General features: G+C 68.5%; 45 protein-coding genes and 1 tRNA gene (2 of these 46 running past the window's edge). 21 read left to right on the top strand and 25 right to left on the bottom strand.

The window, feature by feature from the left end; genetic code table 11:
• The 3 genes from AC0QSG_RS00790 to AC0QSG_RS00780 all read left to right on the top strand — a co-directional run.
• Window positions 1-326, top strand: the 3' end of a protein-coding gene (locus tag AC0QSG_RS00790) for a Maf family protein (protein ID WP_475376336.1). The gene continues 385 nt to the left of window position 1, outside the view; the window shows 326 of its 711 coding nt (coding positions 386-711); its start codon lies beyond the left edge, outside the window; the stop codon is at window positions 324-326.
• 421 nt (window positions 327-747) lie between these two features.
• Window positions 748-2,523 (top strand): acetyl/propionyl/methylcrotonyl-CoA carboxylase subunit alpha, encoded by a 1,776-nt coding sequence (locus AC0QSG_RS00785; protein WP_475376335.1) that lies wholly within the window; start codon window positions 748-750, stop codon window positions 2,521-2,523.
• A 351-nt stretch (window positions 2,524-2,874) separates the two neighbouring features.
• A complete protein-coding gene (locus tag AC0QSG_RS00780; protein ID WP_475376334.1) occupies window positions 2,875-7,968 on the top strand; it encodes a peroxidase family protein in 5,094 nt (1,697 codons plus the stop codon).
• A 57-nt stretch (window positions 7,969-8,025) separates the two neighbouring features.
• Here AC0QSG_RS00780 and AC0QSG_RS00775 read toward each other — a convergent pair whose 3' ends face one another.
• On the bottom strand, window positions 8,026-9,414 hold the full coding sequence (locus AC0QSG_RS00775) for an MFS transporter (protein ID WP_475376333.1): 1,389 nt from the start codon (window positions 9,412-9,414) through the stop codon (window positions 8,026-8,028).
• A gap of 119 nt (window positions 9,415-9,533) precedes the next feature.
• Window positions 9,534-10,937, bottom strand: coding sequence for an NAD(P)H-quinone dehydrogenase (locus AC0QSG_RS00770; RefSeq protein ID WP_475376332.1), 1,404 nt, complete (start codon window positions 10,935-10,937; stop codon window positions 9,534-9,536).
• A gap of 86 nt (window positions 10,938-11,023) precedes the next feature.
• On the opposite strand from AC0QSG_RS00770, the gene AC0QSG_RS00765 reads away from it, so the two are divergent.
• The 5 genes from AC0QSG_RS00765 (at window position 11,024) to AC0QSG_RS00745 (ending at window position 15,275) form a co-directional block, all read left to right on the top strand.
• The gene (locus AC0QSG_RS00765) at window positions 11,024-11,833 is read left to right on the top strand and encodes a purine-nucleoside phosphorylase (RefSeq protein ID WP_475376331.1); all 810 of its coding nucleotides are present in this window, start codon (window positions 11,024-11,026) and stop codon (window positions 11,831-11,833) included.
• A 4-nt stretch (window positions 11,834-11,837) separates the two neighbouring features.
• Window positions 11,838-13,619: a phospho-sugar mutase gene (locus AC0QSG_RS00760; protein WP_475376330.1), complete on the top strand. Its 1,782-nt coding sequence runs from the start codon at window positions 11,838-11,840 to the stop codon at window positions 13,617-13,619.
• 60 nt (window positions 13,620-13,679) lie between these two features.
• Complete coding sequence (gene deoC / locus AC0QSG_RS00755; RefSeq protein ID WP_475376329.1) at window positions 13,680-14,381, top strand: deoxyribose-phosphate aldolase; 702 nt, start codon at window positions 13,680-13,682, stop codon at window positions 14,379-14,381.
• A 49-nt stretch (window positions 14,382-14,430) separates the two neighbouring features.
• The gene (locus AC0QSG_RS00750; RefSeq protein WP_435725768.1) at window positions 14,431-14,694 is read left to right on the top strand and encodes a hypothetical protein; all 264 of its coding nucleotides are present in this window, start codon (window positions 14,431-14,433) and stop codon (window positions 14,692-14,694) included.
• A 206-nt stretch (window positions 14,695-14,900) separates the two neighbouring features.
• Window positions 14,901-15,275, top strand: a complete 375-nt coding sequence (locus AC0QSG_RS00745; protein ID WP_435725767.1) for a YtxH domain-containing protein — start codon at window positions 14,901-14,903, stop codon at window positions 15,273-15,275.
• A gap of 113 nt (window positions 15,276-15,388) precedes the next feature.
• Here the strand turns inward: AC0QSG_RS00745 and mfd are convergent, their stop codons facing one another.
• Complete coding sequence (gene mfd / locus AC0QSG_RS00740) at window positions 15,389-19,021, bottom strand: transcription-repair coupling factor (protein WP_475376328.1); 3,633 nt, start codon at window positions 19,019-19,021, stop codon at window positions 15,389-15,391.
• Between the two features lie 216 nt (window positions 19,022-19,237).
• Between mfd and AC0QSG_RS00735 the strand changes: the two genes are divergently transcribed.
• Window positions 19,238-19,735, top strand: a complete 498-nt coding sequence (locus tag AC0QSG_RS00735) for a DUF2505 domain-containing protein (protein ID WP_475376327.1) — start codon at window positions 19,238-19,240, stop codon at window positions 19,733-19,735.
• Between the two features lie 38 nt (window positions 19,736-19,773).
• Window positions 19,774-21,111, top strand: a complete 1,338-nt coding sequence (gene nhaA, locus AC0QSG_RS00730; protein ID WP_475376326.1) for a Na+/H+ antiporter NhaA — start codon at window positions 19,774-19,776, stop codon at window positions 21,109-21,111.
• A 16-nt stretch (window positions 21,112-21,127) separates the two neighbouring features.
• On the opposite strand, the gene sufU is transcribed toward nhaA, so the two are convergent.
• From sufU to AC0QSG_RS00710, 4 genes are all read right to left on the bottom strand, one after another.
• Window positions 21,128-21,604: a Fe-S cluster assembly sulfur transfer protein SufU gene (gene sufU, locus AC0QSG_RS00725; protein WP_475376325.1), complete on the bottom strand. Its 477-nt coding sequence runs from the start codon at window positions 21,602-21,604 to the stop codon at window positions 21,128-21,130.
• Window positions 21,601-22,884 (bottom strand): SufS family cysteine desulfurase, encoded by a 1,284-nt coding sequence (locus AC0QSG_RS00720; protein ID WP_475377348.1) that lies wholly within the window; start codon window positions 22,882-22,884, stop codon window positions 21,601-21,603. Before AC0QSG_RS00720 ends, sufU begins: the two co-directional genes overlap by 4 nt.
• A 270-nt stretch (window positions 22,885-23,154) precedes the next feature.
• Window positions 23,155-23,736, bottom strand: coding sequence for an aminoacyl-tRNA hydrolase (pth, locus tag AC0QSG_RS00715; RefSeq protein ID WP_475376324.1), 582 nt, complete (start codon window positions 23,734-23,736; stop codon window positions 23,155-23,157).
• A 17-nt stretch (window positions 23,737-23,753) separates the two neighbouring features.
• On the bottom strand, window positions 23,754-24,368 hold the full coding sequence (locus AC0QSG_RS00710; protein ID WP_435725761.1) for a 50S ribosomal protein L25/general stress protein Ctc: 615 nt from the start codon (window positions 24,366-24,368) through the stop codon (window positions 23,754-23,756).
• Between the two features lie 451 nt (window positions 24,369-24,819).
• Between AC0QSG_RS00710 and AC0QSG_RS00705 the strand changes: the two genes are divergently transcribed.
• The 5 genes from AC0QSG_RS00705 (at window position 24,820) to AC0QSG_RS00685 (ending at window position 30,171) form a co-directional block, all read left to right on the top strand.
• A complete protein-coding gene (locus AC0QSG_RS00705; RefSeq protein WP_475376323.1) occupies window positions 24,820-25,431 on the top strand; it encodes a YveK family protein in 612 nt (203 codons plus the stop codon).
• The gene (locus AC0QSG_RS00700; RefSeq protein WP_475376322.1) at window positions 25,355-26,422 is read left to right on the top strand and encodes a CpsD/CapB family tyrosine-protein kinase; all 1,068 of its coding nucleotides are present in this window, start codon (window positions 25,355-25,357) and stop codon (window positions 26,420-26,422) included. The genes AC0QSG_RS00705 and AC0QSG_RS00700 overlap by 77 nt, the downstream gene beginning before the upstream one ends.
• A 183-nt stretch (window positions 26,423-26,605) precedes the next feature.
• A complete protein-coding gene (locus AC0QSG_RS00695; protein ID WP_475376321.1) occupies window positions 26,606-27,271 on the top strand; it encodes a hypothetical protein in 666 nt (221 codons plus the stop codon).
• A gap of 16 nt (window positions 27,272-27,287) precedes the next feature.
• Window positions 27,288-28,634: an IS256 family transposase gene (locus AC0QSG_RS00690; RefSeq protein WP_475375126.1), complete on the top strand. Its 1,347-nt coding sequence runs from the start codon at window positions 27,288-27,290 to the stop codon at window positions 28,632-28,634.
• Between the two features lie 85 nt (window positions 28,635-28,719).
• A complete protein-coding gene (locus AC0QSG_RS00685; RefSeq protein WP_475376320.1) occupies window positions 28,720-30,171 on the top strand; it encodes an HNH endonuclease signature motif containing protein in 1,452 nt (483 codons plus the stop codon).
• Window positions 30,172-30,218: 47 nt separating this feature from the next.
• On the opposite strand, the gene AC0QSG_RS00680 is transcribed toward AC0QSG_RS00685, so the two are convergent.
• The 9 genes from AC0QSG_RS00680 to AC0QSG_RS00640 all read right to left on the bottom strand — a co-directional run bounded on the left by AC0QSG_RS00680 (window position 30,219) and on the right by AC0QSG_RS00640 (window position 40,081).
• Window positions 30,219-30,812 carry an arsenate reductase/protein-tyrosine-phosphatase family protein gene (locus tag AC0QSG_RS00680; protein ID WP_475376319.1) on the bottom strand — a complete coding sequence of 198 codons (594 nt, stop codon included), beginning with the start codon at window positions 30,810-30,812 and terminating at the stop codon, window positions 30,219-30,221.
• Window positions 30,813-30,950: 138 nt separating this feature from the next.
• Window positions 30,951-31,931, bottom strand: a complete 981-nt coding sequence (locus AC0QSG_RS00675) for a ribose-phosphate diphosphokinase (RefSeq protein WP_435727602.1) — start codon at window positions 31,929-31,931, stop codon at window positions 30,951-30,953.
• A gap of 60 nt (window positions 31,932-31,991) precedes the next feature.
• Window positions 31,992-33,425 (bottom strand): bifunctional UDP-N-acetylglucosamine diphosphorylase/glucosamine-1-phosphate N-acetyltransferase GlmU, encoded by a 1,434-nt coding sequence (gene glmU / locus AC0QSG_RS00670; protein ID WP_475376318.1) that lies wholly within the window; start codon window positions 33,423-33,425, stop codon window positions 31,992-31,994.
• A gap of 93 nt (window positions 33,426-33,518) precedes the next feature.
• Window positions 33,519-33,590, bottom strand: a tRNA-Gln gene (locus AC0QSG_RS00665).
• A gap of 98 nt (window positions 33,591-33,688) precedes the next feature.
• On the bottom strand, window positions 33,689-35,506 hold the full coding sequence (locus AC0QSG_RS00660; RefSeq protein WP_475376317.1) for an ABC-F family ATP-binding cassette domain-containing protein: 1,818 nt from the start codon (window positions 35,504-35,506) through the stop codon (window positions 33,689-33,691).
• 115 nt (window positions 35,507-35,621) lie between these two features.
• Window positions 35,622-36,542: a 4-(cytidine 5'-diphospho)-2-C-methyl-D-erythritol kinase gene (locus AC0QSG_RS00655; protein ID WP_475376316.1), complete on the bottom strand. Its 921-nt coding sequence runs from the start codon at window positions 36,540-36,542 to the stop codon at window positions 35,622-35,624.
• Complete coding sequence (rsmA, locus tag AC0QSG_RS00650) at window positions 36,539-37,459, bottom strand: 16S rRNA (adenine(1518)-N(6)/adenine(1519)-N(6))-dimethyltransferase RsmA (RefSeq protein ID WP_435727598.1); 921 nt, start codon at window positions 37,457-37,459, stop codon at window positions 36,539-36,541. Before rsmA ends, AC0QSG_RS00655 begins: the two co-directional genes overlap by 4 nt.
• Window positions 37,460-37,550: 91 nt before the next feature.
• Window positions 37,551-38,771: a transglycosylase family protein gene (locus AC0QSG_RS00645; RefSeq protein ID WP_475376315.1), complete on the bottom strand. Its 1,221-nt coding sequence runs from the start codon at window positions 38,769-38,771 to the stop codon at window positions 37,551-37,553.
• A 311-nt stretch (window positions 38,772-39,082) separates the two neighbouring features.
• A complete protein-coding gene (locus AC0QSG_RS00640; protein ID WP_475376314.1) occupies window positions 39,083-40,081 on the bottom strand; it encodes a TatD family hydrolase in 999 nt (332 codons plus the stop codon).
• A gap of 161 nt (window positions 40,082-40,242) precedes the next feature.
• Between AC0QSG_RS00640 and AC0QSG_RS00635 the strand changes: the two genes are divergently transcribed.
• Genes AC0QSG_RS00635 through AC0QSG_RS00625 form a run of 3 tightly spaced genes read left to right on the top strand, consistent with a single transcriptional unit; the run spans window position 40,243 to window position 45,104 of the window.
• A complete protein-coding gene (locus AC0QSG_RS00635) occupies window positions 40,243-41,223 on the top strand; it encodes an AAA family ATPase (RefSeq protein WP_475376313.1) in 981 nt (326 codons plus the stop codon).
• Between the two features lie 9 nt (window positions 41,224-41,232).
• Complete coding sequence (locus tag AC0QSG_RS00630; RefSeq protein WP_475376312.1) at window positions 41,233-42,654, top strand: DUF58 domain-containing protein; 1,422 nt, start codon at window positions 41,233-41,235, stop codon at window positions 42,652-42,654.
• Entirely contained in the window at window positions 42,651-45,104 is a 2,454-nt protein-coding gene (locus AC0QSG_RS00625; protein ID WP_475376311.1) for a transglutaminase TgpA family protein, read from the top strand. The genes AC0QSG_RS00630 and AC0QSG_RS00625 overlap by 4 nt, the downstream gene beginning before the upstream one ends.
• A 13-nt stretch (window positions 45,105-45,117) precedes the next feature.
• On the opposite strand, the gene AC0QSG_RS00620 is transcribed toward AC0QSG_RS00625, so the two are convergent.
• A complete protein-coding gene (locus tag AC0QSG_RS00620; RefSeq protein WP_475376310.1) occupies window positions 45,118-46,602 on the bottom strand; it encodes an NAD-dependent succinate-semialdehyde dehydrogenase in 1,485 nt (494 codons plus the stop codon).
• A gap of 150 nt (window positions 46,603-46,752) precedes the next feature.
• Window positions 46,753-47,589, bottom strand: a complete 837-nt coding sequence (gene rsmI, locus AC0QSG_RS00615; RefSeq protein ID WP_435727615.1) for a 16S rRNA (cytidine(1402)-2'-O)-methyltransferase — start codon at window positions 47,587-47,589, stop codon at window positions 46,753-46,755.
• 74 nt (window positions 47,590-47,663) lie between these two features.
• Between rsmI and AC0QSG_RS00610 the strand changes: the two genes are divergently transcribed.
• Window positions 47,664-49,280 carry a dolichyl-phosphate-mannose--protein mannosyltransferase gene (locus AC0QSG_RS00610; RefSeq protein ID WP_475376309.1) on the top strand — a complete coding sequence of 539 codons (1,617 nt, stop codon included), beginning with the start codon at window positions 47,664-47,666 and terminating at the stop codon, window positions 49,278-49,280.
• 38 nt (window positions 49,281-49,318) lie between these two features.
• Here AC0QSG_RS00610 and AC0QSG_RS00605 read toward each other — a convergent pair whose 3' ends face one another.
• Together AC0QSG_RS00605 and AC0QSG_RS00600 are read right to left on the bottom strand one after the other, a co-directional pair.
• Entirely contained in the window at window positions 49,319-50,341 is a 1,023-nt protein-coding gene (locus AC0QSG_RS00605; RefSeq protein ID WP_475376308.1) for a TIGR01906 family membrane protein, read from the bottom strand.
• 31 nt (window positions 50,342-50,372) lie between these two features.
• Window positions 50,373-51,365 carry a stage II sporulation protein M gene (locus AC0QSG_RS00600; protein ID WP_435727589.1) on the bottom strand — a complete coding sequence of 331 codons (993 nt, stop codon included), beginning with the start codon at window positions 51,363-51,365 and terminating at the stop codon, window positions 50,373-50,375.
• 106 nt (window positions 51,366-51,471) lie between these two features.
• On the opposite strand from AC0QSG_RS00600, the gene AC0QSG_RS00595 reads away from it, so the two are divergent.
• Window positions 51,472-52,278: an RDD family protein gene (locus tag AC0QSG_RS00595; protein ID WP_475376307.1), complete on the top strand. Its 807-nt coding sequence runs from the start codon at window positions 51,472-51,474 to the stop codon at window positions 52,276-52,278.
• A gap of 12 nt (window positions 52,279-52,290) precedes the next feature.
• Here AC0QSG_RS00595 and ahcY read toward each other — a convergent pair whose 3' ends face one another.
• Genes ahcY through AC0QSG_RS00580 form a run of 3 tightly spaced genes read right to left on the bottom strand, consistent with a single transcriptional unit; the run spans window position 52,291 to window position 54,402 of the window.
• Entirely contained in the window at window positions 52,291-53,778 is a 1,488-nt protein-coding gene (gene ahcY / locus AC0QSG_RS00590) for an adenosylhomocysteinase (RefSeq protein WP_475376306.1), read from the bottom strand.
• A gap of 7 nt (window positions 53,779-53,785) precedes the next feature.
• Window positions 53,786-53,980 (bottom strand): Trm112 family protein, encoded by a 195-nt coding sequence (locus AC0QSG_RS00585; protein ID WP_475376305.1) that lies wholly within the window; start codon window positions 53,978-53,980, stop codon window positions 53,786-53,788.
• 17 nt (window positions 53,981-53,997) lie between these two features.
• Window positions 53,998-54,402, bottom strand: a complete 405-nt coding sequence (locus AC0QSG_RS00580; RefSeq protein ID WP_475376304.1) for a DUF3499 domain-containing protein — start codon at window positions 54,400-54,402, stop codon at window positions 53,998-54,000.
• 89 nt (window positions 54,403-54,491) lie between these two features.
• Between AC0QSG_RS00580 and AC0QSG_RS00575 the strand changes: the two genes are divergently transcribed.
• Window positions 54,492-54,998 carry a metallopeptidase family protein gene (locus AC0QSG_RS00575; RefSeq protein WP_435727584.1) on the top strand — a complete coding sequence of 169 codons (507 nt, stop codon included), beginning with the start codon at window positions 54,492-54,494 and terminating at the stop codon, window positions 54,996-54,998.
• 57 nt (window positions 54,999-55,055) lie between these two features.
• Here AC0QSG_RS00575 and AC0QSG_RS00570 read toward each other — a convergent pair whose 3' ends face one another.
• Window positions 55,056-56,663 carry a DUF5719 family protein gene (locus AC0QSG_RS00570; protein ID WP_475376303.1) on the bottom strand — a complete coding sequence of 536 codons (1,608 nt, stop codon included), beginning with the start codon at window positions 56,661-56,663 and terminating at the stop codon, window positions 55,056-55,058.
• A protein-coding gene (locus AC0QSG_RS00565; protein WP_475376302.1) for a glycosyltransferase crosses the window boundary here: on the bottom strand, window positions 56,660-57,671 show its 3' portion. The gene runs 2,492 nt beyond the window's last position; only the last 1,012 of its 3,504 coding nucleotides appear in the window; the start codon falls outside the window, past its right edge; it ends in the stop codon at window positions 56,660-56,662. Before AC0QSG_RS00565 ends, AC0QSG_RS00570 begins: the two co-directional genes overlap by 4 nt.

Below are 57,671 nucleotides of genomic sequence, written 5' to 3'. Positions count from 1 at the left end.
GCGGCAAGTCCGGCGTGCTGCACAGCGGCCACTGGCTGATCGACAACCGCAGCGACGAACCGGGCGACGGCGGAACCGGGGCGACCGTGGGCGCGGTGGCTTCCGCGACCGTGGCCTTCGTCGACGCCAGCGACGCGGAGATCGAGGCGTACGTGGCTTCCGGTGAACCGCTCCCCTGCGCCGGCGGCTTCACGATCGACGGCCGCGGCGCGGCGTTTGTGCACCGCGTCGAGGGCGATCCGAACGCGGTGGTCGGGCTCTCCGTCTCCACGTTGCGGCAACTGTTGTCCTCCGCGGAGCTGTCCGTGACGGACCTCTGGGAGTAGTCAGCCTCGATGCGCCGGTAGCTGCCCTTCCTCCGACCCGGCCGATAGCTGCATCCCCTTGCCTGGATTCAGACCCCTGCAGAGGACCGCCGGTTCGGCGGATCCTATACGGATGGTTTGCTCCGAGATGACATAGGTGAGTCCCGCCCGTCGCACCCGATCGCCGTCTTCGGAGGCCGCTGTGCAAAAGATGCGGCGCCCCAAGGCCTGGGGAGGACGAGAACCATGGCTCGCGCGTGCACCGCATTCCCTCGCGCGGGACCGCTTTCCACGCACGTGCCTGAATTCGGCGACGGCACACCTTTTGTAGGGACCCTACAAAAACCGCTGCCGGACGCACGGGACCCGCCGGTCGCTGACGTGGAAACCCCACAAGCGCAGGTAGGCTCCAACAGAGCAACGTGAAGGAGATAACCCCGCCATGACCCCCTTGACCAAGGTCCTCATCGCCAACCGCGGCGAAATCGCAGTACGCGTCATCCGAGCGGCGCGCGACGAGGGCATCGCCTCAGTTGCCGTCTACGCGGAGCCGGACATCGATTCCCTGCACACGCGCCTCGCCGACGAGGCCTACGCGCTCGGTGGCTCGACGGCGGCGGACTCGTACCTGGTCATGGACAAGATCCTCGACGCCGCCGCCCGGTCCGGAGCGGACGCCATCCATCCGGGCTACGGCTTCCTCTCCGAGAACGCGGAGTTCGCCCAGCGGGTCGTCGACGCGGGGCTGGTGTGGGTCGGCCCCCCTCCAGCGGCCATCGCGCAGCTCGGCGACAAGGTCCAGGCGCGCCACATCGCGGAAAAGGTGGGGGCCCCGCTGGTTCCCGGCACCAAGAACCCGGTCTCCAGCACCCGGGAGGTCCTCGAGTTCGCGGACCACCACGGATTGCCGCTGGCCATCAAGGCGGCCTACGGCGGAGGCGGCCGCGGCATCAAGGTGGTGCGCTCGCGCGAAGAGATCCCGGAGATGTACGAATCCGCAGTCCGCGAGGCCACCGCGGCGTTCGGCCGCGGCGAGTGCTTTATCGAGCGGTTCCTCGACGCCCCGCGCCACGTCGAAACCCAGTGCCTGGCCGACGTCCACGGCAACGTCGTCGTCGTCTCCACCCGCGACTGCTCACTCCAGCGCCGCAACCAAAAACTCGTCGAGGAGGCCCCCGCCCCCTTCCTCACGGACGAACAGAACACACGCCTCTACCAGGCATCCAAGGCCATCCTGCGCGAGGCCGGCTACGTCGGCGCCGGCACGTGCGAGTTCCTCGTCGGTCAGGACGGTGTCATCTCCTTCCTGGAGGTCAACACCCGGCTTCAGGTCGAGCACCCCGTCAGCGAAGAGGTCACCGGGATCGACCTGGTCCGCGAGCAGTTCCGCCTCGCCCGTGGCGAGGAGCTCGGCTACACGGATCCCGAGGTCCGCGGCCACTCCTTCGAATTCCGCATCAACGGCGAGGACGCCGGCCGCAACTTCATGCCGGCACCCGGCACCATCTCCACACTCGGCTTCCCGACGGGACCCGGCGTGCGGATCGACTCGGGCGTGGAGCAGGGCGAGACGGTCTCCGGCAACTTCGACTCCATGATCGCCAAGCTGATCGTCACCGGCGCAACGCGCTCCCAGGCGGCACAGCGCGCCCGCCGCGCGCTGGAGGAGCTGGTGATCGAGGGCATGCCCACCGTGGTCCCGTTCCACCGGGCGGTGATGGCGGACGCCGCGTTCGTCCCGGACGAGGGTCCGTTCACGGTCCACACTCGCTGGATCGAAACCGAGTTCGACAACCGCATCGTGGCCTGGTCCCCTGCCGGTGCCGCCGAAGAGGCCGACGCCGGCGAGCGGCAGCGCGTCACGGTCGAGGTGGGGGGCAAACGCCTCGAGGTCGTCCTGCCGGCGGGGCTCGGCGGATCCAACGGGTCCTCCGGCCGCGCGGCCGGCAAGCCCAAGAAGAAACGCGCGCAGCGCGGGACCGCGACGGCCGCCGCTTCCGGCGACGATCTGGAGTCCCCCATGCAGGGAACCATCGTCAAGGTTGCCGTCGCGGACGGGGACACCGTCGCGGAGGGGGACCTCGTCGTAGTGCTCGAGGCCATGAAGATGGAACAGCCGCTGACGGCACACAGGTCCGGAGTCGTCTCCGGCCTGTCCGCCCTGGCCGGCGACACGGTTGCCGCCGGTGCCGTTTTGGCGAGCATCACCGACGGCTGACCTCCCGTCTTTCGCCGGTTGGCGGGGCGGTTTCCCTCTCGGGAAGCCGCCCCGTTTTCGTGTGCGCGAACCGAACGATGTGCCACCCGATTCGCGTTGCGAAAGACTCCGGAAAGATTTTGCCTGCGGTATTTACAAACGCCACACGCATCACCATAGTTAAGGCCACTTGGGGGTATCGGCCTTGACGGATTTATTCCGTCTTGGGGGGCTCGATTCCGCGGGGGTTCGCACGGTCCAATGGCGACTAAGCGCCGGACCGACGCAATTGGGGAGAAAAAATTGAAAAATCTTGGGAAGGGGCCTGGGAAACCAGGTCAAAAGGCCGGTGTCCTGGCTGTCGCGACCGCGTTGGTAGCGGCCGGCATCCTCGCACCGGCGCAAGGCGCCATCGCCGCACCACCTCCGGGTCAGGACTTCAACGTCACGCAGGGCGACCTGGAATTCATCATCAAGCAAATCGACATCTCGGAGGACCACGCCGAGGCCACCCTGACGGATCCCAATGATTCGCCTCTGTGCCTGCCCGGCAAGACCTTCGACGTCGCGACCCAGACCTACCGGGATTCGCAGGGATACTGCGTGGGTTCGCCCACGATGCCCTACGGTCTGCGGACGGTCGACGGCCGCTGGAACAACCTCCTTCCGGCTCAGGACGGCTACGGAACCGCGCAAGAGGTTTTCCCCCGCCTGCTAAAGGCGGAATACAAGGACGCGGACGTCACGCCGCCCTTCGCGCCGGGCAACAACTCGCCGAATCCCGGCGCCGCGACGTCCTATAACCAAACCCAGGGCTTCGTCTACGACTCGGACCCGCGCACCATCAGCAACCTGATTGTCGACCAAACGGTCAACAACGCGGCCGCGGTAGAGGTGATGAACCGGGTCGAAGGGAGCCATCGCGAGACCGGTGCGGTTGCAAGTCGACTCGCAGGAACCAGCGAGTTCAGCGACGCCGTGGCGATCAGCCGCGAGGCGTTCCCGGATGGGGCACCTGTCGTCTACATCTCCCGTGACAACGACTACGCCGATGCAATGACCGCAGCCACCGCAGCCAAAGCCGAGGGCGGGCCTTTGCTTATGGTGCCCAGCACTGGTCCCCTACCCGCTGACTTGTCTGCCGAACTGACCCGTTTGGCGCCGGCGGAGATCGTCGTGGTCGGCGGTCCCGTTGCCGTGAGCGACCAGGTCTTCACGGATTTGGGATCGTTTACGACGACAGTCACGCGCGTCGCGGGTGCTACCCGCTTCGACACCGCGGCCGCACTCAGCCTGCGCAGCCATCCCGATGGTGGCGTCACCAAGGTCTATCTGACAACGGCATTCAACTTTCCCGACGCCCTCACCACCGGCAGCGTGGCGGCCCGCGACGGCCATCCCGTCCTGCTCACCAATGTCACTTCTATGCCGCAGGCCACCATCGACGAACTCGTCCGACTGTCGCCGACCGAAGTGGTCGTCGTCGGCGGACCGGTGGCTATCGATCCCGCCGTGGAGACGCAGCTCCGGAACACGTTACCCGGCTCCACGGTCACCCGTATTGGGGGAGCGACTCGCTACGAGACAGCGGCCTTGCTGTCCCAGGCATCATTCACGCCTCCGGTGGATACGGTCTACGTGGTCACCGGAGTCGCTTTCGCCGACGCGATGGCCATCGCCCCGGTTGCGGCCCACCAAGGCGCCCCGGTCCTCTTGGTTCCGGAAAACGGCATCGCCGGGTCGGCCGTCCTCGCCGAACTCAACCGGCTCGCCGCCTCTAACATCATCGTTATCGGGCCCGCGAACGGCGTCGGGAACATAGCGGATGCGTTCGAAACCCAAGCAGCCACCAGTGTCGTTGGGAACAACATCGTCATCCCGGACATCGCCACGGATGAGGGGCTTTCGGCCTCGGCAACAAGCCTGTTCACCATCTTCGGGCAGTTCTTCGACCACGGCCTCGACCTGGTTTCGAAGGGCGGCAACGGCACGGTGGTCATCCCGCTCCAGCCGGACGATCCGCTATACGTCGAGGGGGCACGGACCAACTTCCTGACCCTCACGCGCGCAACCATCAACAACGACGGCGGTGCCCGCGAGCACATCAACCGCACCACCCCGTTCGTGGACCAGAACCAGACCTACGGTTCGCACGCCTCCCACCAGGCGTTCATGCGCGAGTACACGATCGCCAACGGAAGCCCGGTGCCCACCGGAAAAATCCTCAACGGGGCGAGCGGTGAAGGACTGCCGACCTGGAACGACGTCAAGAACCAGGCCCGAACCGTCCTGGGCATCGAACTGGACGACTTCGACGTCCTCGATGTTCCGCTGATCGCCACGGACCCGTACGGCCACCTGCTCCTCGGCGCGAACGGCCGGGCGCAGCTCGCCTTCGCGGACGGGCTCCGCGAGGGCAACCCGGCGGCGCCGATCTCCACCGAGGGTTCCCTGACGGCAAACGCGTCCTTCCTGGACGACATCGCCCACGGGGCCACGCCGCGGATGGTCGCCAACCCGGCGGACCCCACGGGTCCACAGATCCCCGGCTACGACAACGCGTCGCTGGGCCAGCATTTCATCACCGGCGACGGCCGCGGCAACGAGAACATCGGTCTCACCTCCGTGCACCACGTGTTCCACTCCGAGCACAACCGCGTGATGGATCAGATCCAGAACGTCCTAGAGACCGAGATGCCGCCCGAACTGTTGGCCCGCTACCAGGCCGCTGGCTTCTGGAACTACGGCGAACGGCTTTTCCAGGCGGCACGGTTCTTCACCGAAATGCAGTACCAGCACCTCGTCTTCGAGGAGTTCGCCCGCCGCATCCAGCCGAACATCGATCCTGTCGTGCTGAACGAGAACTCATACCAGCCCGACGTGAACTCGTCGATCCGGGCGGAGTTCGCCCACTCGGTGTACCGGTTCGGGCACTCGCTGCTACGGGAGAACGTTCCGCGCGAGCACAACGGTGTCATCACCGAGGTTCCGCTGCTGGACGCCTTCCTGAATCCGACGGCGTTCCGGACGGCACCTGACGGAACCACCATCAGCGCGGACGAGTCAGCTGGGGGCATCCTCAAGGGCCTGGCCAACCAAACCGCCAACGGCATCGACGAGTTCGTCACAGACACGCTTCGGAATAAGCTGCTCGGTCTGCCACTGGACCTGCCGGCCATCAACATCGCACGTGCCCGCGACACCGGCGTCCCCGGGATGCAGGCTGCCCGCGCGACGTTCTTCCAGCAGAGCGGGGATCCGCAGCTGGCTCCCTACGACAGTTGGGAGGACTTCCGGCTCTCGATGAAGAACCCGGAATCGATCGGGAACTTCATCGCCGCCTACGGCACCCACCCCACCGTGGCCGATGCGACGACGTTGGCCGCAAAGCGCTCCGCCGGCCAGGCGCTGGCGGCGGACACGGCGTTCATGAACGCCGCCGCGGCCGACACCGGGCTCAACGAAGTGGACCTGTGGATGGGCGGACTCGCCGAGAAGCCCTACATCTTCGGCGGCATGCTCGGCGCGACGTTCAACTACGTTTTCGAGCAGCAGCTTGAGGACCTGCAGAACGGCGACCGGTTCTACTACCTCAACCGCAACCTGGGCAACACGCTCTTCCACACGTTGGAGGCAAACTCGCTGTCCCAGCTGGTGCTGCGCAACACGACGGCGGACCGCGTTCCGCACGATGTGTTCGCGTCGCCGCAACTGACGTTCAACCTGGACAGCCCCCAGGCGGAACTGAACTCTGCCGGACTCACCGGCAGCGTGACCGCCGGCTGGCGCTTCAATGGTGCGGACCATATCGTCATCCAGGACACCGACGCCGCAAGCACCATCCGCGGCGGACTCGGCGACGACTCCATCTGGGGCCGCGGCGGCAACGACCGGATCGAGGGTGACGACGGAAACGACGCCATCATGGGCGGCGACGGCGACGACATCCTCACGGATCTCTTCGGCGACGACCGGATCCAGGGGGAGGCCGGCCACGACGCCATCAACGGTGGCCCGGGCATCGGCGACCTGCTGTTCGGTGGTTCGGGTCAGGACTACATCGTGGGTGGACAGGACGCCGCAACGGTCTTCGGCGGACTGGACAACGACTTCATCCTGGGTTCGACGGGCCGCGACAACCTCCGCGGCGACGAGGGCGACGATTGGATCGACGGCGGAAACAACGCCGATCTCCTGGTCGGCGACCTGAGCAACACCATGATGAACGATCCGGGCCTCTACCACGGCGGCCACGACGTGACCGTCGGTCGGACCGGCAACAACGACCACGACGCCGAAGGTGGCGACGACATCATGGTCGGCGGACCCGGAACGGACCGTTTCGGCGGCATGCTCGGCTTCGACTGGACCACCTACGACGGAGCCAGCCTCGCGGTCAGCAACGACTTGGACACCATCCAGATCGTGCCCGGCCCCGAGTCGGCGATCATCGACCGCTTCCTGCACGTCGAAGGGTTCTCCGGTGGTTCGGGGAACGACGTCATCCGTGGCAACGCGAGTGTCGACGCCTTTGAGGATCCGAACATCGACAAGCTCGGCTACGGACATCGACTCACCCAGGCCCACCTGGACCGCGTCGACGGACTCCGGGAAATCCTCGGTGGCGGCCCCAGCCCGGTCTACGCAACGAGGTTCCTGGAGGACACCCCGGAGACCGAGGAGGACATGAACAACAACATCCTCTTCGGCGGCGCGGGCGACGATTCCATCGAACCCCGGGGAGGCAGCAACTTCGTCGACGGCGACGCCTGGTTGGACGTCAACGTGGTCCTGCGCGATGCAAACGGAGTGGTGACGGAGCGTCAAAACAACGTCTCCGCCTACCAGGCGCGCATCTTCAACCGCACGCTCAACCCGACCGATCTGTCGATCGAGCGCCGGCTGCAGAACACCGAGGGCACGGGCAACGACACGGTGGTCTACGCCGGTCCGCGAACGGACTACCTCATCACCACGAATCCCGATGGGGTCGTCCAGGTGGCCAGCGTCCTCGAGCCGGAGGTACGCACGGACTACCTGCGCAACGTCGAGCAGCTGCAGTTCGGCGACGGCGTCCTCGTGGATCTCACCACCCCGGCGCTGGCAACCCTCCAGCTCAACGAGGTGACCGTCGATCCCGGCGCCATCGGGACCCCGGAAGTGGGCGAAACACTCACCACCACGCTGAACGAGGGCGCCGTGGCCGACGGAACCACCGCACAGTTCGAACTCCAGGTCATCGCCCTGAACGAAGCCGGAGACCAGGTGGCCATCACCACCCAGGCCAACGACACCGGAGAGTTCAACATCACGGCGGCCGAGGCCGGTTCGCCGGTCCAGGTGATCGCGACGCTCACCGACGGTGAGACTGCACCGCAGCAGTTCGTCTCCGAGGCATCGGAGGGCACGGCCACGAATGTCGAGCCCGTTCCGACGACCCTCGGATTGCAGGGGGTGGGTCAGTAGCACGCACTGAAACGGCGGCGGCCCCCTCGGGGACCGCCGCCGCTTCGTTGGTTGACTTTAGGAGATGTTGTTCTCGTAGTCGCGGTCCCGCGTTTCGGCGGTCATCCACAGGGCGATCAGCGTCAACACGGCGGCCGCCGCGAGGTAGACGCCGACCCAGACGGTGTTCCCGCCGCCGGACTGCCACAGGGCAATGGCCACGAACGAAGCCGGGGCGGCACCGATCACCGACGAAAGGTTGTAGGCGACGGCGGAGCCGGTGTAGCGGACGTTGGTCGGGAACAGCTCGGGAAGGATCGCCGCCATCGGACCGAAGGTCAGGCCCATCAGGGTGAAGCCGATGATCAGGCCGGCCATCGCGGCTCCCTGGCCGGGTCCGAAGAACAGCGTCCAGCACGCGCCGAAGACCAGGATGCCGATCGAGACGGCCATGAGGAACTTGCGGCGTCCGTAGCGCTCCGCGAGGGGCCCCGATACCACGGTGAAGATGCCGAAGAAGACGACGCCAAGGATCAGCATCCACAGGAATTCGGGCCGCGCGATGCCGAGCCCGGGGACGAAGGACGCGGCGTCGAAGGTCTTCCCGGCCTTTTCCGCGGCAGCCGCGGCCACGGCCGGGTCGCTGGGAGCCGTTCCGTAGGTCAGGGTGAACGAGGTCATCAGGTAGAACAGCACGTACGTGGCGAACATGATGAACGTGCCGGCGACGACGGGGCGCCAGTGGTACTTGAAGGTGTCCTTGATCGGGGACTTGGCGACCTTCTTGGCCTTGACGACGTTCTGGAAGGACGTGGACTCGACCAGCTTCAGGCGGATGTAGAGGCCCACGGCGACGAGGACCGCGGAGAGGATGAACGGCACGCGCCAGCCCCACGCCAGGAAGTCCTCGTCGGACAGCGTCAGCTGCAGCGCAACGAAGAGCAGGTTGGCGAGGATGAAGCCGAGCGGGGCGCCCAGCTGCGGGAACGTGCCGTAGATGGCGCGCTTGTTGGGGGGCGCGTTTTCGGTGGCCAGCAAGGCCGCCCCGGACCACTCGCCGCCGAGGGCCAGGCCCTGGCAGAAGCGCAGGATGACGAGCATCAACGGCGCCAGGACAACGAACGATCCGGTCGCCGCCGGAAGGAAACCGATGAGGAACGTGGCGATGCCCATGGTGAGCAGCGAGGCCACCAGCGTGCCCTTGCGCCCGAATTTGTCGCCGAAGTGGCCGAACAGGATTGAACCCACGGGCCGCGCAACGAAGGCCACGCCGAAGATCGCAAAGGAACTCAGGATGGCATTGATGTTGGTCGCATTGGGGAAAAAGAGCGCGGGAAACACCAGCACGGAGGCGGTGGCGTATGCGTAGAAGTCGTAGAACTCGATGGTGGTGCCAATGAGGCTGGCGAAGATCACGCGGCCGCGCGTGTTTTTCTTCGGTGCCGTTGCGGTGGCGGGACTGGACACGGTAGTGGCCTCTCTCCGAACAAGGGTCGATGGATGCCTAGTGATACTAGGCCCACCCGCCACTATTTGGACATTTTGTCCAGATAGTGGACACCCTGGAGGCGCAGACGGACCGTGAACTACACGTGCACGTGCAACCTCCGCGCGGCCTCGGAGACCGAGCCGCTGATGGACGGGTACACGGTGAATGTCTCCGCGATGTCGTCGACGTGCAACCGCTTGTGCACCGCGAGGGCGATCGGGAAGATCAACTCGGATGCGCGCGGCGCGACCACCACTCCCCCGATCACGGACCCGGAGCCCTTGCGCGCGATGATCTTGATGAAGCCCTCGGTCACGTTCATCATCTTCGCCCGCGCGTTGGTGGCCAGGTCGAGCTTGATGATGTCCGCCTGGTACTTTCCCTCCCTGACCTGCTGCTCCGTCACTCCGACCGTGGCGATCTCCGGGGAAGTGAAGATGTTGGACGACACCTCGTTGAGCTTCAGCGGGCGCACGCTGTCCCCCAGCAGGTGGGCCATGGCGATCCGTCCCTGCATCGCGGCCACCGAGGCCAAGGCGAACACGCCCGTGCAGTCGCCCGCCGCGTAGACGTTCGGTGCCGTGGTGCGCGAGACGCCGTCGACCTTGATGTGCCCGCTGTCCGTCACCGCGACACCGGCGTTCTCAAGGCCGATGTCGGCTGTGTTGGGGATGCCGCCGACGGCGACCAGGCAGTGGCTGCCGTCGATCGTCCGGCCGTCGGAAAGGGTCACGAGCACGCCGTCACCCACGCGTTCGACGGCCGCCGCTCGGGACTTCGCCACGACGTTGAGGCCGTTTTCGCGGAAGACGTCCTCGAGGACCTGTGCCGCATCGGCGTCCTCGCCCGGCAGGACCCGGTCACGCGAGGAGACCAGCGTGACCTTGGCGCCCAACATGTTGTACGCGGACGCGAACTCCGCGCCGGTGACGCCGGAACCGACGACGATCAGGTGCTCCGGAATCTCCTTGAGGTTGTAGACCTGGGTCCACGTGAAGATGCGTTCGCCGTCGGGCTTGGCCGTGGGGAGCTCGCGTGGATGGGCGCCCACGGCGAGGAGGAGGGCATCGGCGTCGAGCGTCTGCTCGGATCCGTCCGGGCGTTGGACGTGCACCGTATTGTTGTCGATCAGCCTGCCGCTGCCGATGACCACGCGCACGCCTGCGCGTTCGAGTCCCGTATGGATGTCGGACGACTGGTCGCGCGCCAGGGCCAGAAGTCGCGCGTTCACGACGCCGAGGTCCGCCGTCGCATCCGTCACGTCGCCGGTGCGGACGCCGAAGTTGCGCGCTCCGGACACCCGGCGCATCGCGTCCGCGGTCGCGATCAGCGTCTTGGAGGGCACGACGTCGGTGAGCACCGCCGCTCCCCCCATGCCGTCGCGCTCGACGATCGTCACCTGCGCACCCAGGTGCGCACCGACAATCGCCGCCTCGTAGCCTCCGGGGCCACCTCCGAGGATCACTAGCCGATGGGCGCTGAAATCGTGTTGAGCAGTCACGAGAGTCCATTCTTCACCAAGCGTAGGAAACTTGCACACCAGTGGTGGTTCCACGTAGGGGGCCGGGTTCCCGGTACATTGTTCCCGTGACCGAACAACACAACGATCCCTTTGCCCTGGCCAACGAGGCCGCCGCAGCAATCGCCGATCAAACAGGGGTCCGGCTGCACGACACCGCCCTGGTCCTCGGCTCCGGTTGGGGCGAGGCGGCCGGACTACTCGGCGAGACAACCCACTCGCTTCCCGCCGACGGCGTCCCAGGGTTCCACGCTCCGGCCGTCGTGGGCCACACCGGAATCATCAAGTCCGTGCTGACCCCGGCGGGTCGCCGCATCCTCGTGTTGGGCGCACGCACGCACTACTACGAGGGCAAGGGCGTCCGCGCGGTGGTGCACGGCGTCCGCACCGCCGCCGCCGCCGGCTGCAAGACCCTGGTTCTGACGAACGGTTGCGGAGGCCTGAACGAGGACTGGACGCCAGGCACCCCCGTGCTGATCAGCGACCACCTGAACCTGACGGCCGCCTCCCCGCTGGAAGGCGCGACCTTCGTCGACCTGACCGACCTCTATTCCGCGCGGTTGCGGGACATCGCCCGCTCCGTGGACCCGACCCTGGATGAAGGCGTCTACGCCCAGTTCACCGGGCCGCACTACGAGACCCCCGCCGAGGTCCGATACGCGAAGGCCATCGGCGCCGATCTGGTGGGCATGTCCACGGCCCTCGAGGCCATCGCCGCGCGCCACGCGGGGCTGGAGGTCTTCGGCATCTCGCTGGTGACCAACCTCGCCGCCGGGATCAGCCCCGTTCCCCTGAGCCACGGCGAAGTCATCGAGGCCGGCCAGACCGCCGGACCGCGGATTTCGCGGCTCCTCGCCGACATCGTCGACCGGATCTAGCGCCGTGGGTCACCCAACCGCTCTTTCCGCGGAACTCGCCGCCGCCGTCGAACTCTGGATCAAAGAGGATCCCGACCACGCCACCGCCGATGAACTGCGCGTCTTGGACGCAACCGCCGCGGGTGGCGGCGTGGCCGCCGACGCCGCCGCGTCCGAGATCGCCGACAGGTTCGCCGGACCGCTGGAGTTCGGTACAGCCGGGTTGCGTGCGCCGTTGGGCGCCGGGCCCGCCCGCATGAACCGCGCGGTGGTCCGGCGCACCGCCGCCGGGTTGGCCGACTTCCTCCTGCACTCCGCCGCCGGCGCCTACCAGCCGCGCGCGGTGATCGGCTTCGATGCCCGCCACAACTCGGACGTGTTCGCCCTCGACACGGCGGCAGTCTTCACGGCCGCCGGCATCGAGACGCTGCTCCTGCCGTCGCAACTGCCCACGCCAGTGCTCGCGTGGGCCGTGCGGGCGCTGGCCTGCGATGCGGGCGTGATGGTGACGGCCAGCCACAACCCGCCGCGTGACAACGGCTACAAAGTTTACCTCGGCGGGCGCGCCGTGGCAGGCGCGGGCCAGGGAGCCCAGATCGTAGCGCCCATGGACGGCGACATCGCCGGCCGGATCGACCACCGCGCCCCCCTGTCGTCGATCCCCCTCGCCGGATCCGGCTGGACGGTCCTGCCGGGCGCCGGCGAGGACGGCGACATCCAGGCGCGGTATGTGTCCGACGTCGCCGCACTGGCCGACGCCGGGAACTGGCCCGCACGCGACCTGCGGATCGTATTGACGTCACTGCACGGCGTCGGCGGGGAAACGATGACCCGGATCTTCGCGGAAGCGGGCTTCGACGACGTACGCGTCGTCGGCGCGCAGTCGCAGCCGGATCCCGACTTTCCCACGGTCGACTTCCCGAACCCGGAGGAGCCCGGCGCCATGGATCTGGCCTTGGCCCAGGCCGAAGCCGAAGCCGCGGATCTGGTCATAGCCAACGACCCGGACGCGGACCGGTGCGCCGTCGCCGTCCCGGGAGCAGACACCGGAGCGGAAACGGGATGGCGCATGCTCAGCGGCGACGAAGTCGGCGCGCTGCTCGGCGCCCACATGGCGAAGCGGCTGGCCGCGCCCTGCGTTGCCGGATCCACGCCGGACCGCAGCGTGGCGACGTTCGCGAACTCCATCGTCTCCTCCCGCCAGTTGGGACGCATTGCGCAGGCACACGGCATCGACCAGCACACCACGCTGACGGGCTTCAAGTGGATTTCCCGCGTTCCGGAGCTCTCGTACGGCTACGAGGAGGCGCTGGGATACTGCGTGGCACCGGACCTCGTCCGCGACAAGGACGGAATGTCCGCCGCTCTCCTGGTCGCCGAGCTCGCGGCCGGCCTGAAGGCCGACGGCCGCTCCATCCAGGACGCGCTGGACGAGCTCGCACTGCACCACGGCCTGCACCTGACGGACCAACTGTCTGTGCGGGTCCACTCGCTGGACCTGCTCGGGGCCATGATGGGCCGCCTCAGGTCGCGGCCGCCCGAGTCCCTGGGCGGATCGGAGGTCGTCGACATCCGGGACCTGTCCCTCCCGGGTGGCGAGCTGCCCCCCACCGACGGCATGCTGTTCATGACGGCGGACGACACCCGCGTCATCGTGCGCCCCAGCGGCACGGAACCGAAACTGAAGTGCTACTTAGAGGTTGTCTCGCCGGTCTACTCGGCGGACGAGCTTCCGGATGCCCGCGCCGTTGCCGGCGCGCGTCTGGCGGCGGTCCGCGCCGACGTGGGCGACGCACTGGGCCTATAGAAGCCCAACCGCTGGAGACGACCCGGGCACCACGCCCACCCCACCACCCAGGAGATACGAATGCCCTCGAGCCAGAACGCAACCACCCCGGCCTCTGACATCGCCGGCTACATCGACCACACCCTGCTCAAGCAGGACGCCTCCCGCGACGACGTCCTGCGGATCGCGGCCGAAGCGGCCAAGTACGGCTTCAAATCGGTCTGCGTGAACCCCCTCTGGGTCGCCACCGTCGCGCAGGCGTTGGCCGGCAGCGGCGTGCTGACCTGCTCGGTCATCGGGTTCCCCTTCGGTGCCACGACGACGGCGTCCAAGGCGTTCGAGGCCGCCGCGGCGGTCGGCGACGGGGCCGCCGAAATCGACATGGTCATCGACATCGCGGCCGCGAAGCGCGGCGACCGCGAAGCGCTGGTGGACGACATCTCCGGCGTCGCCGCCGCGGTGCACCAGGGCGGCGCGATCCTCAAGGTCATCATCGAGACATCGCTCCTCACCGACGACGAGAAGGTCCTCGCCTGCGAGTCCTCCGTGGCGGCCGGGGCGGACTTCGTCAAGACCTCCACCGGCTTCGCCGGAGGCGGCGCCACGATCCACGACGTGGCACTGATGCGCAAGACCGTCGGTCCGGACATCGGCGTCAAGGCCTCCGGCGGCGTCCGCTCGCTGGAGGACGCGCGGGCCATGCTTTCGGCGGGCGCAACACGGCTCGGAGCCAGCTCGGGTGTTGCTATTGTAGAGGGAGAACAGGGAGCCGCAGGCTACTGACGCGGGCGCCGCGGACAGCTCCGCCGGCGCATTAACAAGGAGAATCGCTGTGTATTCAGACGGCAAGAACAAGGCCTATTCCGGGCAGGGAAACTTCGTGGGCAATTTCGTGGCCTTTGCCGTGTTCTTCGTCCTTTTTTGCGGGTCCCTCTACGCACTGTCCTTCTGGACGCTCGAGAACGCCTGGGTCCCGGGCATCGTGTGCCTGGTGCTCGCGGGTCTCGCCTTCGGCATTCCGCAGGCGATCCTGGGCCGTTCGGACAGCTTGGAAACGGCGCGCGCCGAGGCCGCGGCGGTCGCGCGGACCAAGTAGCCCGATCCCGCGCGCGTCATTCGCCCTGCGCGGGACAGGTGCTTTCGACGGAAGCCCCGCCTTTTCGGCGGGGCTTCCGTCGTTTGCGGCGATGTTGCGAAGGTATGCGGCGACGTTGCGGGCCATCCGTGGCGGCACCGCTCCACTGGCGCTAGGGTGGTTTGCGGGGCCCGAACCAGGGCCCGGACGACCACAGGAGGACTGGAATGCGAATCTTTACGTTCCTTGCGGGAGCAACTGCCGGATACATCTTCGGCACACGATCGGGCCGCGAGTCCTACGACAAGATGAAGGTCAAGGCCCGCGAGCTCTGGGAGGATCCCCGCACCCAGGACAAGCTGAACGGCCTGGGCGAGACGATCAAGGAGAAGGCCCCGGAGGTCAGCGCCGCCGTCGGCGCCGCCGCGTCGAACGTGGCACACAAGGTGCGCGAGACCACCGGCAAGTCCGATTCGACGGGTTTCGGCGGCTCGGCCGGCGCGACGGACCACGTGTCCGACCCCGCGCATGCCGCGGACACCGGAACCGACTGGTCCAGCGAAGGCGGAGCGACGCCCAGCGGCCCGGCCACCGGCAGCTAGCGGCAGCCGCGAAATAGCGGCAAACGGGCCGGACGCAAGGAGCCCCCGCCACCGCGCATCCGCGGGTGCGGGGGTTCCTGCCGTCCACCGCTGCCGCCCGGCGGACGATACGGCTAGTCCTCGAAGACCGCCTTCAGCACGCCGCCGGCCCATTCCAGCATCTGCGCGTCCGCGAGGTCCCTGCCCCCGACCGCGGCCGTCTTCGGCTTGGGAATGAGGATCGCGTTCAGCGCGGGTTTCTGCTGCGCGCCCTTGTACATCCGCGCCAGGCGCAGCTCCCTGGATTCCGGCAGGTTGGCGGGGGCGAACTTGATGAAGTTGCCCTGCAGCGCGACGTCGGTCAGTCCGGCGGCACGGGCACGCACACGGAACCGGGCGACCTCCACCAGGTTCACCACGGGCGCCGGCGGCTCCCCGTACCTGTCCACCAGCTCGGCCACGACCGCGTCGATGCCCTCGCGGTCCGTGGCCGCCGCCAGCTTCCGATACGCCTCGAGGCGCAGCCGCTCCCCCGGCACGTAATCGTGCGGCAGATGCGCGTTGACCGGCAATTCGATCTTCATGTCCGCCGGTTTCTCCTCGGCGTCGCCCTTGAAGTCGGCTACGGCCTCGCCGACCAGCCGGATGTAGAGGTCGAATCCGACGCCGGCGATGTGCCCGGACTGCTCGCCGCCGAGCAGGTTTCCTGCGCCGCGGATCTCAAGGTCCTTCATGGCGAGTTGGAAGCCTGACCCCAGCTCGTTGTGGGCGGCGACGGCCTTCAGCCGCTCCAGGGCAACCTCCCCCAACGGCTTCTCCGCGTTCCAAAGGAAGTACGCGTAGGCGCGCTCGCGTCCGCGGCCCACTCGGCCGCGCAACTGGTGGAGCTGCGAGAGTCCGTAGGCGTCCGCGCGGTCCACGATCAGCGTGTTGGCGTTGGAGATGTCCAGCCCGGTCTCGATGATGGTCGTGGAGACCAGGACATCGAACTTCCGCTCCCAGAAGTCCACGATGATCTGTTCGAGACGGGCCTCGCTCATCTTCCCGTGCGCCACCTCGACCCGCGCCTCGGGGACCAGCTCACGCAGCTTCGCGGCGACCGAGTCGATGGACGACACCCGGTTGTGGACGAAGAACACCTGGCCCTCGCGCATCAGTTCGCGGCGGATGGCCGCGGTGACCTGCTTATCCGTGTAGGCGCCGACGTACGTCAACACCGGATGGCGTTCCTCCGGCGGCGTCGCCAGCGTGGACGTCTCGCGGATACCCGTCAGCGACATCTCCAGCGTGCGCGGGATCGGCGTCGCCGACATCGCCAGCACGTCCACGTTGGTGCGCATCTTCTTCAGCGCTTCCTTGTGCTCCACGCCGAAACGCTGTTCCTCGTCGACCACGACCAGCCCGAGGTCCTTGAACTGGACCTCTTGGGACAACAACCGGTGCGTGCCGATCACCACGTCCACCGAGCCGTTCTTCAGTCCCTCGATGATCCCCTTGGACTCCTTGGCGCTCTGGAATCGGGACAGGGAAAGCACGCGCACCGGGAACCCGGAGAACCGCTCGGCGAACGTCTCGTGGTGCTGGCGTGCCAGCAAGGTGGTGGGCACCAGAACGGCGACCTGTTTGCCGTCCTGAACGGCCTTGAAAGCCGCGCGCACGGCGATTTCGGTCTTGCCGAACCCGACGTCGCCGGACACCAGCCGGTCCATGGGGATTTCCCGCTCCATGTCCGCCTTGACCTCGTTGATGGTCGTCAACTGGTCCGGGGTCTCGTTGAACGGGAACGCCTCTTCCAGTTCCTGCTGCCACGGGGTGTCCTTCGCGAAGGAGTGCCCGCGCGAGGCCATACGCGCGGAGTAGAGGCGGATCAGCTCACCCGCGATTTCCTTGACGGCGCGCCTCGCCTTGGACTTCGTTTGGGACCAGTCGGAGCCGCCCATCTTGGACAACGACGGCGCTTCGCCCCCGACGTAGCGCGTCACCTGGTCCAGCTGGTCGGTCGGAACGAACAGCCTGTCCCCGGGGGCCCCGCGTTTGGACGGCGCATACTCCAGCACCAGGTATTCGCGCATGGCTTCGGGTCCGGAGCCGCCGGCGACCTTGCGCTGCATCAGTTCCACGAACCGGGCGATGCCGTGCTGTTCGTGAACCACGAAGTCGCCCTCGGTGAGTTGGAGCGGGTCGACGGCGTTGCGCCGCTTCGCCGCCAACTTGCGTCCGCTCTTGGCCGAGTACGCGCTCGAGCGCCCGAGCAGGTCGGCTTCCGTCAGGAGTCCCAGCTTGAGTCCGTCGAGGACGAACCCCCGTCCGGCGACCGCCGTGGTGATCTCGATCAGACCCTCCTGGGGGGAGGCGTCCAGCGATTCGACGCGATGGCACGGGATTGCGGCGTCGTGGAAAAGCTCGGCGAGCCGCTGGGCCGGTCCAGGGCCGTCGGTCACCACCACCACGCGCCAGTCGTCCCTGACGCGGGATCCGATGAATTCCATCATCTCCGCGACGTCGCCCTGGTACCCGCGGGGCTCGCGAGCGCCGACCCTGATGCTGTCCACGTCCAGGACCAGTTCCCCGTCAAGCCCCAGGGACGTGACGGACCACCAACTCACTAAGGACCGCAGCGCGGTGGCGCGGGTGTCCGCCAGCGATGCGAAGTTGCCCTGGTCCAGCGCGGCGGTCAGCCCCTCGGCCTGCAGGAGGTCCACCGGCGCCGCTCCGCCGTCGGACGCCGTGGACCAGGCCGCGGCCAGGAACTCCTCGTTGGTGGCCGCAAGGTCGTGGGCGCGCGCCCGCACCCGCTCCGGCTCCATGACCATGGCGATCGAGTTGGCCGGCAGCTGGGCGGCAAACGGAACCATCGCGTCGACGAGAACGGGGGCGAGGGACTCCATGCCCTCCACCGCGATGCCGCCGGCTATCTTCTCCAGCATGTCCGCCGCAGCCGGCATCGCACCGAGGAGCTTCGCGGCCCGGGACATGACGGACGGGGTGATGAGCAGCTCGCGGCACGGCGGCGCAAACAGCTCGACGGGCCCGGCGCCCTCCGCGCCATCGGGGTCCAGCGAACGCTGGTCCGCTACGGCGAACCACCGCATCTGTTCGACTTCGTCGCCGAAGAACTCGATGCGCACCGGGTGGTCCTCGGTGGGCGGAAAGACGTCGAGGATGCCTCCGCGGACGGCGAATTCGCCGCGATGCGTCACCATGTCCACGCGCGAGTAGGCGGCGTCCGCCAACTCCCGGACCACATCGCCAAACGGCTTCTCCTCCCCGGTGCGCAGGCGGACGGCCTTGAGGTCGCCGAGGCCGTCGACGAGCGGCTGCACGACGGCGCGGACCGGCGCCACCACGACTTTCAGCGTCCCGTCGGGGTGCTTGAGGCGGCGCAGGACGTCGAGCCGGCGCCCCACGGTGTCCGACCGCGGCGAGAGCCGCTCGTGCGGCAAGGTCTCCCAGCTCGGGAACTCCGCTACGGCGCCGGGCGGGAGGTAGGAGCGCAATGCGGCCGCCAGGTCCTCGGTTTCCCGACCCGTCGCCGTCACGGCCAACACGATGGCGGCTCCCGCGCCGTCCGCCCCGCCGTCCGCCCCGCCGTTGCCACCGGCTTCGAGTCCGTCGACGGCCTCTGCCACCAGCGCCGCGCGCAGTCCCGCGGGTGCCGCGACCTCGAGGTCCTGGCTGCGCGTCCCGAAAGGGTTCGTGGCGTACGCGCGAACCCGCGCGTAGGAGGGATCGGCCGCAAGGGCGGTACGAAGACCTGTGAGGGCCATGGGGGTTCCTTCCGGGGCCGGCGGACAACACAAATACCCGGGATCCTTGAGGAGTCCGGGGCACCGCTCCAGCCTACCGCTTCCGCCCGTCCCCACGGCCTCCCTCGGTGGGTCGCGGGGTCTGCGGTGGGGGTGCACCGCGCGGGGACCGTAGCATGGACACAGCAACCGACGTCGGCTCCCCCAGCGTGCCGAACCCCACCCGAAGGAGCCACCGTGGCATTGAGCGCCAGCACCACCGTCAACTACCCGGCCAGCCGCGTCGCGGAGGTGTTCGCGGACCGCGACTTCGTGGAGCACGTCAGCGGCCAGGTCGGGGGAACCCTCGATGAGTTCACGGTCAGCGGACCGGTGGCCCAGGCGTTCGAGGCCACCGTGGTGCGCTCCGTCCCCACGGACCGCCTGCCGGAGATGGTCCGGAAGTTCGTGGGCCAGACGCTCAGCATCACCCAGCACGAGTCGTGGTCCGCTCCCGCGGCAGACGGGAGCCGCACGGTGGACATCACGATGGACGTCGCCGGTGCCCCCGTCGAGGTGAAGGCCGTGCAACGGCTGGTGGCCGACGGCGAATCCACGACCGTTGAACTGACCGGGGACGTGAAGTCCGGAATCCCGTTCCTCGGCGGCAAGATCGCGGCCGCCGCCGAGCCGTTCCTCGGCAAGGCCCTGGGGCTGCAGGCGCGGCAGGCCCAGGCTTGGCTCGACCGCCGCTAGTCCCGACGGACCGATCTTACGAAGAGCCAGGAACAGCCATGAACCAGCCACCCACCAAGCCGCCCATCCAGCTGTCCTCCGATACGGCTTTCCGCCGTTCCAGCTACACGGAGCACCTGCGGATCTCCGAGATCCTGCGCAAGGAAACCATCGGCGGACTGGTGCTGATCGTCGCCGCTGCCGTGGCCATCATCTGGGCGAACACGCCGGCAGCCGCCTCCTACTTCGCCCTGCGCGACCTGCACGTCTCCATCCCCGTGCCCTGGCTCGATCTCGACCTCAGCCTGGGGCACTGGGCCTCGGACGGCCTCCTGGCCGTGTTCTTCTTCCTCGTGGGGCTGGAGCTGAAGCGGGAATTCGTCATCGGCGACCTCAATAGGTTCAGCCGGGCGATCGTCCCCGTCACGGCCGCCTTCGGCGGAGTGCTGGTTCCCGCCCTGATCTACCTCGCCCTCAACGCGTCAACCGGAGGCGAGACGCTCCGCGGCTGGGCCATTCCCACGGCAACGGACATCGCCTTCGCGGTGGCCGTGCTGGCCGTCATCGGCTCACATCTACCGTCCGCGCTGCGGATCTTCCTGCTCACCCTGGCCGTCGTCGACGACCTCATCGCCATTGTGATCATCGCCTTCGTCTACACCTCCGACCTGAAACCGCAATTCCTCCTGTTCGCCCTGGTCCCGATAGCACTGTTCGCGGCGCTCTCCCAGCGTGGTCAGCGTTTCTTCGGACGCCGCCCATGGGCGGCATGGCTCATCCTGCTGCCGTTGGGTGTCATCGCGTGGGCGCTGGTGCACGAATCCGGCGTCCATGCGACCATCGCCGGCGTCGTGCTCGGTTTCATCGTCCCCGTGCGCCGCAGGGACGGCGCGGACGGCCGCGGGCTCGCGGAGGCGTTCGAACACCGCTTCCGCCCGCTCTCCGCCGGTTTCTGCGTTCCGCTGTTCGCTTTCTTCTCCGCGGGCGTCACCATTGGCGGTCCGGAGGGCATCGGGCGCGCGCTCGGGGACCCCGTGGTCTGGGGAATCGTGGCGGGGCTGCTCCTGGGCAAGCCGATCGGCATCCTCGGTTCCACTTGGCTGGTCACCAAAACCCGCCACGCCAACCTGGATCCGGACACCCGCTGGGGCGACCTGTTCGGGGTCACGCTACTGGGCGGGATCGGATTCACCGTGTCGCTGCTCGTGTCGGAGCTCAGCTTCGGCCTGGAATCGCCGCACTACGAGCACGCCAAGGTCGCCATTCTCGTGGGCTCGCTGCTCGCGGCGGTGCTGGGCTCCCTGTGGCTCCGTCCCCGGGACAAGCGCTACCGTGACATCGCCCAACGCGAGCGCGTCGACGCCAACAAGGACGGCGTCCCGGACCTCTTCGAGTAGCGCGAACAGCGGTCTACTAGGCGCGTTCGGCGGGCTCCGCGGCGGTCCCGTTGGACGCCAACAGCGCCTGCTCGGCGGCCACCCAGGCCAACATGGCGCACTTGACGCGGGCGGGGAACTTCGAGACGCCGGAGAACGCGGCCGCGTCCCCGAGCACTTCCTCGTCCGCTTCCCGCGTCCCGCGCGACCGCATCACCTCACGGAACTCCTGGACCATCGCCAGGAGTTCGACGCCGTCCACGCCGTCCGACAACTCGGTCAGCGCGGACGCGGAGGCCATGGAGATCGAACAGCCGTTGCCCTCCCAGCTGATCCGTGCAACACGCGCTCCGTCGGTTTCGACGCGCAGGCGGATCTCGTCGCCACAGATCGGGTTGTGCTGGTGCGACTCCCCCCACGCGTGGCCCGGATCGGCCTCCACGAGGCCGTCGCCTTCGCGGCGCTTCGCGTGGTCGAGGATGATCTGCTGGTAGAGCTGTTCCAGGCCGCTCATGCGTTGACTCCGAAGAACGGGCGAACGCCGGCGACGGCCTCGAGGTACGCATCGACGTCGTCGGCGGTGTTGTAGAGATAGGTGCTGGCGCGCGTGCTGGCCGTGACGCCCAACGCGCGGTGCAGCGGCTGGGCGCAGTGGTGGCCGACACGGACGGCGATGCCGCGGCTGTCGAGGAACTGGCCGACGTCGTGCGGGTGAACCCCGTCGACGTCGATGGCCGCGGTGCCGATGCGCTCCACGCCGGCGGGTCCCAACTGGCGTATGCCCGGGATCGACGCCAGGCCCTCGGCCATGCGCGCCCCGAGAGCGGACTCCCAGGCGGCGATCCGGTCCATGCCGACCTCGGAAAGGTACCTGGCCGCCGTCGCCAGGGCCACCGCCTGCGAGACGCGCTGCGTTCCCGCCTCGAACCGCGCCGGCGCGGGAAGGTACTGCGCGGATTCCATGGTGACAGTGGTGATCATGGAACCTCCCGTAAGAAAGGGCGGCATGGCGTTGAGCAGCTCCCGGCGCCCGTACAGGGCGCCGATGCCGGTCGGACCCAGCATCTTGTGGCCGGAGAAGGCCATGAAGTCGACGTCGAGTTCGCGGACGTCGACCGGCAGGTGAGGGACCGACTGGCACGCGTCGAGGACCGTCAGTGCCCCCACTCCTCGGGCCAGCGCCACGAGCGCGGGCACGTCGGTGACCGTACCCAGGACGTTCGAGACATGCGTGAAAGCCAGCACACGGGTGCGCGGTCCCACGACGTCGGCGGCGAGGTCCATGCGCAGCGCGCCGTCGGCGTCGACCGGGATGTGGCGCAGCGTCGCGCCCGTGCGGAAGGCGAGCTCCTGCCACGGGATGAGGTTGGCGTGGTGCTCGAGCTCGGTGACGACGATCTCGTCGCCCGGGCCCAGCGCGAAGCGCTCCGCTGCGGGGCCCCCGCGACCGGCCGCCGCATTCGAGAACGCGTACGTGACGAGATTCAGCGCCTCGGTGGCGTTGGACGTCCACACGAGTTCGTCCGTCGCGGCGCCGACGAAGGCGGCTACCGTTTCGCGCGCGTCCTCGTAGATGTCTGTCGCCTCGACAGCGAGGCTGTGGGCACCGCGGTGGACGGCCGCGTTGAAGCACTCGTAGAAGTGCTGCTCGGCCTCGAGCACGCATTGTGGCTTCTGGGATGTCGCGCCCGAATCCAAGTACACCAGCGGCGCGCCGTTGATGGACCGGCCGAGGATGGTGAAGTCCGCGCGCAGGCGGCCGACCTCTGCGTCGTCGAGCGGCGCCGTGTCCATGGCGCTCTGGCGGGTGGGTGACTCCACGGTGGACGGGCCCTTCGCTTGGGAATGCTTGGTCGTTTGGGGATGCTGAGTGCGGTGATTCGGGATTCCGGAACGGAACCGTGCCCTAATCCTCCCACTCGAAGCGCCATTGCACACCTGAGCCGAGCCTTACCTTTGTCCGGGACCGAAACTCGTTCCTCGTCCGGGCGCCACAAGGGGAAACGTGTCAACTGGCTAGGTTGAGTTGCCGCGAGTCACGCTTGCCTCCAGGCGGGCCGCCGATCAAGCAACATGGAAGCGTCGCTGGGCCGCCTCGAGCCCTTCCCGGATCAGCAGTTCCGTGGCGTCAGCGGCATCGTCCACGAGGAACGGAAGTTCCTTCTTCTCCACCGTCCCGAAGTCCTTGAGGACGAAATCCGCGGTATCCATGCGTCCGGGAGGACGGCCAACGCCGACCCGGACGCGGTAGTAGTCTTTCGTCGACAGTGCCTTGGAGATGTCCCGGAGGCCATTGTGGCCCCCTTCTCCCCCGCCGAACTTGAGCTTGAGCGAGTTGAACGGGACGTCGACCTCGTCGTGCACGGCGACGACGTGGTCCGCGGCGATCGAGAAAAACTTCGCGAGCGACGAGACCGGGCCTCCCGACAGGTTCATGTAGGTCGAAGGTTTGGCGAGCACCACGCGCGGCCCGCCGATCCCCAGGCGTCCCTCGAGCACGTGGGCACGGGACTTGTGCGCCTTGAAGGATGCCCCCACACGGGCGGCCAGTACGTCCAGGACCATCTGGCCCACGTTGTGCCGATTGCGCGCGTAGCCGGGCCCGGGGTTTCCGAGCCCGGCCACGAGCCAGGTGTCGCTAGTCATGCGGGTGGGTGGGGACCCTACTCGGCGGAGGAAGCAGACGCGGCGGGAGCCTCTGCGCCGGCCTCGGTGGAGGACTCTGCACCAAGGTCCGCCGCCGCCGGCACGTACACGGTCGCGATAACGGTGTCGCCCTCGATGAGCAGCGAGGTTCCCTTGGGCAGGACGAGCTCGGAGGCCAGCACGTTGTCGCCGGCTTCGCGGCCTTCGACGTTCACTGTCACGGATTCGGGCAGGTGGGTAGCTTCGGCCTCGACGGAAACGGTGAACTGCTCCAAGTCCAGGACGGCGCCGGCGGCAACTTCGCCCTCGACGTGCACGAAGATGTCGACGTGGACCTTCTCGCCCTTCTTGACGGTCAGCAGGTCGAGGTGGTCGACGGTCTGCTTCAGCGCGTGGCGCTGGATGTCCTTGACGAGCGCGAGGTGCTCTTCGCCTTCGACGTCGAGAACCAACAAGGCGTTCGAGTGGCGCACGGCCAAGGTGGTCTCCTGGGCCGGCAGAAGGAGGTGGAGCGGCTCGGCGCCGTGGCCGTAGACGACTGCCGGGATCTTGTGGTCGCGGCGGGCCTGGCGCGCGGCGCCCTTGCCAAAGTCGTTGCGGAATTCCGCGGCAAGCTTGAGCTGATCGGTCATGGTGGATCTCCTTGGATTCGTTGCGGTCTGCCTGGCTCGGAGGTCAAAGCCTAGATGCCGCAACGTCCACCGGATGATGGCCGCGGCGTCAGCGTCTAGCCTCGTCGATCACGGAGCGCATGGGACACAAGATCCCGCTCCCTCGCCTGGGCACTACCCACCATCATACCAGCCCGCGGCACCCACGGGCGCAGGGCATGATGGCCGCCGCGAAACTCCGTGCCCTGTCAGTGGGCTAAAATCGTATGGACTATAGCGCGCAAAGCTGGCTTGGACAGTCTCAATTTTGCACGTACCGAGCCCACGGGGAGATTTTATTTTGGAACCGAACGAAGTCAATGGCGCCGAGGCTGGGCCCGACTTGCGTCAATACCTGAGTGTCGTCAGAGCGTACTGGCGGGGAATCTCCGCAATAGTACTGGCGACTGTGCTTCTGGCTTTCCTGTGGACCATGACTCAACCGAAGATCTACGAGGCGTCGTCCTCGGGCTTGGTCGTGACGGCAGGCGCGGAGAACATCGGTACCGCATTGGCCGGCGACAACCTCGCCAAGTCCAAGGCCACCAGCTACAAGTCGATCGCCGAAACGCGTCCCGTCGCGTTGAAGGTCCGTGAGGAACTGGGCATCGAAACCAGCCCAGACACGCTCCTGGGGCAAATCACGGTCGAGGTCCCGACCGCCACCGCCGAAATCCGCGTTAGCGCGTCCTCCACCGATCCGGCCGCGGCACAGAACCTCGCCAACGCCTGGGTCCAGGCCTTGGCCCGGCAAGTCGCCGAGATTGAATCGGCCGGCTCCGACGGCGGTTCTTCCCAGCCCGCGGTCCAGGTCGCCCCGCTCGGCATGGCCGCGCTCCCCACAGCCCCGGTGTCCCCCAACACTAAAGCTCGCGCTCGCGCTCGGCGCCGTCGTCGGGCTGGCGCTCGGGTTGGGCTATGCGCTGGTCCGCAACCACTTGGACCGCCGGATCCGTTCAGCGGAAACCGTGGAACGGCTCGGAACCAGCGTCGTGGGCACCATCCCCTCCGACTCTCGACTGACGGACCACCGGCAGATCGTTGAGACCGGAGTGCTCGACCACGACGACCGCGAATCCCACGCCTTCTCCGAGTCTCTCCGGGAACTGCGTACCAACCTTGCCTACATGGACGTCGACAACCCGCCGCGGGTCATCGTCGTCACGTCGTCCGTACCCGGCGAAGGCAAGTCTTCCGTCACCGCCAACCTTGCCGTCGCCATCGCGGCGACCGGACGCGAGACGATACTCGTGGACGGCGACCTTCGCCGCCCGGTCCTCACGGAGGTCTTCGGCCTTCCGGCCGGCGCCGGACTCACCGACGTCCTCAGCGGCATGGCCGATATCGACGACGTACTGCAGCCGTACGGCCCCGTCCCCAACCTTTCGCTGCTTTCCTCGGGCCGGATCCCGCCGAATCCCTCCGAGCTTCTGGGCTCGCGCGCCATGAAGAAGCTACTCCGCGAACTCTCGGAAACCGCCGTCGTCCTGATCGACGCACCGCCACTGCTGCCCGTGACCGATGCCGCGATCCTCACCAAGTCGGCGGACGGTGCCCTCGTGACGGTCAAGGCCGGGTCGACAACGACGGACGAGCTCGAGAAGGCTCTGGACAACCTCCGCAAGGTCGATGCGCACGTGCTCGGTGCAATCCTCAACCAGGTTCCCACCAAGGGCGCCGACGCCAGCCAGTACGGTTACTACGGGAAATACTACTACTCTTCTCAGGCCACCGACGGGGCACCCAGCCGCCGCAACGGGCATGCGGTAGCGGTGGAGGCGCCCGAGACGCAGGCCCCGACGCCGTCCGCTGCCCCCGTTGCCGCAACGGACCGACCCGCAGGGGACGAGCACTACGGAGAAGGGCCGGTGCAGCCGACTCGGGTTTCCGCCTCGTCCGCGGCCAACCACGAGCACTTTCAGGCCGAACCCGACGCGATTTTCGACGTCGAGCACGCCGACCAAACGGCCGGGGATCCGTCCTTCGACGAGTTGCTGACCTCGCCGCAGATGCGTCACCTTCGGCGCCGCGGCTAGCAACGCTTCACGGGAGCCCGGTAGCTCGTCCTTGTGGCGGGGTACCGGGCTCCTTTTCTCTCTTGCCACGTCTTGCCCTCCTCGTTTTGTTGGTTGGCTTCGGGGTGGGGTGTTGTCCACTGGCGGGTGGGCGGTTCCCAAAGTGTCGTGGGTCTCTTCTAGTGTGGATGCATGGATACGAACATGGATTCGGTAGTGGTGGGGGGATGGGTCCTCACCCCGGATCCTGGCTTGCGTGGGGTGAACGCGGGGCGCAGGTTCGAGCTCGCGGAGGAGCTGCGGCGGTTCGCCGAGGCCCAGGCCTACCGGGCGATGGTGATCCTGCACGACGACGCCCAGCGCAAGACCCCCGCCCATCTGGAGGCGTTGGAGTCCGGGCCCGGGATGGGGATCTCCGCGCGGTCCGGGAACCTGGTCACCCGGCCGGGTTTCGCGGCGGCCGTCACCCAGATCGCGCTGGTCCGGGCGGTGCCCTCCGAGGTCGCCCAGCAGTGCCTGAACCACGCCGAGGTCCTGTCCACCGACCTGCCCGAAACCCTCCACGCCCTCACCGGGGGGACCGTGGATCCCTCCCACGTCGCGGTGATCGCCGAGCAGGTCCTGCGCATCGTCCCGCGGACCATCCCGGTCCCGGAGTCGAAGGACCCGGCGGCGCGGGAGGAATGGATGCGTCGGGTCGACGCGGAGGAACGCGCGGTGCACGCGGGCCGGAACGAGCTCGGGGGCAGGCTCCTGGACTACGCCGCGGGCCGCAGCCCGGCGTCGGTGCGGCAAAAGGGAGGGTGTCAGATGGTGTGTGTAAGTAGCCTAGTCACCCTTGGAATGGAGCATGATTGTGACTGTGACTGACCACAAGAATCCGGTGATGAAAGTAGACGCGTCCAAAACCGCCGAGCGGATGGCTGCGGTGGGGGACATGGAGGCGCTGAAGTCTTCGGGGGCCTTTGACGAGTTGATGGGCCAGATCGACCGTGGGGAGATCGAGCTCGACGGCAAGGACGGGTTCATCCGGCAGATCATCAAGGCCGGCTTGGAGCGTGGCCTGAAGGCCGAACTGTCCGGGCATCTGGGGTATGAGAAGAACGAGTACGCCGGACGCGCGGTGTCCAACTCGCGCAACGGCACCTACCCCAAGACGGTGTCCACCAGTGCCGGGGACGTCGAACTGGGCATGCCCAGGGACCGGGCCGGCACGTTCGTGCCCCGCCTGGTTCCCAAGGGATCGCGGCGCACCAGCGAGCTGGCCGACATGATCGTGAGCCTCTATGCCGGGGGCATGACGGTGCGCGACATCGAACACCACCTGGCCTCCACGATCGGCACCGAGCTCTCGCGCGAGACGATCTCCAAGATCACCGACGAGGTCCTGGACGAGGTGATCACCTGGCAGAGCCGGCCGCTGGATGCGATCTACCCGATCATGTACCTGGACGCGATCGTGGTGAAGATCCGCGACGGGCACCACGTGAAGAACAAGGCCGCCCACATCGCCGTGGGCGTGGACATGGAGGGCATCAAACACGTGCTGGGCATCTGGATCGCCGAGACGGAAGGCGCCAAGTTCTGGGCCGGGGTCTGCGCGGAGCTGGCCAACAGGGGCGTGAAGGACGTGCTGATCGTGTGCTGCGACGGCCTGACCGGGTTCCCCGAGGCGATCGGCGCGACATGGCCCCACGCCACCGTGCAGACCTGCGTCGTGCACCTGATCCGAGCCTCCACCCGCTTCGTGTCCTACGGAGACCGCAAGCAGGTCGCCGCGTCCCTGCGCACCATCTACACGGCCCCGACCCAGGAAGCCGCCCGGGAGGCCCTGGATGAGTTCGCGGCCGGGAAATGGGGGGTCAAGTACCCCGCGGCGGTGAAGACATGGGAGCACGCCTGGGAGCGCTTCACGCCGTTCCTCGGCTTCCCGCCGGCGCTGCGGAAGGTCATCTACACGACCAACGCGATCGAGTCGCTGAACTACCAGCTGCGCAAGGTCACCAAGACCCGCGGGCACTTCCCCAACGACCAGGCCGCCACCAAACTGCTCTGGCTGGCGATCTGCAACATCGAGGACAAACGCGCCCGCGAAAGGGCCAAGGCCCGCACCACCACCCGGGAATCGACCAGCGGAGGCCTCGTCGAAGGAGCCGGAACCATGGGCTGGAACCAGGCCCTCCAGCACCTGATGCTCACCTACCCCGAACGCCTCGAACAACACCTCGCATAACACCAAAACGGACCAGAAGACGCTAAGTCGTCCACCTCTGAAACGACTAAAACCACTAACTGACTAGTTCACTTACACAAACAGCTTGACAGGCCCGCAAAAGGGCAAGGCCCTGTTGGAGAAGTACGATCCCGTGTCGTTCGGGAAGCGGTCCAAGAAGGCCAAGGACGACCGGTGGGTGCGCGTGGAGCCCGGGAACAACGGCATGGCCTACCTCACCGCCGCGCTGACCTCGGCGACGGCCGAGGCGATCTACGACCGGCTGGACCGACAGGCGAAAATCCTCAAGGACACCCCCGCGGACCCGGACGGGACGCCGGAGGAGCGGACCCTGGACCAGCTGCGCACCGACGCGCTCACCGACCAGCTGCTCGCAGGACCCGCCGGGTCCGGACTGGAGAACGTCCAGGCCCACGTGAGCATCACCGTCCCGGCGACCCTGCTGCCCGCCCTCGCCCGCGCCGGCGCCACCCCACCCCCGGCAACACAACCGCCGCCGGCGGCCGATCGGCCGCCGTCCACCGACGAGGGACCGCCGGCGGCGGCCCCGGTGCCCGCGCGGGACATCCCGCCGGGCGCGGAGCCTCCCACCGCCGCACGCCTCGGGGCCCTGGACCTGGAATCCACCGCGGCCCTGCTCGCCGCGGCACCGTCGTGGTGGCGGGTCCTCACCGACCCCTACGACGGGGCGATCATCGACTGGGCCCACAACCGCTACACCCCCACCCCGGCCCAGCGCCGCGCCCTCACCCAGCGCGACCACACCTGCCGCACCCCCGGATGCCACCGCCGGGCCGCCCGCTGCGAACCGGACCACACCATCGAATGGCAACACGGCGGCACCACCAACCTGAACAACCTGGCGATGCTCTGCAAACGGTGCCACCGCCTCAAATCCCTCGGCATCCTCACCATGGACCAACACCCCGACGGGACCATCACCACCACCACGCTCTGGAACACCACCCACGAATCCGCCCCCGACGCCCCCTGGGCCACCACACGCCCGGCCACAGGCACCGGCACGCAGCCGCGCACGGAGAATGCGGACACGCAGGAGGCGGACACGGACACCCCCGAGCCGTGGGACGACCCGCCGCCGCCCGAGGTCGTGGACAGGCTCAACGCGGTCCTGTTCGCCGAAGCCGCCCACGACCCCGACACCCCGCCGGCCGACCCCACCGCGGACGCCGAGGAGGCGATCGCGTCCTGGCAGGCCATCCAACAACACCGGCAACGGCTCGGACACCAGGCCGCCGAACGCGAGAAGGACAACCACGCCTGGGAAACGGCCGGCGGCTACGACCTGCCCCTGCTCCTGGAACTGATCGGCATGACCGACCACACCCCGGCCCAAAACCCCGACAAACCCCCACGCTTCTACCCGCGGATCCCCGAACCCCGCCGACCACGCATCCGCCAGATGCGCCCACGGAAACCGCTCCCCGGCAACCACCCACCAGACCCGCCACCAAAAAAACGCCCCACACCAAGAGCGATCCCGCCAACGAACCCCAACGACCCACCACCCTTCTGACACCGCGTGACAACGTGCGGATTCTCCGCATGGCGGTATCACACTTCTTAGCGGATGGCCGCGGCTTCGAAGGCGACGATGGCACGCAGGGACGGCAGTAGCTCGTCGATCATCTGTTCGTAAACCTCGGGGGGCCGCCGGTAGGGATCCACGACATCGTCGTCTCCGGTCCGTGCTGCTGGCGCCAGATGCCGCTTGAGGGCGGCGAGTTTAGGCAGCACCTTCCACCGAGCGGCGATATCCTCGTGTTCTCCACCACGGGGCAACGAGATATCGGCGTCGAATTGGACCGCCTCGAGGACGCGGGCGAATTCGCGCACGGTGAAAGCCCGCTTAAGCATGCGCGGGCTCCGGGCCAAGACCATGTTCCGGTGTTCCACCGTCAAGGCCAACACGAAATCAACCTCGGCGAGCATCGTCTCGTTGAGCTGTCGAGCCCCGAAGCCGTCGGCGTTCACGCCTTCGAGGGCCAAGAACTCGGCTGACTGGCGGTCCATCGGTTTGCCCGTCAGCGCCTGCGTCCCGGCACTCGAGACCTCAAACCGGCCCGGCGCCAGACTGTCCAGGTGCGTCTGGAGGTAGCGCTCCGCAAATGGAGACCGGCAAATGTTTCCGGTGCATACAGTTAGGATCTTTACCACCAGGCCAGCCTACCGTCGGTGCCGCCCGGCCCCCGCACCAATGGCACGGGAAGACCCCGCGGACCGCAACCCGGTAGGCAAGCGGAAAGGGACCGCCACGCCGAGGCGTCGCGGTCCCTTTCCCTCCAAACCGGCCGGTTAGGCGTTGCCGTCGAAGAGGCTCGTCACGGAGCCGTCCTCGAAGACCTCCTTGATGGCGCGGGCGATCATCGGCGCGATCGACAGCACGGTGAGCTGCTTGAAGCGCTTGGACGCGGAGATGGGCAGCGTGTTCGTCACCACCACTTCCCGCGCGCCTGACTCGGAGAGTCGCTGCGAAGCCGGCTCGGAGAACACCGCGTGGGTCGCCGCGATGATGACGTCCTTGGCGCCGCCTTCCTTCAACACGCGCACGGCGCCGGAGATGGTTCCTCCGGTGTCGATCATGTCGTCGATCAGGACGCACGTGCGTCCCTCGATCTGCCCGACCACCGTCTTGGAAACGGCCTGGTTGGGCACCGTGAGGTCGCGCGACTTGTGAACGAACGCCAGCGGTGCGCCACCGAGGCGGTCCGCCCACTGCTCGGCGACGCGTACGCGGCCGGTGTCCGGGGAAACCACGGTGACGTTGTCGATGTCGACGCGTCCACGGATGTAGTCCGCCAGCAGCGGGATGGCGAAAAGGTGGTCCACTGGACCATCGAAGAAGCCCTGGATCTGAGCCGTGTGCAGATCCACGCTCATGATGCGGTCCGCTCCGGCCGTCTTGTAGAGGTCTGCCACCAGACGGGCGGAGATGGGCTCGCGGCCCCTACCCTTCTTGTCCTGCCGCGCGTACGGATAGAAAGGCGAGACGACGGTGATGCGCCGGGCGGAGGCGCGCTTCATGGAGTCCACCATGATGAGCTGCTCCATGAGCCAGTTGTTCAGAGGCGCGGGGTGCGACTGGATGATGAAGACGTCCTTGCCGCGGACGCTCTCCCCGGAGCGCACGTAGATCTCGCCATTGGCGAAGTCGTAGGCGGACATCGGCAACAGCTCGGTCTCCAGCACCGACGCGATCTCCTCGGCCAGTTCCGGGTGGGCGCGGCCGCTCGCCAGCACCAATTTCTTGTCGACGCTGTGGCTCAGTTCGCTCATGGGTTCACTTTCTCGATCTGCGGGGCACTTGGGGAGCTTGGGTGGTGGTCTACGTCACCGTTAACCATCGGCGCGCGATGCGGCATCCGCCGACGGGCTGCCCGGACGCTTGGCCTGGGTCCAGCCCTCAGCGTTGCGCTGCGGGGCGACCGTGAGCGCCAGCGATCCCGCGGGAACGTCCTTGCGGACTATGGCCCCGGCACCGGTGTAGGCCCCGTCCCCGATACGGACGGGCGCGACGAAGACGGTGTTCGAGGAGGTCCGCACGTGCGAACCGATGACCGTGCGGTGCTTCTTCACGCCGTCGTAGTTGGCGGTGATGTTTCCGCATCCGATGTTCGTGTACTCACCGATTTCGGCGTCACCGGCGTAGCCGAGGTGGGACAGCTTGGACCCCCTGCCCACCGTGACGTTCTTCGTTTCGTAGAACGCCCCGATCTTGCCCTCGTCGCCCAAAACGGTATTGGCACGGAGATAGGCGAACGGACCCACGGTTGCGCCGTCGCCGATCCGCGAGTCGGTGGCGTCGCTGCGCGTTACCTTCGCCCCGCGGCCGACCGTCACGTTGGTGAGCGTCGTGTCCGGGCCGATGACCGCGTCGGTGCCCACCGCCGTCGAACCGTGGAGCTGCGTGCCCGGCTTCAGCGTGACATCCGGGGACAGTGCCACCTCTGCGTCGATCCAGGTGGTGTCCGGGTCGACGACGGTGACGCCGCCGCGCATCCAGCGCTCGACCGTGCGGCGGTTCAGTTCCTTGCCGAGAGCGGCAAGCTGGACGCGGTCGTTGGCGCCCTCGACCTGCCAGCGATCCTTCGTGACGACGGCGGCGACCCGCCCGCCGTCGTTGCGGGCGATCGCGAGCACGTCGGTAAGGTACATCTCGCCCTGTGCGTTGTCGACGGTGACGCGCTCGAGCGCGGAACGCAGGACACCGGCGTCGAATGCGTAGATTCCGGAGTTGATCTCCCGGACGGCACGCTCCTCCTCCGTGGCGTCCTTGTGCTCGACGATCCCGGTGACGGTTCCGTCCTCGGCGCGGAGAATGCGGCCGTAGCCGGTGGCGTCCTCGAGCAGCGCGGTCAGTACGGTGGCGGCATTCTCGGTTTCCTCGTGCGCCGCAACGAGTTCGGAGAGCAGCTCGGTCGTCAGCAGCGGGACGTCGCCATAGGTGACGACGACGGTGCCCTCGAGCTTGGGGGGCAGCGCGTTCAACCCCAGCTGGACGGCGCGGCCGGTGCCCGGAACGTCGTCCTGGTCGGCGATGGTGATTCCCGGCTCTATCTCCAGCAGGTGCTGCGCAACGCGGTCGCGCTCGTGGCGGACGACGGCGACCAGCTGCACCGGATCCAGTCCCTTGGCGGCGGCAATCGCGTGCCCGATCATGGAGCGTCCACCAAGGTCGTGGAGGATCTTGGGTTTGGCCGACTTCATGCGGGTTCCGGCCCCTGCGGCCAGAACGATGACGGCGGCCGGGGCTGTGGGCTCCACGCTCAAGTTAGGTACTCCCTGAAATTGGTGACACGGACCCGGCTCGACGGCCGGGCCAGCCCAGTCTACCGTGCGCCGAACCGCGGCCCGCCGCGCTCGTTCCGCCCATAGGATTCGAACCTATACTCCACGGCTCCAAAGGCCGGGGTGCTGCCATTACACCAGGGCGGACTACCGCGCCCAGCATCCGAAGGTGCCAAGCACAGTTAGCCATTTTGCCACATTGGAGGCCGCTGGGTCGCCATGCCTGGCCCGGGGGCGTCCCGGCGCTAGTCCCCGGCGACCTCGGCCGCCGACATCCAGGCCTCCTCGAGTTCCTCGCGCTCTGCCTCCACGGCCTGGAGTTTGGCGTTCAGGCCCGCAAGCTCGTCCAGCTTCATCGCCTCCGACGCATCCGCCATCTGCCGGTGCAGCTTGTCCTCCTGCTGCGCCAGTTTTCCGAGTTGGCGCTCAATCCGGTTGACTTCCTTGCGGGCATCCCGCTTTTCGGCTTCGTTGGGGCCCCCGGCGGCTCCCTGATCCGACGACGCCGAACCGGACGCCGCCGCGGGACCTGTTTTCGCGGTCCCGGACCCGGCCCCGGCGGCCTCCCGCAGCTCAAGGTACTGGTCCACGCCGCCGGGAAGCCCCCGCAGGCGCCCGTCCCCCAACAACGCCAGCTGGTGGTCGGTCACGCGCTCGAGCAGGTAGCGGTCGTGGCTGACGACCACGAGCGTCCCGGCCCAGCCGTCCAGCAGGTCCTCGACCGCGGAGAGCGTGTCGGTGTCCAGGTCGTTCGTCGGCTCGTCGAGCATCAACACGTTGGGCTCGCCGACCAGGAGCCTCAGGAGCTGCAGACGCCGCCGCTCGCCACCTGAGAGGTCGCGGACCGGCGTCCACTGCTTCTCGGGCCCGAACCCCAGCTGCTCCACGAGCTGCCCGGCGGAGACTTCCTTGCCCCCGACCTGGAAGACGTTTCGCTCGTCTTGGATAACCTCGATGACGCGCTTGTTGGCCAGCTCGTCCAGCTCGCGCACCTCCTGCGTCAGGATCGCCGTCTGAACGGTCTTCCCCCGCTTCATGCGTCCCGACGTCGGCGCCACCTCCCCATTGAGCAGCCGCAGGAGGGTGGATTTTCCCGAGCCGTTGACGCCGACGATCCCCAATCGCTCCCCCGGGGCGAGGCGCAGGGTGATGTTATCGAAGAGTTGCTGGCCGTCGAAGTCCAACGACACGTGTTCGAGATCCAGCACGTCCTTGCCCAGCCGGGCCGTGGCCATCTTGGACAGCGCCACCGAGTCGCGCGGCTCGGGAACGTCGTTGATCAGGTCGTTGGCGGCTTCAATCCGGAACTTCGGCTTCGCCGTCCGCGCGGGGGCGCCGCGGCGCAGCCAGGCGAGTTCCTTCTTGACCAGCTGCTGGCGCTTGTTCTCGACCACCGCGTTCATGCGGTCGCGCTCGGCGCGCGCCAAGACGTAGGCCGCGTAGCCGCCGTCGAATGGGTCGACGACGCCGTCGTGGACTTCCCACGTGCGGGTGCAGATCTCGTCGAGGAACCAGCGGTCGTGGGTAATCACCAAAAGGCCGCCGGCGGTCGCCCGCCAGCGCTGGCGCAGGTGCCGTGCGAGCCAAGCGACGCCCTCGACGTCTAGGTGGTTCGTCGGCTCGTCCAGCATGACCACGTCGTCGTCGCCGATAAGCAGCTTCGCCAAGGCGACACGGCGGCGCTGGCCGCCGGAGAGGCTGGAGACACGCGCATGCCAGTCCACTTCCCCGACGAGTCCGCCCATCACATCGCGCACCTTGGCGTTGGACGCCCATTCGTGGTCCGCGGCGTCTCCCACGATCGCCTGCCCCACCTCGAGGTCGCCGTCGAGGACGTCTTGCTGGTCCAGATACCCGATGCTGACGTCTCCGCGTTTGGTGACGCGACCGTCGTCGGGCTGCTGGCGCAGGGCGAGCAGGCGCATCAGGGTCGACTTGCCGTCGCCGTTGCGCCCCACCATGCCGATCCGGTCGCCGTCTTCGAGCCCGAGGCTGACGCCGTCCAGGACGGTGCGGGTCGCGAAGGCGACGGAGACGTTCTCTGCTCCGAGCAAATGGGCCAAAACGGTACTTCCTAACGGTGGTGGCGGAACCGGCGCGGGGGGGGTGGGAGGCGCGGATCCGCCGGGTGCGGCTGTGTGGCGGAAAGTCTCTACGGGACGCGGTGTCCCGGGATGGTCAGATGATGGTGGCCCCATGGACGGGGCCGTGGACCGCGCGGGCGTCGAGACCGGATTCGTCGCGCAGCTGGAAGGCCACCTCGCCGGCATGGTCCGGGTCGCTGGCGAGCAGGGCGATGGTCGGGCCCGAGCCGGAGACGATCGATGCGAGCGCCCCGGCCGTCTCCCCCATCTCCAGGACGGCGCCAAGGACCGGTGCGAGGGACAGCGCCGCGGGCGCCAGGTCGTTTTCGACCAGCCCCTGAAGCAGGATGTGGTCGCCGGCGACGAGCGCCTGCACCACTGCGCGGTCGACCTCCGTGGGTTCGGGGACATCGGTTCCCCTGCGCAGTTCGTCGAGCTCGGCATAGACCGCGGGGGTGGACAGCCCGTAGCTGGCCGGCACGAGGACCCAATCGGTGCGGCTGCGCATCAGCAGCGGCGAGAGGTCGTCGCCCACACCGAGGCCGACGGCGGCGCCGCCGGACAGCGCAAACGGCACGTCGGCGCCGAGCCGCGCGCCCAGGCGCCCCAGTTCCTCGCGGTTGAGCCCCGTGCCCCACAGGGCGTTGCAGGCCACGAGCGTCGCTGCGGCATCGGCGGACCCGCCGCCCATGCCGCCCGCGATGGGCACCCGCTTGGTGATTTCCAGGTCGACACCGGCCACGTGCCCTGTGTGCTCGGCGAGCAGGCGGGCGGCGCGGACCACCAGGTTGTCCTCGCCCAGCGGGAAGTCCTCGGGGTCCGTGACGGCCGTGGAATCCGGATGCAGGCTCACAGTCACTCCGCCGTCCGCGCGCGCAGTGGCGGAGACATCCTCGAAAACGGACACCGCGAGGTACAGGCTGGCGACGGAGTGGTAACCGTCGTCGCGCCGCGGACCGACGCGGAAATACACGTTGATTTTCCCCGGCGCACGCGCCGTGACGGTGCGGGTCACGGGGCGCTCGCGGCGGACGCCGGCGCCATACTTGCCGCCGCTTCCGCGATTCGGGCGAACTCCTCGATGCCCAGCCGCTCGCCACGGGCCTGCGGGTCGACGCCGGCAGCAACCAGCGCCGCCTCCGCCATCGCGGCCCCGCCCGCCCAGCCCGCCAGGGCCGCGCGGAGGGTCTTGCGGCGTTGGGCGAAGGCGGCGTCGATGACGGCGAAAACCTGTTTGCGCGTCGCCGTCGTCTTTGGTGGCTCGTGCCGCTCGAAACCGACAAGCCCGCTGTGGATCTTCGGTGCCGGCCAGAAGACGTTCATGCCGATGACCCCGGCCTTGCGCATCCGGCCGTACCACGCCGCCTTGACGCTCGGGATGCCGTAGGTCTTGTTGCCCGGCGCAGCGCACATCCGGTCGGCCACCTCGTCCTGCACCATCACCAGGCCGTGGCGCAGGCTCGGGAAGTGTTCGAGCAGGTGCAACACCACGGGGACCGCCACGTTGTAGGGCAGGTTAGCCACCAGGGCCGTGGGCGGATGGGGAAGCTCGGTGACGCGCATCGCGTCGGCGAGCACGACGTCGAGATGTCCGGTCCGGTCAGGTCGGAGTTCCTGGACCGTGCGCGGAAGGCGGCCGGCAAGCTTGGGATCGATTTCGACGGCGACCACCCGCTCGGCGGCATCCAACAACCCGAGCGTCAGCGAACCGAGCCCCGGGCCCACCTCCAGCACAATTTCGTCCGGCGCGATCCCGGCGGCGGCCACAATACGACGGATCGTGTTGCCGTCGATGACGAAGTTCTGGCCGAGTGTCTTGGTGGGCCGCACATCGAGTTCGTCCGCGAGGCGGCGAATGTCGGCGGCGCCAAGCAGCGGGCGCGGACCGGTGGGCGCGGCCTGCGCCGGGGCGTTCGGGGAGTCGTCAGTCACGGGTTCAATCCTAGATCAGGACGCGAGGGAGCCCCGCCGATGCGGCGGGGCTCCCCTGGTGTCGCGGATTCCGTGGTTGCGGTGCCGGTGGCTACCGCAGGCCGAGCTGCGCGGAACAGTGCGGCCAGTGGCCCCATCCGCCGTTTGCGCGCAGTTTCTCGGCGGCGGCGATCTGCTGCGACGGCGTGGCCTGGTGCGGGTACGCCGCGTACTGCGTGCCGCCGACTCCGGCCCAGCTGCTCAGGCTGAACTGAAGACCGCCGTAGTAGCCGTTTCCGGTGTTGATGGCCCAGTTGCCGCCGGACTCGCACTGTGCGAGCGCGGCCCACGTGCTGGAGACGTTTCCGGCGGACGCGGTCGTGCCACCCGAGCTCGGGGACGCGGCGGCCGGCTTCGGCTGCGCTTCCGCCTTGGGCTCGGCCTGTGGTTCGGGCTCGGCCTCGCGCTGCGGCTCTGGCTCCGGCGCTGGCTTCGGCTTCGTGCCGATGGCGATCTTCTCGTCCACGGCGGCGGTGGTGATCTTGGACTCCACCAGCTTTCGGGAGACGGCCTCGCCGTCCTTGGAGACGACCCGGAAGGTCAGCGTGCGGACTCCATCGCTGCCCTGCTCGATGACCTTGGACTTGCCTTCGAGCAGCGAATCGTCCTCTACGGTCGTCCGGCCGTTGGCAACGGCTTCGGTCTCCGTCGCGGTGCTCGCCTCGACGCGCACTACCTGGAGCTTGAGTCCGTCGACGACCTCCGCGGTCCGTTTGGCGGATAGCTCGTCGTCGCCATCAAGCTTGACCTTGGCTTCGGCCAGCAGGTCGCCGACCGTCCCCACGGTCGTCGTCAGCTTGCGGGTTTTGCCGTCGGCGGTCAGGACGACGTTTTTCGGGGTGGTGATCTCGATGGGAGTGGTCAACGAGGCGAGCTCCATCTGCTCGCCGAGCGAGACCTCGGAGGCGCCGGCGATCCGCAGCTGGGCAAGAATGTCCGCAACGGTCAGGCCGGTGGTGTGCACAACCCGGTCCACGCCATCGATGGAGACGCTGACGGCCTTGGAGCGGTTGACTTCGATGGACGTGCCGTCCTCGATGGGGGCATCCAGTGCGGGGCTGACTTCATCGCGGGCCGCAAGGGTGACTTCGGAGGCGGACAGGACGTCCGCCACCGTTCCGCCGAACGTCTGGACGTTTTGGGTCTCTCCGTCGACGGTGAGCGCCACGGTCTTATTGGCTCCTACGAAGGACACCAATCCGAGGACGAGTGCGGTCAGGACGACCGCCTGCGCGCTGGTCTTGACCCAGCGCTTCTTGAGGGCATGCTGCACGGAATTCCAAACTTTGGCTGCTTCCGGGCACGGGGTAACGGCATGGGAGGACGACCCCGTCGACTCTCACGCGGGACCCTCCCGTGCTGGCATCAATGCATGGCACAGGCCTAGTTGCCGGCAGCGTGTTTGGGCGTACGAACGGAACGTCCAACCGCTTATCCGACATCGGCTTGATACCCGGAAACCTTCCCCGATCCCGGCTACTAATCATCAACCGTAACCGATTCGTAATAATGTGACAAGCCCGGTGCCTTGATCTGGCGCGGTTCCGGCCTTCACGACCGCTTCGACGGTCACTGTTTCGTGACCTAAGCACTCGTTTCGTAATGTCCCGCGCCGGTCGCAGTCGCACCGAATTCGCCGTAGACGGCATGCGTGTTCCGCGCCAGCGCGTGGCACAACCCGTCCACGTCCCTCGACAGGAAGTCCGCCATGGAGCGCACCGTGTAGGGGATCAGGTAACTGGCGTTCGGACGGCCCCGAAACGGGTGCGGCGTGAGGAAGGGCGCGTCCGTCTCCACCAGCAGGAGTTCCGGGTCGGCGAGCGCGAGGGCATCCCGCAACCCGTGGGAGTTCTTGAACGTGACCGTCCCCGAGAAGGACATGTACCAGCCGTTGTCGTTGCAGGTTCTCGCCAGTTCCGCGTCGCCCGAGAAGCAGTGGAAAACCACTTTTTCCGGCAAGGCCTCCTCCCCCAGGATCCGAACGATGTCCGCGTGGGCGTCGCGGTCGTGGATCTGCAGGGCCTTGCCGTGCCGCACCGCCATGTCGATGTGGCGCCTGAACGAGTACTCCTGGGCCCCGGCCCCTTCGGGACCGGTCCGGAAGCGGTCCATCCCGGTTTCGCCCACGGCGCGGACCCGCGGATGCCCCGCCAGCCTGTCGATTTCCGTCAGGGCCGCCTCGAGCTCCCCCCGCTCCGCGAGCGGCGGGGCATCGTTCGGGTGGATGGCAACGGCAGCCAGGACCCGAGGGTCCGCCGCCGCCGCCTCGACGGCGAAACGCGACGATTCGACGTCGCACCCCACCTGCACGACGCCGGAGACTCCGGCGGCGTTGGCCGCGTCCAGGGCGTCGGCGACGCCAACCGTGACCCAGCCGTCGCGGAAGTCCAGATGCGTGTGGTTGTCGGGAACGGGCACCACCAGCGGCTCGGGTGCCGGGGGATACCCGAGGTTGCGCTTGCGCCCACCCTCCTCGCCGGAACGCCGTGGCGCCCCGACGACGCTCCCCTCCGCGCCGCCGTCGGATTCCTGTGCGGGTGGACGATACGCCGCGGGGGCTTCTCCCACGTGGGTTTTCGGCATGGGCGGTCCTTTCGACGGAGGCGGGCTGCAGACCAAGGCTACCTTTGGGGACGCTCCCGCTCGCCGATGTGGCCCACCTCACACCAAAGGTGGGTAGTCTTGTCACACAGTTCGATAGCCAGAGCTGGCGGATCGAGACCCAGAGCGAGCAGGGAGTGCACGTGGAGCCAGGCACGCGACCCGGGACGCTTCCCGTCGAGGAGTTTGGGCGCAGCTGCGGCAAGGTGCTGGAGGTCATGGCCACCGTCATCGACGGCAAGGCCTCCGTCGCCCGGACCGCACTCACCGTTCTCTTGGCCCAAGGGCATCTGTTGCTCGAAGACGTTCCCGGCGTGGGCAAGACGATGCTGGCCAAAACCCTCGCCCGCTCCGTCGACTGCAGTGTCAGCCGCATCCAGTTCACGCCCGACCTGTTGCCCTCAGATGTGACGGGCGTGTCGATCTACAACCAGGACTCGCACCGGTTCGAGTTCCGCCGTGGTCCGGTCTTCGCGAACATCGTGATCGGGGACGAGATCAACCGTGCCTCCGCCAAGACCCAATCGGCGTTGCTGGAATGCATGGAGGAACACCAGGTCACGGTCGACGGGACGACCTACGAACTGGACGAACCGTTCATGGTCATCGCCACGCAGAACCCGATCGAGTTGGAGGGAACCTTTCCGTTGCCGGAGGCGCAGCGCGACCGGTTCATGGCACGAGTGTCCATGGGCTATCCGGATACGGCCGCAGAGATCGCGATGCTCGAGACCCACCAGTCGCGGTCGCCGCTGGACGCTGTGCGGCCGGTCGTGGACACGGCCGACCTGCAGGCACTCATCGCCACCGTTCAGTCCGTGTACGTGTCCGATCCCGTGAAGGAATATATCGTGGCGCTGGGTCAGGCGTCTCGGGAGCATCCCGATGTCCGGCTGGGCGCCAGCCCGCGCGCGCTGCTGCAATTGCTCCGCGCGGCGAAGGCCGAGGCGGCACTGAACTCACGGGACTTCGTGTTGCCGGACGACGTCGCGACGGTGGGTCCGACCGTTCTGTCCCATCGGCTGGTGTTGCACCGGCGGGCCGAGGTGGCGGGTACCACGGAGGACGAGATTGTCGACGGCGTACTCGCCAAGGTCCCGGTTCGCGCCGGCGCCCGCGGCTAGGACCGGGCCGTGACCGCCCGGGGGGATGACGGTGCACGTCCCGGCGGGGAGCCGGGAGAACGAACACTGCAACAGAAACTGCGGCTGGCGTTCCTGACGCCGCGGGGCTGGGCGGTCTTCCTCGCCGGCGCCGCGACACTCGTGGCGGCGTGGCTCCTCGGCAGGCGCGAACTTGTCAATGTGTCCGTCTTCCTGCTGGCGGCCCCGCTGACCGCGGCCGCGGTGGTGCGCATCGGCGGCAGCCGTCTCCACGTGCGCCGCGGCTTCTCCCCCGACCCTGTCGTTGCCGGACAACACGCGAGGGTGGTCCTGGAGGTGAACCATGCGGGCAGGGCACCGGGGTCGGTCAGATTGACGGAGACGCTTCCCGAACGCTTCGGAACCCGTCCGTCCTTCGAATACCCGTCCGCATCGGGCCGCTACCAGTACCGGCTCGTGCCGTCGCATCGCGGCGTCTACGCGGTGGGGCCGTTGACAGCGCGCTTCACGGATCCGTTTGGGCTGGCGGCACGACCCGGATCGCTGGACCGACCGGCGCCGCTCACGGTCGTCCAGCCGGTCCAGCGGTTGGATCCGAACGGCGTGCTCGGCGACCGCGGAACCCACGGAGAGGCGCGGTCCAACCGACACGCCACGCCGGACAGCGACGATGCGATGACCCGTGAATACCGCGACGGCGACTCCCTACGGCGCGTCCACTGGCCAGCCACCGCACGGCAAGGCTCGTTGATGGTCCGGCAGGAGGAGTACCAGTCGACGCCGCGCGCCACACTCCTGGTGGACCGGCGTCGGGAGTCCTACAACGGAAGCTTCATCGGTTCGGACGAACCGCGCGACGTGTCGAACTTCACGTCCGCGCCCGGCACGACCACCGCGTGCTTCGACTGGGTCCTCTCCGCCGCCATCGGCATCGGTGCGCATCTTGCGGACCTGGGCTACGCCGTGGATGTCCTCGATCAAGACGGCGCCCCGCTGGCGGCCGCGTCCACCTCGGCAGCCGATCCGCGCCGCGACATGTTCCGCGGACGCCATGCCGGCACGGATCTCCAACTGACCTTCGCGGCCGTGTCGCTGAAGTCCGAAGCCGCACGCCACCGGCACGACGCGGACGGACGTTCCACCGATCAACACGGTCGCCTTGCCTCGCCGGGGCTGGCCTCGGCGGTCCGCAATGCGCGCAATCCGGTCGTCGTCCTGACCGGCCACTTCGACGAAACCGCAGCGCGATCATGGACCGAGGCCCTGGGAACCTCGCGCAACGTCGCCGCGTTCCTCGTCACGAGCAACCCGGCCGCGGCCCGCCCGGCCGCCAAAACGTTCCGGCAGGCCGGTTGGAACCCCGTGTGGGCGGACCCCGCGCGGTCGCTGGCCGAAGCGTGGATGGCCCTGGGCACGGCCGAACGCATGGCCGGACGGATGGGACGGCCGTGACCACACTCAAGGCCCCCACCGAAACCCCCGCGTCCGGCCCCGGCGCCCGTTCCGGCGGACGTGGAAACGGTGCCCCGGCGAGGAGCCGCCGTCGACCCCCCACGGGATCGACGTGGCCGGGCGCCGTCGCCGTGGCCGCGGCCGTGCTGTTCGCCGCCGGAAGCCTCGCCGGCGTCTTCGAGGGATGGCGATGGCTGGAGCACGCGACCGTGACCGTCGCCGCGACATCGGCGACCGCCGGCGTGCTGCGTTCCCGGGGAGCGGCCAGCCCGTGGCCCACGCTTGGGGCGCTCGCGGCCCTGGGGCTCACCTTGACCGTCCAGTTCTTCGCGGACACGGCCGTCCTCGGAATCGTCCCCACCACATCCACGATCCAGCGCGCCTTCGAGATTTTTCCGCAGGCGAACGAAGCGGTGTTGTCCCAGTCGGCGCCGGTTCTTGCGGAAACGCCGCTCGTGTTCCTCACGTGCCTGTCCGTTGGGCTCGTCGCGGTGACCGTGGACCTCATCGCGTTCGGGCTCGGTTTCCCCGCGCTGTCCGCCATCCCGCTGGCAGTGGTCCTGGCCGCCGCCTCCCTGATCAAGCCCGCGGGAGCGGGGCTCGGGCACGTGGCCGCAACCGGAGTCGGCTTCCTGCTCATTCTGGGGGCCGCCAGGCTGGCAGAAACGTCGCAGGTCCCGGGCGGGACGTTGCGTTCCGGGCTGGGACGGCAGGCCGTGCTGATCGGTGTCGCGTCGGTGGCCGCCATGCTGGTGGTTCCGCTCGCGCTGCCGGGTTTCAATACCGGCCTGCTTCCCGAGGGCCGTCGGCTGTACCTCTGGGGCGAACCCACCGGGGTCAATCCCGTGCTGAACCTGGGCAACAACCTCCGCAGTCCGCTGGGACTGACCACCATCGAGTACTTCACCGATTCTGAGGAGCCCCTCTACCTGCGCACCGCCGTCATCGGCGACCTGAACGCCCCCCGATGGCAACCTAGCGACGACGACGTCGCCCGACTGACAGTTGACACGCGCCTTCCGGCGCCGGGTGGGGAGTCCGGGGTGGGCGCCACCATGGTGGCGGAGAGTTTGGACGTCAGCACCCGGATTTCGACGGGCAACTACCAGAGCCCGTGGCTTCCGCTCCCACGCGGAGCCACCACCGTCGCCGGCCTGGACGGACGCTGGGGGTGGTACGGGGAAACAGCCACCCTTTTCGCCGACGAGGGAACCTCAAGCCTGGACCAGGATTTCACGATCGGGTCCCTGGTTCCCGTGCTCAGTCCCGAGCTCCTCGAGGCCAGCGACGACGCGCTGTCCGCCGACCCCGGCATCGTGGGCCGCATGGTTCCGGACGTCTACGCCACGGTCCCCGGGGATCTCCCCGCGATCGTTCGGGACACCGCGGTGGAGGTCGTGACCGAGGCGGGAGCGGAATCGGCCTACGAGCGGGCCGTCGCCCTCCAGAACCACCTGCGCGGCGTCGACTACACGTACTCCGAGGAAACCCCGCTGGAACAGGGCTACGACGGCAACGGCTTGGCCGTCGTGGAGGCATTCCTGGAGCAAAAGAGCGGCTACTGCATCCACTATTCCTCGGCCATGGCCCTGATGTCCCGGGCACTGGGCATCCCCAGCCGCATCGCCATCGGGTATGCGCCGGGACGCACCAACGGCCAGGTCGAAACGGGACCCGACGGGCAGGAACTGGTCGGCTACCAGTTGAGCCCGCGCAGTGCCCACGCGTGGCCCGAGTTGTACTTCGCCGGCATCGGGTGGGTTCCCTTCGAACCGACGCCGGGGCGCGGCGCCGCGCCGTCGTACGCCCCCGAACAACCCGGTCCGGCGGCCCAACCGACCGAGGACCCGCTCCTCCCGGAAGTCTCTGTCGGCGCCACGACATCCGAGGAATCCTCGTCCGAAGCGGAGCCGTCGGCCGATGAGGCGCCGGGTGCCGACGGCACCGGAGGTGCCGCGAACCTCATCGGATTTGGCGCATTGGGCGTCTTTGCCCTACTCGGTCCCCACGGGATCCGCAGGATCCTGCGTGCCCGGCGCCTCGGCAGGATCCGCGCCATGGACGACGCCGCCCCGCGGCGCATCGACGCGCTCCGCGACGGCCCCCTGGCTGCGTGGGAGGAACTCGCGGCGCTCGGCACGGACTACGGACTGGGCATGCGCGAGGCCGAAACCGCCCACGATTACGCCGCCCGCCTTCACCAGCGGGCACCGGAGACGGCCCGGTCCCTCGAGACGCTGCGCGATGCCTACGAACGTGTCCGCTACGCCCGCCCGATCCCGGCGGGGCCGCGTGGCACGGTTGCGAAACCCCCGACGCCTTCCGGACGGGATTCGGGCAAGGCCCTCGAACTGGCGCTGCGCGATGTGGGAATCGGGCTCTTCGGCGCGGCGTCCCCCGGCGCAAGGGCCCGCGCGACGGGGCTGCCGGCGTCGTTGTTCGTCCGTTAGCGGAGACGTTCGGCTAGACGGCGTACGGGTCGGCGATTCCGATGTATTGCGTCGTGGTGTATTCGGCGATGCCCTCGGCCCCGCCCTCACGCCCGAGTCCGGACTGCTTCACGCCGCCAAACGGCGCCGCGGCGTTGGAGATGACGCCCGCGTTGAACCCGACCATGCCGAACTCGATCTGCTCGGCGACGCGGAACATGCGGTTGTGGTCGCGGGTGTAGAGGTAGGACGCCAAGCCATACTCGCTGGCGTTGGCCAAGGCGATGGCCTGTTCCTCCGTCTCGAACGTCGTCACCGGGGCCACCGGTCCGAAGATCTCGCTACGCAGGATCTCCGCGTCGTTCGGGACGCCGGAGAGGACGGTGGGCTGGTAGAAGTAGCCCTCGCCCTCCACGGCCTCGCCGCCGGTGACCACGGTGGCGCCGGCCTTCACGGCATCGGTGACCAGAGTGTGCACGTCGTCGCGCGCGCCCCCATCGATCAGGGGGCCGACGGTGCTGTCGCCCTCCGTGCCGCGTCCGCATTTCAGGGCCGCCATGGCCTCGGCGAACTTCCGGGTGAACTCCTCCGCCACGGATGCCTGCACAAGGAAGCGGTTGGCGGCCGTGCAGGCCTCCCCCATGTTGCGCATCTTGGCGGCCATCGCGCCGGCGACCGCCTTGTCGAGGTCGGCGTCCTCGAACACCAGGAACGGGGCGTTGCCGCCCAGCTCCATCGAGGTACGCAGGACGTTGTCCGCGGCGTCCTTCATCAGCCGCTTTCCCACGGGGGTGGACCCGGTGAAGGAGACTTTGCGCAGGCGGTGGTCCTGCATGATCGGACCGGAGATGCCCGAGGCGCTCTTAGACGAGACCACGTTCAGCACGCCGGCCGGGAGGCCGGCCTCGAGCATCGTCGCGGCGAAGAGCTGGGAGGTCAGCGGAGTGAGCTTGGCGGGCTTCAGGACCATGGTGCAACCGGCGGCGACGGCGGGCGCGACCTTGCGCGTGGCCATAGCCAGCGGGAAGTTCCACGGCGTGATCAGGAGGCAGGGACCCACCGGCTTGCGGTGGACCAGCAGCTTGTTCTTGCCCTCGGGGCTGGTAACGTACCGGCCGTAGTCGCGCACGGCCTCCTCGGAGAACCAACGCAGGAACTCGGCACCGTAGGTGACCTCGCCGCGGGACTCGGCCAGCGGCTTTCCCATCTCCAGGGTCATCAGCAGGGCGAAGTCCTCGGCGCGCGCCGTGACGAGGTCGAAGGCACGGCGCAGGATCTCGGCGCGCTCTCGGGGCGCGGTGCGCGCCCAGCCCGCCTGCGCGGCGTCGGCCGCGTCCAGGGCGGCCATCGCGTCGTCGCTGGTCGCGGACGCCAGGGTGGCCAGGACCCGCCCCGTCGCGGGGTCGTGGACGTCGAACGTTCCTCCGTCGGAGGCGTCGCGCCATTCGCCGTTGATCAACAGGCCGGTGGGGACCGACGCGAGCAACGTTGCTTCGCGGTCGAGGGTAACTGTGGTCATCGCGGATTTCTCCCAAAATCTAGGGGCGGCGGGCTTTCCCTGCCACCGTAACGACGGTTCCCTGACACTGTAAATGCCGGTGTGCACCACGCCGCATTCATGACGTTGTGCAGATGAACGGAGGCGCCGCGGCCCGTCACGCGGTGCGCGTCAGGCGCGTGCGGCCAGAACCGCGGCATAGAGCTCGCGCTTGGAGACGCGCTCGCTTTCGGCGACGGCTCCGACCGCGTCCTTGAGTCGCATGCCCCCGTCGACCAGCCCCTGCACCCGCGCGACGTGGTCGTCCGCGCGCGGGGGTTCCCCGGCCGGGGCACCTCCGACGACGACGGCGATCTCGCCGCGGACTTCGCCCTCGGACCACACCAGGAGTTCACGCAGGGGCCCGCGGAGGACCTCCTCGTGGAGCTTCGTCAACTCGCGCGCCACCGCCGCCGGACGTTCCGGGCCGAACGCCTCGACGAGCGCCCGCAGCATGGGCTCCAGACGATGCGGCGCCTCGAAGAACACCATGGTGCGCTGTTCCGTCCCCAGCTCCGCCAGCCTGGCGGCCCGCTCGCCGGCCTTGCGCGGAAGGAATCCCTCGAAGGTGAAGCGGTCGGTCGGCAGGCCGGACAGGGCCAGCGCCGTGAGCACCGCGGACGGCCCCGGCGCCGCCGTGACGGTCAGCCCCTCGGCGACCGCCGCCTCGACGAGTCGGAACCCCGGATCCGAGACCGCGGGCATGCCCGCGTCGCTGACCACCAGCAGGGTCGCGCCCCCGCGGACGTGTTCGAGCAGTTCGGCGATGCGAGCCACTTCGTTGTGCTCGTGGTAGCTGACCAGCTTGCCCGCAACGCGCACCCCGAGCGCGTTGGCCAGGTGCAACAGTCTGCGGGTGTCCTCGGCGGCCACGAGGTCCGCCGTCGTCATGAGTTCCACGAGGCGCGGCGACGCGTCGCCGAGGTTGCCGATCGGCGTTGCCGCCAGGACGATTCGGCCGGCGGCCATCGGGGTATCCACTCGCCCAGCCTACCGGCCGCATCCGGTCGGCAGCGTGCCCGGCCGCCGGTAGAGTTGCCGGGGTGAGCGCCACCACCACTTCCAGCCTTACCGCGCTGGCGCGCGATCGGGTTCCCCCCTACGGACGGACCGCGCTGCTGGGGCGTCTGCTGGGCCCCGTCCGACGGCTCGGCCCCCTGGGCTGGATTCTTCCGCTGGTTGTGACGCTGCTCGCCGGCGTACTGCGCTTCTGGAACCTGGACCACCCCCACGCGTTCACGTTCGACGAGACCTATTACGTCAAGGACGCCTACGCCCTCCTGCAGTCGGGGTACGAACGGCAATGGGACGAGGACGCGAACGAGGCCTATCTGGCCGGCAATCCGACGCCGTTGGCTTCCGCGGCGTACGTCGTCCACCCGCCGCTGGGCAAGTGGCTGATTGCCGTCGGCATGCTCCTGTTCGGTCCGGAGCACGGGTTCGGTTGGCGGTTCTCCTCGGCGGTCGCGGGGACGCTGTCGGTGCTGCTGGTCGCCCTCATCGCGCAGCGCCTCTTCTCGTCCGCTCCGCTCGGTGGCGTGGCCGGACTGCTGACGGCCGTCGAGGGACACCATCTGGTGATGTCGCGGACCGCCCTGCTGGACATCTTCCAGATGTTCTTCGTGCTGGCCGCGTTCTACGCTCTGCTGCTCGATCGCGAGCACGGTCGGCGGAAATTGTCCTCGCGGCTTTCCGCGGACGTGCTGCGGCCGGATCCGGGGGCGCGGACCGATGCGCTGCTCTACGGGCCGTGGCTCGCTTTCCGGCCATGGCGGGGCGCCGCCGGGCTGATGCTCGGTGGGGCCGTGGGCGTCAAGTGGTCGGCGCTGGCCTTCGTCGCCGTCTTCGGCCTCATGACCGTGCTGTGGGACGTGCAGGCGCGGCGGGTGGCCGGGATCCGTCGCTGGCTGGTTGCCGGACTGTTCCGCGACGGAATACCGGCGTTCGTCGCCATCGTTCCCACCGCGGCGCTGGCGTATGTGGCCACCTGGGCCGGATGGCTGACCACGAACGGCGGCTACGACCGCCAATGGGCGGCGGAACATCCGGAATCCGCCTGGCCGGGTGTCCCCGCCGCGCTGCGCTCGCTCACCGAATACCACCGCAGCGCCTACGAGTTCCACCAGGGACTGAACTCGGACCACTCGTGGGAGTCCGGCCCCTGGACCTGGCTTGCCGCAGGGCGGCCCGTGCTCTTCTACTACGTCGGGTCCGAACGGGGGGAAGGCTCCTGTGTCTCGGCCAACTGCGCGGCGGTCGTCACGGACCTCCCCAACCCCTTCATCTGGTGGGCCGCCGCCCTGAGCCTGGCCGTGGTCCTGCTGTTCTGGGCGGGGGGACGCGACTGGCGCGCAGGCGCGGTTCTCTCCGGCGTGCTCGCGGGGTTCGGGCCATGGTTCGGCTACCCCGACCGCACCATGTTCTTCTTCTACACCATTGTCTTCCAGCCGTTCATGGTGCTGTCCCTGACCTACGTGCTTGCGCTGGTTGCGGGACGGCCCGGGTCCCCGCCGGACCGCCGCCGGGCCGGATTCGTGGCCGTAGCGGCCTTCCTGGTACTGGTCATCCTCGTGTCCGCGTTCTTCTGGCCCGTCTGGACGGGAGAGACGATTCCGTTGGAGCAGTGGACGTTGCGGCGCTGGATGCCGAGCTGGGGCTAAGGGACCGGCGGCGGAGTCGGAAGTGCGACCCCGCGCGCCTACCCGAGCCCGAAGTCCCTCGCCTCCTGGCGCAGGCGGGAGCGCTCGCGGCGGCGCGGCGTGGGCCAGGTGGCGGCCAGCGTGGCGAGGGCGCCGACCAGCACGAGGGCGGCGACCGCGATGCCGGCGTCGATCCAGAATTGCGGCGGAAACAGCCGGATCAGGGTATCGGAGAAACGGAAGGTCCATGTCCCATCGGCGAAGAAGACCCGGTGGAATCCCGCGAAAAACGCCTGCCAGTCGATGGCGGCCAGCAAGCCGACGGCAACCATAACCACCACCGTGGCGACGGACCCTGCGAACAGCCCGCGACGAACGCCCCCGGCGTATTTTCGTCCGAGATAGAACACGATCAGGGCCACCGCGGCGAGCAGGATCAGCCCGGCGAGGAACGATCCGGCCACCACGGCCTTGACGTCGGCCATGTGGGCCACTTCCGAAGCCAGGAACAGCTCGTTGCCACCGGACTCCACCAGACCGCCCAGATAATCCGGACCCGCGGCGTTGTTCAGGTAGTCCACTCCGTACGATCCATAGATCAACCGCTCCCCTGCCGTGAATCCGAATTGGTCGTCCGGGAAACCGGGGCGGTTGTACTCCAGCCACAGGAACCACGGGCTGGCGACGGCTTTGATGGCACCGATCACCAGCAGGAACGGGAAGGCGACGGCCAGGGCCACCTGCAGCACGCGAGGCAGCACCGGTTTCGCGCTGAGGGCCGCCTCGCGGGCCGCGTTGCGACGCTGTGCGCCGGGATCGAGCTCCGGCTTCGGCCCGGACCCGGCCGCGGGGCGCTTGGCGGCGGCCACGGCCGCGGCGCGGTCCATTTTGCGCACTTCCTCGGACTCCGCGGCACTGGCGCGCCTGCTTCCGCCTTCCCGGGGCGCGGGGGCCGCCACGCCGGCTTCCGCTGCGGTCTCCGGTGTCGTGGGCTCCGACGCCGGAGGCGCACCGTCCGTTGGCCGGACGGCCTCGGGAAGAGCCGATTCCGGCGGTTCGCGCCGCGTGTCGTTGTCCGTCATGCGGAGTTGTTCCTTTCGTTGTGGCCGGGGGTCAGGCGGTGGGCGCCGTTGCACCGGCGTCGTATGCGTCCAGGTCTCCGGTGCCGCCGGCGGCCACCGACCGCGAACCGAGCACCAGGGTGTAGGCCCAGTAGGCTGCCAACACGGCCAGCCCGATCCCCATCCGCGCCCAGTGCGGCAGCGCGCTTGGCGTCACGTAGGCCTCGACGACGCCGGAGACCAGCAGGATTCCCACGAGGCCGAGAGCCACGGTCATCAGGGCACGTCCCTCGGCCGCGAGCGCCGCGATCCGGGTTTTGGGTCCGGGTGCGACCCAGGACCAGAAGATCCGCAGTCCGGCCGCCGCGGCAATGAAGATACTGGTCAGCTCCATAAAACCATGCGGCAGGATATACAGGAAAAAGGTGTCCAACTCGCCGTACGCCGCCATCACCCCGCCGGCCATGCCGATCCCGGTCGCGTTCTGGAAGAGCACGTAGGGGACGTAGATTCCCGTCACGCCGAACGCGACGCAGAGGCCGGCGATCAGGGCGTTGTTGGTCCAGACCGCCCCGGCGAAGGACGCCGCCGGGTTCTCGGAGTAGTAGTCGACGAAGCGGTGGTCGACGTAGGCCCGCAGGTCCGCGTCCGACCCCATGGCCCGGACCACGTCCTGCGATCCCGCCGCCCACCAGCCGAAGGCCAGCGCGACGGCGCAGAAAAGCACCCCGACGACGACCGTCGGAACCCTGATGCGGTAGAGCGCGGCCGGAAGAGTCGCCACCAGAAAACGCGCGACGTCCTGCGCGGTCCCGGTCCGCGCCCCGGTGAACCGCGTACGGGCGCGGGAGAGCCGCGCGGAGAGATCCGCCGAGACGGCGGCCTCGGGCTCGACGGAGCGGACCATGGACAGGTGCGTCGATACGCGTTCGTAGAGCGAGAGGAACTCGTCGGTCTCCGCGCCCGTGAGGCGGCGCTTGGACGCCAAGTCGTCAAGGCGCCCCCACTGCCCCTGGTGCACGGCCACAAACGCATCGAGATCCACGCGTCCAGCCTATCCCGGGGCCCTGCGCTAGATTGGGAGAACGGTTGCCGGGGCACGGCGGGCCGCGGCACGCCGTCCATCCACGGCGCCATCCGGAGGAATTCACGTGAGCACTGTCGTCACCGGCGAGGCAGTCGTTCTCGAACTTCGCGAGGCGGGATTCGTCCTCCGCGCGGTGGGTTGCGTACTGGACTACCTCGGCTACGCCGCGGGGCTGCTCCTGACCATCTACCTGCTCTCGCAAACCGCCCTCGTGCAGGATCCGGCCGCCGGCCGCGCCTGGTTCGTGGCCACGGCGGTCTTCTGGCTGCTGGCGGTACCCGTGGCAGTGGAGACCCGGAGCCGCGGCCGGTCCCTGGGCAGGCTCGCCGTGGGTCTGCGGATCGTCCGGGACGACGGCGGTTCCATCCGGTTCCGGCATGCCTTCATCCGTGCCATGCTGGCGCTACTGGAGATCGTGGCGATGTTCGGCTCGCTGGCCCTACTGGTTTCCTTCTCCAACGAACGAGGCAAGCGGCTGGGCGACATGTTGGCCGGAACCTATTCCATGCGCGAACGCCGCCGCATGGTCCGGCCGGTGCTCGCCCCCGCCCCCGCTCACCTGCGACCGTGGGCGGAACTTGCGGACCTGGGCCGCATTCCCGATGCCCTGGGTGCGCGCGTGTCCCGCTTCGGCGGGCAAGCCGGTTCCATGACCGCCGAATCCCGGGCACGGGTCGGCGCGGACCTGGCCCGCGAGGTAGGCGCCTTCGTCGCACCCCTGCCGCCGCCGGGCACTGGCGCCGAGGACTTCCTCCTGGCCGTGATGGCCGAGCGGCGGGACCGCGACTACCGCCGGATGCTCGCGGCGGAGGAAAGGCGGAAGGCGGCGGGCCAGAGGCTCCACCGCCTTCCATTCGGCGATTCCCGGTAGTCCGGCTGCCCGCTAGTAGCGGTACTGGTCAGACTTGTAAGGGCCCGCCACGTCCAGGTCCAGGTACTCGGCCTGGTTCTTGGTCAGTTCCGTCAGTTCGACGCCGAGCGCGTCCAGGTGCAGGCGTGCCACCTTCTCGTCCAGGACCTTGGGCAGGACATAGACCTGGTTCGCGTATTCGGGGTCCCCGCCCTCGGCGGCCGGCAACCCGTGCTTGGTGAAGAGCTCGATCTGGGCGATCGTCTGGTTGGCGAACGAGTTCGACATGACGAACGAGGGGTGTCCGGTGGCGTTGCCGAGGTTCAGCAACCGCCCCTCGGAGAGCACGATGATCGAGCGTTCCGCGTCGCTGCCGGAACCGAAGACCCACTCGTGGACCTGCGGCTTGATCTCGACCTTCACGACGCCGTCGACCGCTGCCAGACCGGCCATGTCGATCTCGTTGTCGAAGTGCCCCACGTTGCCGACGATCGCCTTGTTCTTCATCTTCAGCATGTCGGCGGCCATGATGATGTCCTTGCCGCCCGTGGTGGTGATGAAGATGTCGCCCTGGCCGAGGACCGAGTCCAGCCGGGCAACCTGGTAGCCGTCCATCGCCGCCTGCAGTGCGCAGATGGGGTCGATCTCGGTGACGATGACACGGGCGCCCTGGCCTCGCAACGCCTCCGCAGCGCCCTTGCCGACGTCGCCATAGCCGCAGACGACGGCGACCTTGCCGCCGATGAGCACGTCGGTGGCGCGGTTGATCCCGTCCGGCAGCGAATGCCGGATGCCGTATTTGTTGTCGAACTTGGACTTGGTCACGGAGTCGTTGACGTTGATCGCCGGGAACAGCAGCCGGCCGGCCTCAGCCAGCTGGTACAGGCGCATCACGCCGGTGGTGGTCTCCTCGGTGACGCCCTTGATGCGCTCCGCCGCGCGGGTCCACTTCCCGGGGTCGGTGTCCAGGGCGCGGCGCAGCGTGTCCAGAAACAGCGTATATTCGTGCGAGTCCTCGGCGGAGGCGGACGGCACCGCGCCGGCGGCCTCGAACTCGACGCCCTTGTGGAGCAGCATGGTGGCGTCTCCGCCGTCGTCCAGGATCATGTTGGGGCCGAGCTCCGCATTCTCCGCGGCGCCGGGCCACGTCAGGATTTGCTCGGCGGTCCACCAGTAGTCCTCGAGGGACTCGTTCTTCCAGGCGAAGACCGGGACGCCGCGCGGGTCCTCGGGGGTGCCGGTTCCGACGACGGTCGCCGCGGCGGCCTCGTCTTGGGTGGAGAAGATGTTGCAGGAAGCCCAGCGCACCTCTGCGCCGAGGGCGGTCAGCGTCTCGATCAGCACGGCCGTCTGCACCGTCATGTGCAGCGACCCGGCGATGCGGGCCCCCTTGAGCGGCTGCGCGTCAACGTACTCGCGGCGCAGCGACATCAGACCGGGCATTTCGTGCTCGGCAAGCCGGATCTGGTGCCGCCCGGCCTCGTGGAGGCCGATGTCGGCGATCTTGTAATCAAAGCTCATGTGTGGACTACTCCGGTGTGTCGCTGGGGGCCGCGCCCGGGTGGGGCAGCAGGACGGGGATGCCTTCATCGATCGCGTACCGCACGGGCGCACCCTGCGGACCGCTGGCGACGGAGACGAGTTCGTCACCCTGCGGGATCAGCCGTGAGCCGGTCACCGGGCAACGCAGTACAGCCAGTAGCTGCGGGGAAATGTGGGCCATGTGCCCTAGTTTATGGCTTAGCGGGGCTCGCGCAGAACGCGGAGGTGGCCACGGGACGCACCGGCGTCGAGTGGGGCTTCGAGCGCGTCCGGAGCGGTCCTCCGTCCGGCCGTTTCGGATGGGGCCTCTGCCACAGACGATGCGGAGGGCGCGGGCGCGGTCTGCTCCCGCACCGCGTCCGCGAGCGCGGACAGCTCGTCGGGGGCCAGCCGTGGCGTCCCCGGGAGCTCCAGCCGCAGCACACTCCACCCGCGCGGAACCGTAAGGCGACCGGCGTGCGCGGAGCATAGGTCGTAGCAATGTGGTTCGGCATACGTCGCCAGCGGCCCGAGCACGGCGGTGGATTCGGCGTAGACATACGTCAGTGTCGCCACGGCCGATTCTCGGCAAGCCGAGCGCGAACAGAGTCTGATGGATCCCACGAGCAGTAAGCGTACCCGTACCCGGGCCCAATCCGGGGGAGGCCGCGAAGGCGGTTCACGGCGCACCCGAGGTTGGATAGGCTCGGTGCATGCCCCATGGATTCCACATCGATCTGGGCGGAAACGCACCGCGGCGCCCGGACTCCACGGCCCGCGAGTTCGCGCGGCGACGCCGCAACCGCCACGGCCGCGGCCTGCGCGGTCAGTTGATGCTTCCGCAACTGCCCGGGGCGCGGACCCGCTTCGAACGCTTTGAGGATCTGGTGGCCGAGGCCGCCGAGCGCCTCGAGGAGCTGTGGGGGGCGCGCATCGCGGATGTGGCCTTTTCGGTGGAACTCGTCCCCGGGGCCAAGGCCCTGCGGCGGGCCGAGGCTTCCGGCCGGGGCGTTCCGCTCGGAACGACGCGCGGGGCCTCGCCGCGCCGGGCCGCCAGCATCGTGGTCTACCGGCGTCCGGTCGAGCAGTTGGTGGACCATCCCGTCGAGCTTCCGGAAGCCGTGCACGACGTCGTGGTCGAACTCGTGGCCGAATTGCTGGCGATGGCCCCGGAAGATGTGGACCCGACCTACGGCAGGTGGCCGCGCGGGCCCAAATAGGGCCCCGGCACGGACTCTCCGGAGCGCGACAAGGTTTCCCTCATATCGGATGTCGACCTAATACCGGATGTCGACGGAGACGTTCCTCCGACCCTCCGTTGCCGGCGGAATCCCCATCGTCGATATCCCGGCCGTGCCGAGCGTCATGATCTGCGCGCCGTAGACGGGTTCGCCGGACGCGCCGACGATGACGGCCACGACGTCGTCACCGAGGTCCTTGATGCCGATTCCCGAAGTGGTTCCCGCGGTCGGTTCGACCATCCGTTCATCGCCGATCGAACCGTCCGCCGCGACCGGTCGAAGCGAGACCGCCGAGTCACCGCCGATGGAGCCGAAGGAGAGGCGGGCGTTGCCGTGTTCCGGCACGACCACCAGGTGTTGGTTCCCGAGGCGCCCGGCCGCCGCGCTCCACGCGACATCCACGGGTTTCCCCTTGTCCGCGCCCCGGACCACGCGCGCGCCGGCCGCGATGGGCTGGTCCGCCTCGACGACGATCGTGTAGTCCCCCGCCGGCAGCGAGTCCAGCGGGATCCGTGCCGTGCCGCCTCCCGCCGCGGTGTGCACCCCGTTGTCAGGCAGGATCGCCTCGCCGGAGCCGCCGTACGCCCGGACCTTGAGGCCGGCATTCTGGCCGCCGGGCACGGCCACTTCGAGTTCCGGCGTGGCGTCCGCATAGCCCTCCTGCGACGAGACGTCGCCGGTGTCCTTACGGTCTTGGATGGCGACTCCGGGCACCACCTGTGTCTGGCCCGCCCGACCGGAGGGTTCAATGTAATCGACGCCGCCGGCAGTGAGCCCCCTGAGCACGCTCTGCTGCACGACGGCAGTGACGGGCGCGCCAGTCGCGGACACGCGCACTGAAACCGCGGGATCGTCGGGCACGAGTCCGCCGAGCACGATGGTGCGCGACTCGCCCGGGGCCAGCACGAGGTCGCGCGTGTTGCCCGCTTCGACGCGTCCCTTCGAGGACAAGAGCTCGAGGTCGACGCTCGAACTGTTGACCGACGGATTCGACAGGACCAGCAACGCGGTCCGGCCGACCTCCGTAGAGGCGCCCACGAGCCACTGGTCGTTCGCCGGACTTTGGCACCGCGACGCCGCCAGGCCCTTGAGATCGCCGTCGGAGGCCCGGTAGCTTCGGACCATTCCCGCGACCGATTTGAGGTTGCCGAGGGGCTGCGCGCGCAGGATGGTCGCGCCCGTTGCGGGCAGACCGGACTCGGTCGAGGCCGATTGCCCGGACAACCCGTCCTCCCCCGATGTGGCTTCGCGCCCCGCTTCCTCCTCGGACAGTCGCGGGGAGATCTCGCGCAGCGTCTCGCCCTCGGCGTTCAGGATCGACGCACCGGGAGCGCGGTCCGCGGCGTCGCTGAGCACGGTGGCCCTGACCGAGGTCCGCGCCGACTCCGAATCCGGCGCGAAGTCGGGGTCGGTGCCTTGACCCGCGGCTCCCTCAACGAGCCGGACCGACGGCGGACACTCCGCCACATAGTCGCCGGCGGGAACGGTTGCCGCCGGAATGCCGATTTCGCGCGGTTGCACCGCCGGCGCGTTGATCGATCCCGCGGCCACGCCGGCCGTGAGGACCAGCAGTGCGGCTCCGATCCCGGCGGCCGGCAGCCGGCGTGCCCGGGCACGGGCCGCGCCCTGGGGTGTGGGGCTCATCGCGTCGTCTCCAGGTCGGTGGCCTGCCCGCGAGCGGGCTCGGCCGTGGGTTCGGCAGCGGGCTCGTGAGCGGCCGCGGCGGTTTCACCGGTGCGGTATTCCCCGTGCCGCCGCTGACCGGACCGGCGCCGCTGGGGAATCGGCAGGGCCAGCAGCACCGCGCTGCCGAAAACCACGCCCTGCAGGAGCGCCACCGGCAGCGCCCACGGATTGTCGTACCGGATATCCAGCACGCCGGCGCCCTGCGGCAGTTCGAAGGCCTGCGCCCATCCGACGGCGGTCGGGGTCAGGGGGCGCCCGTCGAGTGTCGCTCTCCAGCCCTGGTCCGCCCGCTCGGCGAGGACCACCATACGGCCGGCGCCGCCGTTCGGGATGCGTTCGTCCTCGACGCGGGCGTCCCGGGACGGAACGAGCCCGGTCGTTGCGCCGTCGGCGTCCACCAGGCGGACGCGGCCCGTGAAGTCGGCCGGGTTGTCCGAACCGGCCAGTGCGGAATCGGCCTGCACGCGCCACAGCCATCCGGAACCGGTCCGGCCGACGGGCGCGAGGCCCGGCACGGAATCGAGCTGGCCTGCGAGGACGTCCGATGCGGTGTCCGTCTGCTGCAGAACCACGAACGCGACGCCGAGCTCCTGCAGTTCCGCCCGGGGATCGATGGACTGTCCGGACATCAGCGACGCGACGGTGGAGCGTACCGCGGCGGTGGCGTCGTCGTCGGCCGTCGGATCCGGCGCCAACGGGTCACCATGAAGCCTGGCTGCCAAGGCGACGCCCGAAAGCTCGTCGAGCGTCGTACCTGTCCCGCCCATCAAGGTGGCGGACACGCCGCCGTCGTCCGCCCGCGAAACAACCAGTGTGCGGTCCTCGTAGCGTCCCGTCCCGCGGTCGGCGGCGGTGGCCGGCAACGTCCTCTCGGAGGCCGGAACCACTTGCTGGGCAGCGCCGAAATCGGCGGGCGGCACGTCCTGGCTCCCTGCGGCGGGTACCGGCGGCGCAGGCGACACGCGG

The sequence above is a fragment of the Arthrobacter sp. LT660 genome (genome assembly GCF_056172845.1).
This window is presented reverse-complemented; position numbering and strand designations above follow the sequence as displayed.

Excerpts from the sequence above, each read along its gene's own strand:
- deoC (WP_475376329.1), top strand. The coding sequence starts at position 13,680 with ATGCCCTCGAGCCAGAACGCAACCACCCCGGCCTCTGACATCGCCGGC.
- AC0QSG_RS00620 (WP_475376310.1), bottom strand. The coding sequence starts at position 46,602 with ATGACCACAGTTACCCTCGACCGCGAAGCAACGTTGCTCGCGTCGGTC.
- AC0QSG_RS00705 (WP_475376323.1), top strand. The coding sequence starts at position 24,820 with ATGACTCAACCGAAGATCTACGAGGCGTCGTCCTCGGGCTTGGTCGTG.
- AC0QSG_RS00605 (WP_475376308.1), bottom strand. The coding sequence starts at position 50,341 with ATGACGGACAACGACACGCGGCGCGAACCGCCGGAATCGGCTCTTCCC.
- AC0QSG_RS00695 (WP_475376321.1), top strand. The coding sequence starts at position 26,606 with ATGGATTCGGTAGTGGTGGGGGGATGGGTCCTCACCCCGGATCCTGGC.
- AC0QSG_RS00710 (WP_435725761.1), bottom strand. The coding sequence starts at position 24,368 with ATGACCGATCAGCTCAAGCTTGCCGCGGAATTCCGCAACGACTTTGGC.
- mfd (WP_475376328.1), bottom strand. The coding sequence starts at position 19,021 with ATGGCCCTCACAGGTCTTCGTACCGCCCTTGCGGCCGATCCCTCCTAC.
- AC0QSG_RS00575 (WP_435727584.1), top strand. The coding sequence starts at position 54,492 with ATGCCCCATGGATTCCACATCGATCTGGGCGGAAACGCACCGCGGCGC.
- AC0QSG_RS00585 (WP_475376305.1), bottom strand. The coding sequence starts at position 53,980 with ATGGCCCACATTTCCCCGCAGCTACTGGCTGTACTGCGTTGCCCGGTG.
- sufU (WP_475376325.1), bottom strand. The coding sequence starts at position 21,604 with ATGAGCGGCCTGGAACAGCTCTACCAGCAGATCATCCTCGACCACGCG.
- rsmI (WP_435727615.1), bottom strand. The coding sequence starts at position 47,589 with ATGGCCGCCGGCCGAATCGTCCTGGCGGCAACGCCGATCGGCAACCTC.
- AC0QSG_RS00640 (WP_475376314.1), bottom strand. The coding sequence starts at position 40,081 with ATGCCGAAAACCCACGTGGGAGAAGCCCCCGCGGCGTATCGTCCACCC.
- AC0QSG_RS00785 (WP_475376335.1), top strand. The coding sequence starts at position 748 with ATGACCCCCTTGACCAAGGTCCTCATCGCCAACCGCGGCGAAATCGCA.
- pth (WP_475376324.1), bottom strand. The coding sequence starts at position 23,736 with ATGACTAGCGACACCTGGCTCGTGGCCGGGCTCGGAAACCCCGGGCCC.
- ahcY (WP_475376306.1), bottom strand. The coding sequence starts at position 53,778 with ATGAGCTTTGATTACAAGATCGCCGACATCGGCCTCCACGAGGCCGGG.
- AC0QSG_RS00720 (WP_475377348.1), bottom strand. The coding sequence starts at position 22,884 with ATGGACACGGCGCCGCTCGACGACGCAGAGGTCGGCCGCCTGCGCGCG.
- AC0QSG_RS00745 (WP_435725767.1), top strand. The coding sequence starts at position 14,901 with ATGCGAATCTTTACGTTCCTTGCGGGAGCAACTGCCGGATACATCTTC.
- AC0QSG_RS00690 (WP_475375126.1), top strand. The coding sequence starts at position 27,288 with ATGAAAGTAGACGCGTCCAAAACCGCCGAGCGGATGGCTGCGGTGGGG.
- nhaA (WP_475376326.1), top strand. The coding sequence starts at position 19,774 with ATGAACCAGCCACCCACCAAGCCGCCCATCCAGCTGTCCTCCGATACG.
- AC0QSG_RS00675 (WP_435727602.1), bottom strand. The coding sequence starts at position 31,931 with ATGAGCGAACTGAGCCACAGCGTCGACAAGAAATTGGTGCTGGCGAGC.
- AC0QSG_RS00570 (WP_475376303.1), bottom strand. The coding sequence starts at position 56,663 with ATGAGCCCCACACCCCAGGGCGCGGCCCGTGCCCGGGCACGCCGGCTG.